The sequence below is a fragment of the Okeania sp. SIO2F5 genome (assembly GCF_010692685.1).
GTDB classification, from domain to species: domain Bacteria; phylum Cyanobacteriota; class Cyanobacteriia; order Cyanobacteriales; family Microcoleaceae; genus Okeania; species Okeania hirsuta.
Genome location: NZ_JAAHGU010000053.1, coordinates 1 through 41,875 on the forward strand (window position 1 = coordinate 1; position 41,875 = coordinate 41,875).

The 41,875-nt window shown below is 38.4% G+C and carries 31 protein-coding genes and 2 pseudogenes; 19 read left to right on the forward strand and 14 right to left on the reverse strand.

Going from position 1 to position 41,875, the window contains the following annotated elements:
* The first annotated feature begins 372 nt into the window (after positions 1-372).
* A complete protein-coding gene (locus F6K27_RS17395; RefSeq protein WP_287275547.1) occupies positions 373-825 on the forward strand; it encodes a nitrate reductase associated protein in 453 nt (150 codons plus the stop codon).
* A gap of 245 nt (positions 826-1,070) precedes the next feature.
* Here the strand turns inward: F6K27_RS17395 and rimM are convergent, their stop codons facing one another.
* Together rimM and F6K27_RS17405 are read right to left on the reverse strand one after the other, a co-directional pair.
* Positions 1,071-1,700 (reverse strand): ribosome maturation factor RimM, encoded by a 630-nt coding sequence (gene rimM / locus F6K27_RS17400; RefSeq protein WP_287275518.1) that lies wholly within the window; start codon positions 1,698-1,700, stop codon positions 1,071-1,073.
* Positions 1,701-2,257: 557 nt separating this feature from the next.
* Entirely contained in the window at positions 2,258-2,419 is a 162-nt protein-coding gene (locus F6K27_RS17405) for a hypothetical protein (RefSeq protein WP_287275517.1), read from the reverse strand.
* A gap of 159 nt (positions 2,420-2,578) precedes the next feature.
* Here F6K27_RS17405 and F6K27_RS17410 point away from each other — a divergent pair, with 159 nt between their 5' ends.
* The 4 genes from F6K27_RS17410 to F6K27_RS17420 all read left to right on the forward strand — a co-directional run bounded on the left by F6K27_RS17410 (position 2,579) and on the right by F6K27_RS17420 (position 5,600).
* Positions 2,579-3,892 (forward strand): tetratricopeptide repeat protein, encoded by a 1,314-nt coding sequence (locus F6K27_RS17410; protein WP_287300900.1) that lies wholly within the window; start codon positions 2,579-2,581, stop codon positions 3,890-3,892.
* A gap of 358 nt (positions 3,893-4,250) precedes the next feature.
* Positions 4,251-4,472 (forward strand): IS200/IS605 family accessory protein TnpB-related protein, encoded by a 222-nt coding sequence (locus F6K27_RS33715; RefSeq protein ID WP_375340854.1) that lies wholly within the window; start codon positions 4,251-4,253, stop codon positions 4,470-4,472.
* 60 nt (positions 4,473-4,532) lie between these two features.
* Complete coding sequence (locus F6K27_RS33720) at positions 4,533-4,652, forward strand: zinc ribbon domain-containing protein (protein ID WP_375339658.1); 120 nt, start codon at positions 4,533-4,535, stop codon at positions 4,650-4,652.
* Positions 4,653-4,925: 273 nt separating this feature from the next.
* Positions 4,926-5,600, forward strand: coding sequence for a HEAT repeat domain-containing protein (locus F6K27_RS17420; RefSeq protein WP_287275511.1), 675 nt, complete (start codon positions 4,926-4,928; stop codon positions 5,598-5,600).
* A gap of 7 nt (positions 5,601-5,607) precedes the next feature.
* On the opposite strand, the gene F6K27_RS17425 is transcribed toward F6K27_RS17420, so the two are convergent.
* Together F6K27_RS17425 and F6K27_RS17430 are read right to left on the reverse strand one after the other, a co-directional pair.
* Positions 5,608-6,630 carry a formylglycine-generating enzyme family protein gene (locus F6K27_RS17425; RefSeq protein WP_287275510.1) on the reverse strand — a complete coding sequence of 341 codons (1,023 nt, stop codon included), beginning with the start codon at positions 6,628-6,630 and terminating at the stop codon, positions 5,608-5,610.
* A 259-nt stretch (positions 6,631-6,889) separates the two neighbouring features.
* On the reverse strand, positions 6,890-9,469 hold the full coding sequence (locus F6K27_RS17430) for an arylsulfatase (protein ID WP_287275508.1): 2,580 nt from the start codon (positions 9,467-9,469) through the stop codon (positions 6,890-6,892).
* On the opposite strand from F6K27_RS17430, the gene F6K27_RS17435 reads away from it, so the two are divergent.
* The gene (locus F6K27_RS17435; RefSeq protein ID WP_287275507.1) at positions 9,459-9,629 is read left to right on the forward strand and encodes a hypothetical protein; all 171 of its coding nucleotides are present in this window, start codon (positions 9,459-9,461) and stop codon (positions 9,627-9,629) included. The genes F6K27_RS17430 and F6K27_RS17435 overlap by 11 nt on opposite strands.
* 240 nt (positions 9,630-9,869) lie before the next feature.
* On the opposite strand, the gene F6K27_RS17440 is transcribed toward F6K27_RS17435, so the two are convergent.
* Positions 9,870-11,564, reverse strand: coding sequence for an arylsulfatase (locus F6K27_RS17440; protein ID WP_287275506.1), 1,695 nt, complete (start codon positions 11,562-11,564; stop codon positions 9,870-9,872).
* 165 nt (positions 11,565-11,729) lie between these two features.
* On the opposite strand from F6K27_RS17440, the gene F6K27_RS17445 reads away from it, so the two are divergent.
* The 4 genes from F6K27_RS17445 (at position 11,730) to larB (ending at position 16,517) form a co-directional block, all read left to right on the forward strand.
* Positions 11,730-11,888 carry a hypothetical protein gene (locus F6K27_RS17445; protein WP_287275504.1) on the forward strand — a complete coding sequence of 53 codons (159 nt, stop codon included), beginning with the start codon at positions 11,730-11,732 and terminating at the stop codon, positions 11,886-11,888.
* Positions 11,889-12,009: 121 nt separating this feature from the next.
* Entirely contained in the window at positions 12,010-13,014 is a 1,005-nt protein-coding gene (locus F6K27_RS17450) for an AraC family transcriptional regulator (protein ID WP_287275502.1), read from the forward strand.
* 261 nt (positions 13,015-13,275) lie between these two features.
* Positions 13,276-15,051 (forward strand): ABC transporter substrate-binding protein, encoded by a 1,776-nt coding sequence (locus tag F6K27_RS17455; RefSeq protein WP_287275500.1) that lies wholly within the window; start codon positions 13,276-13,278, stop codon positions 15,049-15,051.
* A 635-nt stretch (positions 15,052-15,686) separates the two neighbouring features.
* Complete coding sequence (gene larB / locus F6K27_RS17460) at positions 15,687-16,517, forward strand: nickel pincer cofactor biosynthesis protein LarB (RefSeq protein WP_287275498.1); 831 nt, start codon at positions 15,687-15,689, stop codon at positions 16,515-16,517.
* A 316-nt stretch (positions 16,518-16,833) separates the two neighbouring features.
* Here the strand turns inward: larB and F6K27_RS17465 are convergent, their stop codons facing one another.
* The 3 genes and pseudogenes from F6K27_RS17465 to F6K27_RS17470 form a co-directional block, all read right to left on the reverse strand.
* A complete protein-coding gene (locus tag F6K27_RS17465; RefSeq protein WP_287275496.1) occupies positions 16,834-17,532 on the reverse strand; it encodes a pirin family protein in 699 nt (232 codons plus the stop codon).
* Positions 17,533-17,730: 198 nt separating this feature from the next.
* Positions 17,731-17,829 (reverse strand): annotated as a pseudogene (locus tag F6K27_RS33725) (CDGSH iron-sulfur domain-containing protein); the annotation flags it as partial.
* Positions 17,830-17,844: 15 nt separating this feature from the next.
* Positions 17,845-17,997 (reverse strand): CDGSH iron-sulfur domain-containing protein, encoded by a 153-nt coding sequence (locus F6K27_RS17470; protein WP_287275494.1) that lies wholly within the window; start codon positions 17,995-17,997, stop codon positions 17,845-17,847.
* A 366-nt stretch (positions 17,998-18,363) separates the two neighbouring features.
* Between F6K27_RS17470 and F6K27_RS17475 the strand changes: the two genes are divergently transcribed.
* Positions 18,364-18,717 carry a helix-turn-helix domain-containing protein gene (locus F6K27_RS17475; RefSeq protein ID WP_287243946.1) on the forward strand — a complete coding sequence of 118 codons (354 nt, stop codon included), beginning with the start codon at positions 18,364-18,366 and terminating at the stop codon, positions 18,715-18,717.
* Between the two features lie 152 nt (positions 18,718-18,869).
* Here the strand turns inward: F6K27_RS17475 and F6K27_RS17480 are convergent, their stop codons facing one another.
* Positions 18,870-20,819 carry an ATP-binding protein gene (locus tag F6K27_RS17480; protein WP_287275492.1) on the reverse strand — a complete coding sequence of 650 codons (1,950 nt, stop codon included), beginning with the start codon at positions 20,817-20,819 and terminating at the stop codon, positions 18,870-18,872.
* 5 nt (positions 20,820-20,824) lie between these two features.
* Positions 20,825-21,757: a phosphate/phosphite/phosphonate ABC transporter substrate-binding protein gene (locus F6K27_RS17485; RefSeq protein ID WP_287275491.1), complete on the reverse strand. Its 933-nt coding sequence runs from the start codon at positions 21,755-21,757 to the stop codon at positions 20,825-20,827.
* A 1,175-nt stretch (positions 21,758-22,932) separates the two neighbouring features.
* On the opposite strand from F6K27_RS17485, the gene F6K27_RS17490 reads away from it, so the two are divergent.
* Entirely contained in the window at positions 22,933-24,654 is a 1,722-nt protein-coding gene (locus F6K27_RS17490) for a choice-of-anchor I family protein (RefSeq protein ID WP_287275489.1), read from the forward strand.
* Positions 24,655-24,809: 155 nt separating this feature from the next.
* Here F6K27_RS17490 and F6K27_RS17495 read toward each other — a convergent pair whose 3' ends face one another.
* Positions 24,810-25,715 (reverse strand): vitamin K epoxide reductase family protein, encoded by a 906-nt coding sequence (locus F6K27_RS17495; protein ID WP_287275488.1) that lies wholly within the window; start codon positions 25,713-25,715, stop codon positions 24,810-24,812.
* A gap of 1,513 nt (positions 25,716-27,228) precedes the next feature.
* Here F6K27_RS17495 and F6K27_RS17500 point away from each other — a divergent pair.
* Together F6K27_RS17500 and F6K27_RS17505 are read left to right on the forward strand one after the other, a co-directional pair.
* Positions 27,229-27,492, forward strand: coding sequence for a hypothetical protein (locus F6K27_RS17500; protein ID WP_124143397.1), 264 nt, complete (start codon positions 27,229-27,231; stop codon positions 27,490-27,492).
* A gap of 557 nt (positions 27,493-28,049) precedes the next feature.
* Positions 28,050-28,961: a phosphorylase gene (locus tag F6K27_RS17505; protein WP_287275487.1), complete on the forward strand. Its 912-nt coding sequence runs from the start codon at positions 28,050-28,052 to the stop codon at positions 28,959-28,961.
* A 341-nt stretch (positions 28,962-29,302) separates the two neighbouring features.
* On the opposite strand, the pseudogene F6K27_RS17510 reads toward F6K27_RS17505, so the two are convergent.
* Positions 29,303-29,815: pseudogene (locus tag F6K27_RS17510) on the reverse strand (Uma2 family endonuclease); the annotation flags it as partial.
* 30 nt (positions 29,816-29,845) lie between these two features.
* Positions 29,846-30,100 (reverse strand): Uma2 family endonuclease, encoded by a 255-nt coding sequence (locus F6K27_RS17515; protein WP_287275486.1) that lies wholly within the window; start codon positions 30,098-30,100, stop codon positions 29,846-29,848.
* A gap of 669 nt (positions 30,101-30,769) precedes the next feature.
* Between F6K27_RS17515 and F6K27_RS17520 the strand changes: the two genes are divergently transcribed.
* Entirely contained in the window at positions 30,770-33,706 is a 2,937-nt protein-coding gene (locus F6K27_RS17520) for a hypothetical protein (protein ID WP_287275485.1), read from the forward strand.
* Positions 33,707-33,875: 169 nt separating this feature from the next.
* Positions 33,876-34,106, forward strand: a complete 231-nt coding sequence (locus F6K27_RS17525) for a hypothetical protein (RefSeq protein ID WP_287275483.1) — start codon at positions 33,876-33,878, stop codon at positions 34,104-34,106.
* Between the two features lie 576 nt (positions 34,107-34,682).
* Here F6K27_RS17525 and F6K27_RS17530 read toward each other — a convergent pair.
* Entirely contained in the window at positions 34,683-35,441 is a 759-nt protein-coding gene (locus F6K27_RS17530; protein WP_124142956.1) for a DUF561 domain-containing protein, read from the reverse strand.
* 614 nt (positions 35,442-36,055) lie between these two features.
* Here F6K27_RS17530 and F6K27_RS17535 point away from each other — a divergent pair.
* The 3 genes from F6K27_RS17535 to F6K27_RS17545 all read left to right on the forward strand — a co-directional run bounded on the left by F6K27_RS17535 (position 36,056) and on the right by F6K27_RS17545 (position 41,368).
* A complete protein-coding gene (locus F6K27_RS17535; RefSeq protein ID WP_287275481.1) occupies positions 36,056-37,399 on the forward strand; it encodes a cytosine deaminase in 1,344 nt (447 codons plus the stop codon).
* 1,417 nt (positions 37,400-38,816) lie between these two features.
* Positions 38,817-40,013, forward strand: a complete 1,197-nt coding sequence (locus F6K27_RS17540) for a phosphotransferase family protein (protein ID WP_287275479.1) — start codon at positions 38,817-38,819, stop codon at positions 40,011-40,013.
* A 245-nt stretch (positions 40,014-40,258) separates the two neighbouring features.
* The gene (locus F6K27_RS17545) at positions 40,259-41,368 is read left to right on the forward strand and encodes a T3SS effector HopA1 family protein (RefSeq protein ID WP_287275477.1); all 1,110 of its coding nucleotides are present in this window, start codon (positions 40,259-40,261) and stop codon (positions 41,366-41,368) included.
* Positions 41,369-41,875: the final 507 nt, after the last annotated feature.

Consider the following 41,875-nt stretch of genomic DNA (forward strand, 5'->3'; position numbering starts at 1 on the left):
TAATATTAGGGCTAAATAGGGCTTGCTGATTAAATATAAAAGCATTGACATATAAAGACAAGTGCCTTTTTTGGAATGAAAAAAGTGCGCCTGTTTCAGTCTAAAACGCTCAAAAAGTTAGTATTTTAGGCGCATAGTTGGGCAGAAAAATCACTCTTACAATTCTTACTCCTACTTCCTCTAAATTCCCATTTATCCTGTCTCCTGTCTTCCCCTCCTGGGAGGGGTTGGGGGTGGGTTATCTCCTGTCTCCTACCCCTACTAAAATACTTTTTCAGCAAACCCTAAATATTAGGAATAGAGCAAAACTACGAGCCTAATCATAACTGTTTTACCAGACATTATATAAAACTGAAAAATCAAGAAAATATGATGAATAATTATTTTGAATTTGAGCAAGACTTTGTAGAATCTCTACGATGTATTCCCATGATAGTCCGTTATAAATTAGATACCTGCGGAGTTAAATTAAAATTATCTCACTGGCATCAATTTAATCATTTAATTCGTCAAGAGCTAGTAGATAAATCTTGCACTACACCAGAAGAAATTAAAAATTATCGAGAGTGGCTATATGAGTTAGTAATTCAACATACAGATACTCCTGCTAAAGAATTATCTATAGAACTAAATCCAGCTTGGATGGATGACACAAAAATTCCGGATGCTGTTCAAATTAAAGCTCAAGAAACAGGGGTTGAAATTAAATTAGAAAAATGGAAAAATCTAACTCCACTACAAAGATTTGTTCTGATTAAACTTAGTCGCCCAAGCCATGAAAATAAAAACTTTTTACCTGCTATTAAAGAATTTCAGTTGATGTAATTTTTTAGGGAGCATCTCATAGCAAGCAAAAATACTTTTTTTCTATATATTCCCTGTTGCCTGTTGCCTGTTGCCTAAAAGCGATAATTTTTTGGCTTTATCATTTTCTTTGTGGGTTTAATACCCCACCGTCTACAGGGTGTTCAAAACTACTTGGGGTTAGAATCCCCATGTAATTTTCCTCCTGTCTCCTGTCTCCTGTCTCCTGTCTCCTTCTTCAATCAAAATTGAGATGCACCCATTTTTTATAAGTCAATTAAACCTAATGGAGGAGTAATTTCAATAACACCTTTTTCAAAATTAACTACAGGAACAATTTCTTTGACAAAAGGAATTAATAGATTTTGAGGAGGAGAAGACTTCGGTTTTTTCTGATGTTTTTTACGCCTACTTCTCCCACTTTCTTGTGGTGGTTTATCTTGAGTAATAGTTTCAGAAATAATCGGAGTATCTGTAGATATTTTTTCTACCTCTAATAAATCATTTCCTGCTGAAATCATACTCACAACTTTACCAATAATTTCCCCATTTAATTGATTAATAACTGTCAAACCAATTAAGTCTGGTAGATAAAATTCATCCTCTGCTAGTTGGGGGCGATCGCCTCGCTGAATGAACAAATGACTATTGCGTAATGCTTCAGCTTGTTCGCGATTTTCAATCCCTCCCAACTGTATCACATATAAATCTTTACCAGGAAGATAACGACCACCCAGTAACTCAATATCTTGGGGGTCTACCTGACCTGGTTGTAATAACCATCTTTTTCCTGGTTCTAAGAATCTTTCTGGAAAGTCAGAGTTAGGATATACTCGCAACTCTCCTCTCAAACCTTGAGGAGCAACAATTCTACCAATTTCAATCCATTCAGACATTTTTAATTCAAAAATCAAAAATCAAAAATTAAAAGTCAAAAGTCAAAAATTTGCTATTTCTATAATAGACATCTCCAAAAATCAAAAATCAAATCAATTATAGTACAGAAATTATCAATTATTCCCCTCCCAGGAGGGGTTAGGGGTGGGTTCCCTATTCCCTATTCCCTATTCCCTCTTTTGGAGGAGATGTCTAATGCTATAGATAAAAATATTATTAGTTTATCATTTCCCTTATGGGTTTAATACCCCACCGTCTACACGGTGCTCAAAATTGTTTGGGGGAGCGAATTCCCATGCAATTTTCCCTCCTGACTCCTGACTCCTGACTCCTGACTCCTTCTTCAAGGTAGAAGGAAGAAGTAAAAATCTGATAACTAATAACTGATAACTGATCTTTCCCTCTACTCCCTACTCCCTCATTTGGAGGAGATGTCTAATGCTATAGATAGAAATATTATTAGTTTATCATTTCCCTTATGGGTTTAATACCCCACCGTCTACACGGTGCTCAAAATTGTTTGGGGGAGCGTAGACGCGGAGCGGCTTGTCGAAGACTATCCCCATGCAATTTTCCCTCCTGACTCCTGACTCCTGACTCCTGACTCCTTCTTCAAGGTAGAAGGAAGAAGTAAAAATCTTACAACTGAGAACTGATGACTGATAACTGATAACTGAAATAACGTTGTCTGAGTTTTAAGTTGTCGATCTGTCCTCATATCATGTCCGGATAATTAGTGATCAAAAAACTTTCTCCTTCTCTTTCTTCTTCTTTATTTCCTTATGACTCCTGAAGACTGACTCCTTCGTCGTTTATTTATAACTGTTCAACCGGACATGACATAATACCAAATTTCAAAAAGTTTGCTATATATAACATGGTAGAGTTTTGCCACAAGCAGATGTTAAAAAACCTCAATAAAGGCTTACCAAAGTCAATTTATATTTTAATTATAACCCTAATATTTTCTATTAGTGGAAATTCTGCGTATAGTCAAGGTAAAAAGGATAAAATTAACGATAATCACCAACAAAAAAATGATTTAACGTTATTATCTGTATTCCCAGAAAATCAAAATTTTGCAACTCATCAAATTGAGAGTTTACTAGCTCAAAATCAGGAAAAAGTAGAAAATTTTCAACTGAAAGAAGAAATTCGTAGTCGCGTGCGAGAAGAAGTAGATTATACATTTCGTCATGCCACATCATTGCTCAGTATTTTTTTGATTTTGCTGACTTTATTTCCCACTTCTGCTGCCATTTGGATTTGGTTTCTTCAGACAAAATTATCTAACAAAATTTTTATTACAGAGCAAGAAATTGAAAGTTTTAAATATGACACAATATCTCAGTTAAAAGAAATCGTCAATGAAGCTCAAATAATATTAGATGAACTGCAACAACAAAGTCAACAAGCCGACGAAAAAATAGAACAACTGCAAAAGGATACATTGATTCAATATTCTGCTGCTAAAACTGATAATTCTGAACCGTTAATGATGGCAAATGATTATGCTAAACAAGCAGATAAATTTTTCTTTGCAGGTAGACTCAAAGAAGCTATTTATTCTTACAATCAAGCCTTGAAAATTCATCCTGAAATGGCAGATACTTGGAATAATCGAGGGGTGGTATTGACAAGATTAAAAATGTATGATGAGGCGATCGCTTCTTATGATAGAGCTTTACAAATTCGTGCTGATTATGCTGATGCCTGGAATAATCGTGGTGTTTCTTTAATAGAATTGCAGCATTATCAAGAGGCAATTAATTCTTTTGAACAAGCAATTAAAGTTAAAGCTGATTATGCTGATGCCTGGAATAATCGTGGTGTTTGTTTAGCAAAAATTCAAAAATATCAAGAGGCAGTTAAGTCTTATAATCAGGCAATTGCTATTAAAAATAATTATAGCGATGCGTGGAATAATCGAGGAGTTGCTTTGATGAAGTTAGGTATTTATGGAGAGGCGATCGCTTGTTATGATAATGCAGCAAAAATTAAACCTGACTTTTTTAGTGCTTGGTATAATAAGGCTCGTTGTTGTGTGTTGAAAGGTGAAGTTGAAGCAGGCTTAAAAACCTTGAAAAAAGCAATTAGTCTCAATGCTAGTAGATGTCAGGAAATGGCAAAAAATGAACCAGACTTTGACGATATTAGAAATCAAGAAGTATTTAATAAATTGATTGATTAATAAGTAGTAGATTTGCAGTTTACAATAAACCTGTTCCCTCCATACCTATTCTCTCTTTTCTGGATAATAATTATATTTTCCTATGCTTTCTGTCTTTCCTCTGTTATCTTTTACTATTAGACCAAGCGTGAAAAAAGAATGGGTGCATCTCATAGCAAGCAAAAATACTTTTTTTCTATATATTCCCAGAACCCAGATCCCATATCCGGTGTTCCCTAAAAGCGATAAATTTTTGGCTTTATTCAAAATTGAGATGCACCCAAAAGAATATTATGAATAATAAGAGTAATTAAAAGAATCTACTGGGTCAAATGATTATCAAAAAGCCAGGCTTAAAGTAGCTAGGATACACGCAAAAATTAAAGATTCAAGGCTTGACTATACCAATAAACTGACAACCCGACTCATCAAAAGATACCAAACGATAGTAGTTGAAGATTTGGCAGTAAAAAACATGGTTAAAAATCACAACCCACCCCCATCCCTTCCCGGGAGGGGAGCAAGAGGGGTGGGTAATTATGCCAACTGGGGAGAATTAGTTAGGCAATTAGAATACAAAGCAGAATGGTACGGTCGTTAATTAATCAAAGTTGACCGATATTTTCCCAGTTCTAAGCGTTGTTCTAATTGTGGTCATGTAGTGGAAAAACTACCTCTAAGTATTAGAGAGTGGAATTGTCCAGAGTGTGGTAGTCACCATGACAGGGACATAAACGCTTCGATAAATATTTTGCGGATGGGAACCCGCGGGGTACGATAGACCCAAGGGAACGCCCACCAAGAAGGCTGCAGGACTCGCAGTTTCTAGGGGAGCCGTCGGATTGGCGACGTACTGTGGAGCCACTGTAAGACCCGAAGGGAGTAAATCCCGGAAGGCGGGTACTATGTTAACGCAGCTCCTCTGTCAAGAGGCAACAGAAAGCCCCTACCAGCAATGTGAGGGAATGCCGCGCTGTCTCATAGAGCAGCTTCAGGAGGGTGTCAATAACTATAATATAAGATAAATGTAAAGTTTTACAAATAAAGGCCAAATATGCAAAATATGAGTTTAGAGCAAATATCTGTCCAATTAGATAGTGAAAATTCTCGCGATCGCCTCCTTGCCCTGGCCCATCTAAGAGAAGTATCTGCTACTGAGGCAGTACCTTTGATTAAAAAAGTATTGAATGATCCAAATTTACCAGTACGCTCCATGGCAGTATTTGCCCTGGGTATAAAACAGACAGAGGAATGCTACTCAATTTTAGTAGAATTGTTAGAAAAAGATGCAGATTATGGCATTCGCGCTGATGCGGCGGGGGCGTTAGGTTATCTAGAGGATATTAGAGCTTTTGAACCCTTAGCGAGAGCATTTTATGAAGATACCAGTTGGTTAGTACGTTTCAGTGCGGCAGTTTCTCTGGGAAACCTGAAAGATCCACGCGCCCATAATTTATTGATAGAAGCTTTAGATAATCAGGAGATGGTGATACAACAAGCAGCGATCGCGGCTTTAGGAGAAATTGGAGACTTAGAAGCAGTGGAGCATATTCTCAAATTTGCCCTTTCCGAAGATTGGTTAATTCGCCAACGTTTAGCAGAAGCTTTAGGAAATATGCCTACTCCTAAGAGTATATCTGCCTTGAAATATTTAGAAAAAGATAGTCATCCTCAAGTATCTCAAGCAGCAAGCATATCTCTGCAACGTTTATCTGCAGTAGGTTTATAACTATTAGCTATAAGAAAGGTGTAATTAAACGAAAACCAATATGGGTTGTTCCTGTATCAGGCGCTTGAGACTCTCTGGCAGCAGGTCTATAGCGACTACAATAATTTTTAGCACAGAGGTGAGAACCACCTTTAATGACGTGTACCGCACCCTCACCAGGTTTTTGGGGGTCAAAACTTTCCGCTTGTCTAGGACCTTCTGGGTTAACGCTATGAGCCATGTTCTTGCGTTCAACCCGATACCAGTCGGCAGTCCATTCCCAAACGTTACCTGTCATGTCATACAAACCGTAACCATTGGCTGAGAACGAACCAACGGGAGCAGTTCCCAAGTAGCCATCTGCTTTCGTATTGAGAAAGGGAAAAAATCCTTGCCAGGTGTTGGCTTTTTTAGCAGAATATTCTTTACCCCAGGTGTAAGTAGATTCTTTTAAACCACCTCTGGCAGCATATTCCCATTGAGCTTCAGTGGGAAGTTGTTTTCCTGCCCACTTGGCGTAAGCTAAAGCATCTTCGTAGGCAATATGAACAACCGGATGTTTTTCTTTCCCTTTAATATTGCTATCGGGGCCGTAGGGATGTTGCCAGTTTGCCCCCACAACCCAATGCCACCAACTCAGATAAGCGACTTGTTGAATGCCTTCTGCGGGAGGTTCAAAAACAAGAGAACCAGGCGATCGCTGTTCATCGGATAAGTCAGGAAATTGTTCTTTTGATAGGGGACGTTCGGCTACAGTAACGTAACCTGTATCTTCAACAAATTTGGTAAATTCGGCGTTGGTAATTTCGTGGGAGTCAATGCAAAATGAACTGACACTAACATCTTCAACAGGTAATTCTTCGATAAATTCTGGTTGCTCCGATCCCATTTTGAATTCTCCTCCGGGAATGAATTCCATATTTTCGGGACAAGTTGAAGAGGGTGCGGCAAACGCATTCGGACTAAAAATAGTAATGGCAAGAATAAAAACACTGAGAACAATTAGGAGTTTTTGAATATAATTTTGAGAATTATTCATCATTTGAGTCATAGAATTATTATTTATATCATACCGTTTTGTTTGTAGTTGGGCTTTAGCCCGCTAAATATGTATCTGGGCTAAAGCCCAACTACGAGCCTAATTAATTCAAGGGAACATGATCAAGAGGGAAATCTCCGGGCTAACTATAGCCCGGATGTTGAGTTAACACCGTAGATTGGGTTGAGGAACGTTTCGCTACGCGACATGAAAAGCGCAGCTTATCCGCAGGATAAACCCAACCTACACTCTGAATATCGAATAGCGATCGCTATTTGCTTGAATAATGTTTCTCAAGCTGCTGAATGATTATGTCCCAGAAGTCTTCATTACTCATATCTTCCGAAGCTTGGATTGGCTCCTCTTCCGAAGTTGGGAAAATTGGGAGGGGTTCAATTTCCGAGGCCAATTTGACTTCAACCTTGTTGATAGTTCCGTCGAACTCAAAAGGAACTTCATCGGCATAGTCTAGGGAAACCGGAGCCCCCAGATCCCTGCCGACATCGAAGGTTTCACTGGCAGTGAAGGCTGACCCGACGACTTGTTCGATCTTGGTTCGACCGACTTCTGAACCATCCACTTCTATAACCACTTCACCAGGTGAAGTGGGACTCTCGATGTTTGTGTATACTTTAATGGTGTGATGACCAGGATCGATCGGTGCATCTGATGCAGCCTTATAACGTTCTATAAGCAGCATATTGTACTCATACTTGAGAATTCCCTGGTCCATAAACAAGCTCACACCGCCACCGGAACCTCCCAAAGCATAGAGAACGCCGGAAGCATTTTCACCCAGATCGACATCGATCGTAACCACGTTGCTCTCACGACCTAGGCCTGGTGCAGTGAATTCGGGCATACGAGTTGTGTTTTTATCAAAGATCCACTTACTGTAGGGACTCGCGATCCGGTCTTTGGGACTAATGCTAATCCAGAGACCGCCGCCAATGGGAAAGACCTTATTTGCTTCTGCTTCTTGCAAGAATAGTTCCTTCATCATCTCCAGAATATCTGGCTCTTCGGCTGCGAGATCGTTCTCCTGCGTGAAGTCTGTCGTTAAGTCGTATAACTCCCACACATCCTCGCGAGAATCCCAATCTTGTAGATTTACATCGTCAGTACTCCATGGTCTATTAGGGCCTAACGCTCCGGCAAACCAGCCATCGAAATAGATACCACGACTTCCCATATTCTCAAAATACTGAATTTTCTTCTTGTCGGGAGCATCCGGAGCCTCGAAGGTGTATTTCATGCTGACACCATCAATCGGATCTTGGATAAAGCCATAGAACTCTTCCGGTGGAGTAATTTCCAAGATATCGTAAATGGTGGGGGCGATATCGTTGACGTGATGGAACTGGGAACGGACGTTGGAGGTGTACTTCTCGTCGTCAATCCCTTTAGGCCAAGATATCACCAAGGGATTTCGAGTACCGCCGAAGTGAGAGGCAACCAGCTTAGTATAGGGAAACGGTGCATTTCCAGCCCAAGCCCAAGCTGCATTGTACATATTTTCCGTTTCCGCTGTTCCCAAGGCAGCAAGACCATCACAATCTGTGTCAGTTTCAGTGCAAAAATACTTCTCGAGAGCTTGGAGTTGTTCGTCTACGGTCTTGACAATATTGTTCGGGGCGAGCAGTTCGCTGATGCTACCCTTTTGGCCTTCAGCACTGGCACCGTTGTCGCCCCAAATGTAAAAGATTAGGGTGTTGTCTCGAATGCCTTCGGCTTCCAGTTCGTCAACGATCTTGCCGGCTTGGGTATCCACATCTTCTACAAAGGCAGCGTAAAGCTCCATCAAGCGGATTTGGAACTCCTTTTGATCTTCTGGAATTTCAGTCCAAGCCTCCATCTCTTCTGGTCGAGGGGTATCGACGGCATCGTCTGCTATCGGAAGCCACTCGTCCATACCTTTCTGGCGCTCAAATGTGTCCTCACGCAAGGCATCCCAGCCATCGTCAAACTTACCTTTATATTCATCAGCTAAATGGTTGAAGATGTGATGGGGACCGTGGGCGGCACCGGGAGCCCAGTAGAGAAAGAAGGGTTTGTCGGGGGTATAAGCTTGACGCTGGCGCAGCCAAGTAACCGCCTGATTTGCCAAATCTTCACTCAAGTGATAAGGCTGTGTTTCCTCTTCGTCGAAGTAGTGGGGGGGTTCGATAGGGTTTGTATTTTCAAACAGCCGTGGCTCATACTGGGAGGTTTCTCCAGCGAGAAAGCCGTAGAAATAGTCAAAGCCATGTCCGGTTGGCCAGCGATCAAACGGTCCCATTTTGGTGGTTTCATTTGCTGGCGTGTTGTGCCATTTACCAAAGGCTGCCGTATTGTAACCATATTCCCGCAATACTTCCGGCAGTGTTGCCGTAGTTTTGGGAATGACGCCCAAGTAACCATCCCAATCTGTTGATAGTTCTGTAGTAGTGCCGGAGTGGGCTCGGTGGTGATTGCGCCCAGTCAAAAGGGCTGCACGAGTGGGAGAGCAGATGGCAGTGGTATGGAAGGTATTGTAGGCAATTCCTTCATCCCACAGGCGTTTAATGGTGGGAGCATGGATATTACCACCAAATGCTTCAGCCTGCCCAAATCCCACATCATCCAGGAGAATAACCAAGATATTGGGGGCATCATCGGGTAGATAGTTAGGTTCTTCCCGTCGGATCATCTCGGACTCTTCTAGAGTCTCATTGGCGGTACTCGCGGAAGGTACGGGAGGGAAGGGTAGCACCGTACCGTCAGCAGTTTGTGCCAAGACAGGGGGAGCGATAGTCCCCAATAGGAGAGAGGTGGTCATCGCAAACACTACGACACCTCTCAAAATTCGGTTCAAAAAACCGTTGAAAAACATAGATAAAACCTCAGAAAAGGGGTTAACACGCATCTCAGGCCACATCCCAAAACACAATCTGGCCTTGGGATGGGCTGTAGAGTTCCGAGCTAGCGATCGGGACTCTACAGCCTTGGCTGAATTAGAGATGCAAGAGTTTTCCAGGGCAATAATTCTATGAGGGTGGGTAATTTCAGTTATCAGTTATCAGTTATCAGTAGAGAGTGAACCTCCGACTAAACTCGGAGGCTTGAAAGACTGAATTAAAGATTTCTCTTGGTCGATTGGATATGGCGAGGAAACCTCGCCATCCCACCCTTCGGGAAGCTCCGCTAACGACCGCTTTTTCATCCCCTTAAAAGGGGAGGCTTTAGACGTCGTTTTTTGGTAACACCCACCCTACAGATGACCAGGTTCAGAGCTAGTCACCCACGCTCACGCTAATCTCATCAATGATTTCATCAATAATCTTGTCAAGATCGGAGCTAAAGGGAGCCTGACTGGGAGGATATTGTTCAAAAGTACCCAGGTATTTCTGGACAATGCCAAACGCTGGCAGCAACAAATAATTCCGGCGAGTCCACCAATCGTTGTAATTATTGGAATCTGTATCTGCTCGTTCATAAGGATCGCGACGTAAGTTAAATAGCTTAGGTAGACGCAACTTCACAAATGGCTCCCGCCAAACATCGGAATAGTGCGCTCGTTGTTCTAGGAATACTACTTTCCAATCCCCAACGCGAACCCCTGGTAGTTGAGCTTCATCATTGAAGTAGATGAATTCTCGACGTCGCCCATGTTCACTTTCAGGATTTGTCAAGTAAGGAAGTTGATTATACCCATCTAGATAAGTTCCACATAAATTAGTCGATCCATCCTCAGGACAATCCTCTTTCAAGATTTTTTTCAGGTCATCTACACCTGCTGCTGCCATCAGCGTTGGTACCCAGTCCAAGTGAGAGAAAATTTCGTGAGAAACAGTTTCCGCAGGAATATGACCAGGCCAACGTACCAAAGTCGGAACGCGATAACCAGCTTCCCAGTTGGTGTTCTTCTCACCTCGGAAGGGACTCAAACCAGCATCAGGCCACATATTATAATGGGGGCCGTTGTCAGTGGTGTAGATAACAATGGTATTATCTGCAATGTCTAGATTGTCCAGCAGCTCTAGCAACTCTCCCACATGACCATCATGCTCTAACATTCCATCGCCGTAGAAGCCCTGGCCACTAATTCCCTCTACATCATCATCAATATGGGTATATAAGTGCATCCGGCTGGGATTGAACCAAGTGAAGAAGGGTTTATTGTTGGTAGCAGCGGTGGTGATGAACTCCTTGGTACGATTGAGAAATTCACGATCAATCGTCTTCATCCGTTCAATGTTCAGTGGACCAGTATCTTTGCAAGACTGATAGCCCAATTCTTCAAAGCGTCGGCTTTCTAGTTTCTTGAGCGGTCCATTAGGAAGCGGCGCTCCATTCTCATCCAAAATCGGCTCTGTGATATAATCATCTGATGCCTTGCAGTCGAGAACCCCGCGAGGGCCGATGCCCTTGGCAAATAAGCCATCTGGCCCGCCTGGATAGTCTACGTTTTCTGGCTCTTCTTCCGCATTTAGGTGATAGAGGTTGCCAAAAAATTCGTCAAAACCATGGACGGTTGGCAGAAACTTGTTCAAATCTCCAAGGTGGTTTTTACCAAACTGTCCTGATACATAGCCCTGAGACTTCAACATTTCTGCTAAGGTCGGATCTTCGTCCTGAATACCAAAGGGCGCTCCAGGGAAACCGACTTTTAGTAAGCCAGTTCGCAGACCATTTTGTCCGGTGATAAATGCCGCCCTACCTGCAGTACAGCTTTGTTCGGCGTAGTAGTCGGTGAACAGCATACCTTCTTCGGCAATCCTATCAATATTAGGAGTGTCGTAACCCACAATGCCTTTTTCATAGGCACTGATATTAGTCCAGCCAATGTCATCGCCCATGATGACTAAAATGTTGGGTTTTTCTGTAGTGGCCAAAGCCGGGGCTGCCGGGAACCAAGGCAAAATCCCTGACACCACAAGCAATAGGGACATCGCCATAGCGACACCCATTTTCATGGAACGAATCACAAAAATGATCTCCTTAATTAATTATTTATGTAGCTTCAAAAATTTATCTCACACTTAATTTATTAAAAAGCTTTCAGCACTTCAGTAAGCTTTGCTGATAGCTAGTTAAACAGGAACCAAAAGCTGCAATGAAAGAAGTTTAATGGCGATTGGTTATTCCGTGAGATGGACTTTAGAGTTCCAAGCAAGCGATCGGAACTTTATCAGTTGAACACCCTTGAATTGATCTATCGAATTAGGATGGGCTATACCCACTCCGTAGCACAACGGAGTAATCCGAAGATTTCTAAAGTTACTTTAGTGGTAATTTATCTCTGTGGATAATCAAAAATTGAAACTTTCTCAGTTATACAAATTAAATAACTAAGTTGAAGTTGATATTAGTTTTACTTATAGCTAATTTGATTATTTTTTTTGATGGAGTGATGTAAAAGTAAGTTGATTTATGGATACAAACAATAGTAAAATAGCCCAAGCTCAAGATGCTCCTGGGATAACCAATCCGAAGATTATCTCCAAATCATTTACAGATGTGGAGTATTTCAAAGAGTTTTATGGTAAGCATGAAGTAATACAACTTACTCCTGGTTCTCTTCAAGGTAGTTTTTTGTCAATTCAGCTTGGTAACTTATATTTCGTATCTCATCAGGTGAACCAAGGAGTTCAATCTTTTGGTGCTCCTAGAAAGCAACACATATGTATTGCGATAGTTTGGTCTGAGAATGAAAAGGAATGTTACTCCATGCGTTATCCTCTCCAACCTCAAAGGACTCTTTTTGGTTTCGATAATAGGGAAGCAGACCTTATATTTCCTCAAGGTGGAACGATGACAAATATTTTAATCCCTATTAAAACTTTTCATGCTTATGCAAACCAACTACAACGCCACGATCTAGACGATAATTTCCGAAGTAAAAATCATATAAATTTGCTCCCAACAGGGATGAATGAAATTAAAGATTACCTGAAACAACTATTTTGGTTAGCAGTACACAAACCGACTTGGTTTCACAACCCTCACATCGAGAAACTCATTACTGATGATTTCGTTCCTTTGTTAATTAGTCAGATTCCCATCAAGTTAAATTCTAAGTCTTTTCTCAAACCTTCCCGAAGAGAACAGTTGATTGCCCAAGCAGAGCAAAAAATGTTAGCACACTTGGAAACACCTCTGACTTTAAAACAACTAGCTGAAAATTTAGGGTGTAGCAGTCGTGCGTTATCTTTTGGTTTTAAAGACTTATTTGGCGTGAGTCCGATGCGCTATCTCAAGGTGCGACGACTGAATGCAGTGCGACAACACCTGAAAGCAAGCGAACCCGAAAATTGTACTATAAGCATCCTCGCCAGTGAATTTGGGTTTTACAGTCCATGTCATTTTACTCAAGATTACAAAACTATGTTTGGGGAGTTGCCTTCAGAGACATTGCGAAAGACTGCAAAAAGTTAGTTTGGGTGTGGATGGTTAACGAAGTCAGAAGTTAGAAGTCAGAAATAAGAAGTTGTTTTTGTAAAGGGGATTAGAGCAAAATTCCAAAAACGTTTCCCCTTAAAAGGCGGGGTTGAGCGACCCAATTATTTTGATAAAATATCTCTGGAAATTATATCATACCTAGTTAAATACTTATAAATAAATTTATTTGCTCACAACAGAAATATTTTTGTTTAATTTGGTATTATCTAGTTACAGAGATATATAAATTACCTCAAGATGATTAACTTTAATACCCCAAAAAATAACTATCGTAAATTAGCAATTTTATGCACAGTTATTTTAATATTTTTCCTGAGTTCTTGTAGACCAGCACCATCAAATTATCAATCTCGTCTGGTAGTTTCCACACCAAGCGATGCTTCTACTTTTAACTATCCATTAAATCAGTCAGCATATAGTGTTTTTGGTTATATTTATGACGGCTTAATTATTGAAAATGGTGTAACAGGAGAATTAGAACCAGCATTAGCTGAATCTTGGGAAGTTTCCGAAGACGGACAAACAATAGTTATTACTTTACAAGAAAATTTGAAGTGGTCAGATGGAGAACCTTTAACTGTTGATGATGTGGTATTTTCCTATAACGAAATATATCTCAATGATAAAATTCCTAGCAGCTTTAAAGATATTCTCAGAATCGGTCAAAGTGGTGCTTTACCAACAGTAAAAAAAATCGATAATCTCCGTGTAGAATTTTCTACCCCCGAACCTTTTGCTCCTTTTGTCAGATATGCCGGAGGATTACCTATTCTACCTGCTCATGTTTTAAAAGAATCAGTTCGTACTACTAACTCGGAAGGAGAATTAAACTATCTCACAAAATGGGGAACTGATACCCCAGTCACAGAAATTGTTGGTAATGGTATGTATCGCATCAAAAGTTATACTCCAAATCAACGAATTATTTTAGAAAAAAATCCATTTTACTGGCGCAAAGATGATCGGGGAAATAACCTGCCTTATATTGAAAATATTGTCTGGCAAGTCATCGAAAACACAGATAACCAACTATTAAATTTTCGTTCTGGAGAACTAGATACAATTCAAGTAGCAGCAGAAATGTATCCTCTGTTAAAACGAGAAGAAAAACGAGGCAAATATACTATTTATAATGGCGGTCCTACATCTGCTTCTAGCTTTATTTCTTTTAATTTGAATGAGGCAAAGAATGCTCAAGGTCAACCATTTGTCAAACCCTTTAAATCTCGATGGTTTAATAATAAAACTTTTCGTCAAGCGATCGCCTATGGAATTAATAGGGAAGCAATGACCAATAATATATACCGTGGATTAGGTGCGCCCCAATATTCACCAATTCCAGTCACCAGTCCTTTTTATTTCTCTCCTGAAGAAGGCTTAAAAATTTACAACTATAACCCAGAAAAAGCCAAAGAACTTTTACTGAGTGCTGGCTTTAAATATAATCAAAATGGTGAATTATTAGACAGTGAAGATAATAGAGTAGAATTCAATTTATTATCAAGTGCGGGTCGGAAAGTTAGAGAACAAATGGCAACACAAATTAATCAAGATTTAGCCAAAATAGGTATTAAAGTAAATATGCAGTTTCTTAGTTTCAATACTTATGTAGAAAGACTATCTTTATCCAGAGATTGGGAAGCTTATCTAGGAGGTTTTATCGGAGGAAGTATTGAACCTCATGGTGGTTATAATATTTGGTCTGTCAATGGTAGATTACACACTTTTAATCAAGGACCTCAACCTGGAGAAGACAACATAGAAGGTTGGAAAATTAATGATTGGGAACAAGAAATAGACGACCTTTATATTAGAGCGTCTCAAGTGCTAGATGAAGAAAAACGAAAAGAAATTTATGGTCAAGCACAGCAAATTATTGCTGAGGAATTACCTTTTATATATATGGTCAATCCTCTAGAATTTGAAGCTATACGAAATCGGATTAAAGGAATTCAATATACTGAACTTTCCGGAGGTTTTTGGAATTTATATGAACTCCAAATTTCTGAGTAAAGAAGGAAGAAGCAAGAAGGAAAAAGGAAGAAGCAAGAAGGAAGAATCTTATATTTATATTGTTTAAGTTTTAAGCTTTTGATTTGTCTTCACCTTTCCTTCGACTGCTATAACTAAAAATAAAGGTAGTCTTGCATAGTAATGGTATACAAAAACAATGAATACTTGGCACGGGAGCAAGATGTTCCCACTGTCATGCTTTCTAACAAAAATAATGACAATGCACGACCATTACGATGCACAACTACCCAATTCACTTGCAAATAAAAAGTCGCTCTACAAGGGCGAGACTTCAAACCCACTTTTTCGGTGAAATAGAAAGCTAAACAAATTATCTCAAGAAAAGAGGGAACAGGGATAAATAATTGACAATTTATAGATAATAATTGCTTTAATTTTTGATTTTTGGAGATGTCTAATATATCAATTATTAATTGACAGCACTTTGCAGATTATTAGGTACAATGCTCAAAGCAATAAGTCAGTCTAGTAGTAGACTATTTTATCTTAAATGTTGCAATAGATGTAGGTTTGATTGAGGGACGATCTTCGTAGCTTATCCGTAGGATCAACCCAACAACAATCTTTCTCCCCTACTCCCTACTCCCTACTCCCTTATTTATTTATTTATTCTAATGAAATCAGAAGATTTAAAGCAGTTATTAACAGCAATTTCTACAGGAGATGTAACTCCAGAGTCAGCTTTAGAAAAGCTCAAGAATTTTGACTTTGAAAATGTCGAAAATTTTGCCAAAATTGACCACCATAGAAATATCAGAACAGGTTTTCCTGAAGTCATCTGGGGACCAGGAAAAAAACCAGAACAAATTGTGAAAATTATGGAGGTAATGAGGAAAAATAATCCTGTAGTAATGGCAACAAGAATTGAACCAGAAATTTATGAAGAGTTGCAGGACAAAATTGCTGGTCTTTATTATTATCGAGATGCAAAAATATGTGCAATTATTTCTGATTTTCCTACTCCAAAACATCAAGGTATTATTACAATTGTCAGTGCTGGTACTGCTGATTTAAGAGTAGGAGAAGAAGCAGCAGTTACAGCTACTCTTTGTGGTTTTTCTGTAAAGCGACTTTGGGATGTAGGGGTAGCAGGAATACATCGTTTATTAAGCAATAAACATTTAATTGCAGAAGCAGATGTACTAATTGTAGTAGCAGGAATGGAAGGTGCTTTGCCTAGTGTAGTTGCAGGTTTAGCAGATTGTCCTGTTATTGCAGTACCTACAAGTGTAGGTTATGGAGCTAATTTTGATGGTTTAGCTCCACTATTAACAATGTTAAATTCTTGTGCGCCAGGAATAGGTGTTGTGAATATTGATAATGGTTTTGGAGCAGCTATTTTAGCAGGACAAATTATTAGGACAGGAGAGAAATTGGTTAACAGGAGAAGTCAGGAGTCAGGAGTCAGGAGTCAGGAGGGAACAAGAAGAAGTTTTAAGGTATAATATTATATATCTTTGAATATTCACAATAAAAAATTTAGGGAATAAGGAACAGGGAACAAGGAGAAATTTATCAGAGAAAACATTTTTATTATGGTTAATTAATGAGACTTGATATCAGGAGAAAAAAGTTTTTTTGTCGCTAATTATCAGGACATTACATTACACCACTTTAAAAAAAAGAATGTTATGAATAATAAGTGTGATTAAAAAACACGTCCAAGAAATATCTCTTTGACAAAAAAGATAATTTACGACATCAAAAATGGTATTCAACTTATTAATTCTGACTCCTGACTCCTGACTCCTGACTCCTGAGTTATGCTAAATCAAATAAAAGAATTTCTGCATCTGACTTAGCTGTAATATAAACATCATTAATTTCGCTTAAAGCAGCACCATCACCTGCTTTTAAAGATAAATCATTAAGGTCTATTTCCCCACGAGCAACTTGAACCCATCCGTAACGTTCAGCATCAAAAGAATAAGAAAAGCGATCGCCCTGTTTCAAAACACCTGCAAATAAATCCACATCCTGATTAATTTTTAGTGCCCCATTTCTACCATCTTTCGCAACTATTAAATTTAATTTACCAGAGTTTTTTTCTATATCAAAATAACCTTGACTATATGTTGGTTTTAAACCTCTAGAATTTGGTAGTAACCAAATTTGTAAAAAGTGAACCTCCTCAGATTTTGAATGGTTATATTCACTGTGCATAATTCCTGTACCCGTACTCATGTGTTGTACTTCTCCAGGATAAAGTACAGCACCATTTCCTGCACTATCTTGATGCTCTAATGCTCCTTCTAAAACATAAGTAATAATTTCCATATCTCGATGTCCATGAGTTCCGAAACCATTACTAGGAGAAACTCTATCTTCATTAATTACTCTCAGAGAGCGAAACCCCATATATTCGCGGTCAAAATAGTTAGCAAAAGAAAATGTATGATGAGTATCTAGCCAACCATAATTTGCGTGCCCTCTTGCTTCAGCTTTTCGTATAGAAATCATTCTTACTACCTCCGAAAAATTTGATTTTTTTGTGAAAATTAAACTTTAATTACTAATATTAATTTTGACTAATAAAAAAAATTAATAACTAGGTTGAATAACTGAAATTATTTGATAATTTATGTTTGATTACTCCCAACTAATGTTGCATAATTGTGATTTTGCAGAAGTTAATTTTCAGTCAAAATAATTGTTTGATTATGCAACACTAACAAATGAATATTTTATTGATAATTTAGCGTGAGTCCCATCACAATAAGGAGGATTATTAGTATACTTACAATTACACAGTGCTACACTATTTTTCTCTGTTCACTCAAATGCCATAGGAGTAAACTCAGTTTCTGCATTGGAACCATCATAATATGGTTGCTTTTTCGATGCACCACATTTACACCAATAGTAAGTACTTGCTTCAAGTTCTAAAACGACAGGTTTGTTATCTGCAATAATTGGTTCACTCATGGTGTTTTTCTCTATAGAATTAATCTCTGGATACAAAATCTATAGAAGTTAATAACTTAGATTTTGTTTTGACATTTATAATCTAGCTTAAGTCAGGTTAGTATGTATAGTATGCACTTTAAAGTAAGATAGTACCCAAAAAGATACTATGGGTAGAGGTAGTAGACAAATGTGTAGAACTGATCAATATGGTTTTCCTAGAACCAAACCTAAACTTAGACACCAATAATCCTATGGTTTTATGAGTGGGGATATTTTTAAAGTAGTTGTCACCAAAAGCAAAAATATTGGTTTTTATATCGGTCGAGTAGCTGTTATAAAAACTGGTAACTTTAATATAAAAACTGAAGAAAGCAACAATTTGAGATGAAAATTAAAAGTACAAATAAGAAGAAAAATTGCCCAGCAGAGATGGCGATCAAAGTCATTGGTGGACGTTGGAAACTTTTGATTCTCAAAGAATTATTTGATGGGGTCAAACGTTTCAATCAACTTCATCGTTCTTTACAAGGTGTGACTCACAAGATGCTTACCCAACAATTGCGGGAAATGGAGGCAGATGGTATTGTTCATCGGGAAGTTTATTTGCAGGTTCCTCCAAAAGTCGAATATTCTTTAACTCCTCTCGGAAAAAGTCTTAAACCTATGATTGATGAAATGCACGAATGGGGGATTGAACATCAGAATTCTGATCAGGAAAATGAAAAGATAGATGAATAATATCAAATCCATTTAATTCGGTATAAAAAAATGTTCCATCTTCAACCATTACCAAATATTTCCCCCCCATCCCCCCACATTCCCCTCCTGGGAGGGGCGAGGGGTGGGTCCCATCTCCCCATCCAATTACACCGATGCTACCGGACATAATATTACGACCGCTCTGAACTTAAAATATGGTCAGTTTTTAATGTGACAACAGTTGGTAAATTTATACTAAAAGTAGATCCAACACCAACAGAACTTGTTACCGTAATTTTTCCACCCATAATTTCACAAAATTTTTGACAGATAGACAACCCCAAACCAGTTCCACCGTACTTACGAGTCGTAGAGTTATCAGCTTGTACAAAAGGCTGAAAAACTTTTTCAATCTGCCCTGGAGTCATACCTATACCAGTATCAGTTACACTGAAAATTATCTGATTTAATGTCTGATCTATTTCCAATGTGCTACTACCATTTCCATTATGCTCTATATTGTGTTTGCGAACTACTTTTAAAGTGATGATACCTTCGTGAGTAAACTTGCTAGCATTACTCAATAGATTAATCACGATTTGCTTAATTTTTGTTCGGTCAGCAAACATAGTCCCTATTTCGCTACTACAATGCATCTCAAAAGAATTACCATTTTTCTTGATCAGTGGTTGCACAATGGATTGGACTTCTTTTATTAAAGTCAAGATATCAAATTCTTCTTCATATATAGTCATCTCCCCTGATTCTACCTTAGAAATATCTAGGATATCTTGAATAATTGTTAGCAGATGTAAACCAGAGGTTTTAATTTGATCCAGGTCTGGAATAAATTCTTCATGGCCTAAATCTTCAGCTTCTTCCCGCAGCAGATCGCTATACCCAATAATAGCGTTAAGAGGTGTTCTTAACTCATGACTCATACTAGCAAGAAACATACTTTTGGCTTTGTTAGCACCTTCTGCAGCTTCTTTTGCTTGTTGCAACTCTATATTAGCTAACTTACTTTCTGTAATATCTCGAACAATAGCCAAAACTTCATTTTGACCACTTGCCAATATTCTTGCTTCAAAATGATGACGTCGCCCATGGACAAACCACTCATATTCAAATATTTTAATATCTCCTGTTTGAAGCGCTTCCTCAAGATATTGTAAATATTGTTTTGCAGCATTTTCTGGCAAAACTTCAAAAACTTTTTTACCTATTAATTTATCCCTAGACCAAGGTAAATCATTTTTTCTAGAAGGTTTATAGTAGAGAAAAACCCCATTATTGCTGAATCGCAAAATTACATCTGGGATAGCATCAAGCAGTGCTCTATTTTTAGCCTCACTTTGCCGTAAATCTTCTGCTCTTTGTTTTAAATTGCGAATTAGCTCCTCCTTGCTATGAATTAGTTCTCTAAGTTGATAAGTCATGCTATTAAAAGAATTTGCCAATACAGCTAATTCATCTCCAGTACAAATCTCCATCTTCTGAGTTAGGTCTCCAGAAGCGAGACGTTTAGTAACTACAGTCATTTCCTCTAGAGGTTCAGTAATAGAACGACTAATTAACAATGCCAGAAAAGTTCCTGCAGTAGCAGCCATAGCTGCTACTATAAGACCTTGATTACGCACAGCAGCAATTTTTTGATTTAAAGGAGTTATAGACAAACCTACACTCACAGCTCCGAGTCTTTTCCGCCCAACGACTACTGCCTTACCAGCAAGCAATTGAGTAGACTTCCACTCAAAAATTGTTTCATCGCTCTCCAGTAGACGCTGGCCAAATTCATCGGGTTTAATATTGTAAACCAAAACATCTTTACCATAAGCATCAGCAACTATTCTTCCATCTTTCTCATAAATACGGCCAGCCGCCAGCACTTCATCTTCTCCAAGCTGCTCCATGATTTCTTCCATAAAATCAGCATCTAGCTTGTACAGAGAATCTCTAACTGTTATGGATATAGTATTGAGTAAGATTTCCGCCTGTTTTTCTAATTCAGTACGAAAATTTTGTTGCTGACGGTGGACGGATAACCAAGTGACACCGGCCACTACCATGACAACCAAACCTGTCATGGCTAGCGTTAACTTGGTGGCTAGCGACCCTTGTCCAACCCTGAATAAGCCCATCTAATTCACCTGTTTTGAACAAGTTCATACAATTCTCGCATTCTTTCTATACTTGACTCTGGAGGAAAATCATCGAATTTGGCTGTCTTTTCAAATTTCTCTAAGACTTCTCGTCCCTCTGCCGTTTGATCCATTTTAATCAAAATAGCTTTGATGGCCTCAAGCATTTCCGGTTTCATGTTAGGTCTAACTAAAACTACATGGCGAGCTACTTTCTCACTTTTTGCTAAAACTATCATGGCTTGTCGGTTTGCTTCCGGAATTTCCATAAAAGTACCGATGTCAACTGCACCAGCAGCAACTTTTCCACTAATTACCCATTGGATAGTATTTTCATCATCATCAGTAAAAACAAATCCTACTTCATCAGCAGATACTGTCGAACTAGCTGATTTCTTCTGTTGAGGATTTAAACCATTTTCTATCAGCAAGGAAGTAGGTAACATATATCCTGAGGTAGAGCTAACTTCATCAAAACCAACTATCTTACTTTTTAGATCCTCTAAGGATTGAATCCCACTATCCTTCATGGTAAAAATGACAGTATAATAATCTGGTACACCACCTTTCCAACGACGTAGAATTGGTTTAGCATTAGACCGATCGCTCACAATCATTGCTGGGTAGGGACTATCAAAATAAATATCTACTTCTCCTGAGTTGAGATAATTGGCCATTTCTTGTAAATCAGAAGCTATTTCGACATCCCCTACTTTGACTCCAAATTGGCCTAGTCTTTCTGCTAAGTAGTCTGCTAAGGGTTGATAGCGTTTAATCTTTTTTGAAGGATTATTAGAAATATCAGCAATAACTATTGTGCTTGGGTCTGGAGTGCTAGCTAACAGCTTTGGGTTTAATGCTGATGATTTTAAGCTAGAGCCGATCAAGGCCATGACCATGCCAAAAAGTGATAGTTTCACAAAAAGCTTGCGTAACATTTTCTCCACTTCTCCATTGTTGATAGTTGTAACTTTAAGGATATAACTCAAATAAATTCACGAACAAAAGTTTTAATCAGGTAATTTTTCCACAGGTCTATCCCGGTTGGGCCAGTGAGGTCTACATTAGACATGGTATTATTTCTATAAATTGCCAATAATAGTCTAGTTACTAAACTTAGAATACTTGACTGATTTTGTTGACTATTTGGCCATCAATGTTAGGGATTTTTATCATTTTCTTTGTGGGTTTAATACGCCACCGTCAACGGGGGTGTTCACGCATTACTTGGGGGAGCGAATCCCCATGTAATTTTCCTCCTGTCTCCTGTCTCCTGTCTCCTGTCTCCTTCTTCAATCTCCTTCTTCAATCTCCTTCTTCAATCTCACTTTTTTGAAAACACCACAGATATTTATACTATCCTAGCAAGATTTTTGGAGGGCTGTAGGCCAGATATATATAGCCACTCATTATATCGACTTAATACAACCATTGTTTGTAAATAGCCACTCAAGATGGTTACTTTGAATTAATCAACAATATATGAAGATTTGATGAAGTTTGCTCATAACTATTGCATTTTTATAGCTAATAATGCAATTATTTATAAAACATCAATCAGAGTTGTTTTTTGTACTCATACCAAATTCATCAGAGTTGACTTTAGATTAAGATAAACAATTTGGTAAATCTCATAATTATGTGCAATATTACATAAAATTTGCATAAAACCTAATTCTATGTAATTTTACATAAAATTGGTATGAAAACATGGATAACTGAGTGAAAATGTTCATATAAATTATAGAATAATTTATCTTCTATAAGTATAGTTTAAGTGTTTTTATCAGGTAGTAAGCTGATTTAGCACTTAAATTTGAGTATATGAATATTTTCTTACTATTAATAAGTAGAGCTGATAGCTTAAAAGCCTCTCCCTATTAAGTATTGCCTTTAACAGTTTTATTTTGTATTACCAAAATAAATACATCTTAGCTCGTTAAGCTTTACTAATATTGAGAGAACGATCAGTAATAAAATAGGAAAATGGATAAAATTTTTACATATTTTCTTTGCTCTAAAAATACTAGCTGTGAAAGCTATAGCACGATGGAAAAAAAAATTATCTAGAATATAGCGGAATAATTTAGTTTAGTTAGGAGATACATAATCAATGAAAAACTATCAGGATAAAAGTAAATATACTAATACTAATGTATTAGAAAAAATCATTGAAGTAACTGTACAATCAAGTATGGCGCTCGCTATGATGGCAGCACCAAGTAAAGCTATTGGTTTGAGTTTCACACCAGTAGGTACTTATGCTACAGACGTATTTGATGATAGTGCAGCAAGAATAACAGCCTTTGATCCAAATAGTGAAAGACTTTTTGTTGTTAACGATAACATAGTGGGAATAGATGTTTTGAATATCAGTAACCCCAATACTCCAATCCTGGATTTTACTATAAATTTAAGTCTATTTGGCAATTTTGGTGGTGTCAATAGTGTTGCTTATAGTAACAGTATATTTGCGGTTGCTGTTGAGAATGAGACAATCACAAATCCAGGAGAAGTTTTATTCTTTGATAATAAAGGCAATAAATTAAATCAAATAACAGTGGGTGCTTTACCCGATCTGCTGACCTTTACACCAGATGGCACTAAACTACTCGTGGCCAATGAAGCTGAACCAGAAGGTTATGAAGAAGGAGATATAGATCCAGAAGGCTCTGTTAGTATCATCGATCTGTCTCATGGCATAGAAAATCTCACGCATAATGTTGCAGGTTTTCAGGCTTTTAACGATCAAGTAGATGAACTACGAGCAGAAGGTGTGCGAATATTTGGCCCTGGTTCAACAGTAGCTCAAGATTTGGAACCGGAGGCGATCGCTATTTCCGAAGATGGAACAACAGCTTGGGTAACATTACAGGAAAATAATGCTATAGGTATACTTGATATAGAAACAGCTACATTTACAGATATAGTTGCTCTTGGTTTTAAAGATCATAGCCTACCTGGTAATGGAATAGATGGTAGCGATGAAGACGGTGAAATTAATATTGAAAATTATCCTGTATTTGGGATGTACCAACCAGATGAAATTGCTAGCTATACAGTAGGGGGAAAAACTTACTTAGTGACAGCTAATGAGGGTGATAGTCGTGATTATGATGGGTTGAATGAAGAAACAGAAGTAGCAGATGAGGTACTAGACCCAAATGCTTTCCCAGATGCTGACATACTCCAGCAAGATGAAACTATAGGACGTTTAGAAATTACAAATACTCTGGGTAATACAGATGATGATGATGAATTTGAGGAACTATATGCCTTTGGTGCTCGTTCCTTTTCTATTTGGGATGAAGATGGAGCTTTAGTTTTTGACAGTGGGGATGATTTTGAACAAATAACTGCTAAATTATTTCCTGAATTCTTCAACTCCAATAATGATGATAATGACTCCTTTGATAATCGGAGTGATAATAAAGGCCCAGAACCGGAAGGTGTAGCTATTGGTATGGTAGGTAATAGTACTTTAGCCTTTATTGGTTTAGAAAGGATTGGTGGCTTTATGACCTACGATGTTAGTAATCCATTCGAGCCTAAGTTTATTAGCTACACAAATAATCGTAACTTCTCTGGAGATCCTGAAGATGGTACTGCTGGGGATCTAGGACCGGAGGGGTTAACATTTATTAGTGCAGAAGATAGTCCCAATGGTAAAGCTTTGTTAGTATTAGCTAATGAAGTTAGTGGTACAACTACTATTTATGAAATTAATTCTGTACCTGAACCAGGTACAATCTTTGGTTTATTGGTATTCGGAGCAGCAGGAAAGTTATTGTTGAAGCGTCATAACAAAACTACTAAAGAAAATTCTGCCTTCTGATTCTGATGATGATTAATCAAAATCTTCTGTAGGGACGTTCCATGTAGCGTCCCTACGCTTATACAACAGATTCCGTACTAATGAGGTACAACTGACGATCTGGAATATTTGTATATTCCCTGTTCCCTGTTCCCTATTCCCTATTCCCTGCTGTATTAAAGATTGTTAAAATTAGCTAGACCTTTATAACCGGAAAATTTTGCTAAATCCTCTAAAGAAACTGTACCTTCGTAAGATTTACCATTAATTTTCCAAGTCGGATATGCAGTAATATTGGCTGCGATACATGAGCTTTGTTGAGGGTTTTTGCCTTTAGGATCGCACTCAATATAATTAAGTTTACTAACAGCTTCTTGACCAAACAACTTCTTTTGGTCTTGACAGTGACCACACCAATAAGCACCATACATTTTTGCTCCCACTTCTGTCAGATGTTCTGCTAAAGCAATTTTTGCCGGTGTCGAAGTAGTTGTAACTGCATAAATATCTTGTTGATCAGCAATAGGACTATGAATTGGAGCATAAACCGCAAATGTTCCTACCAGAGTAACCATTCCAACAATAATAGCGGTAAAGATTAATTGCCCAATATCTTCCCAGTCACGACCGATTAATGCTAAAACAAATAAAGCTACAGAACAAATAGCTGAACCGATGCAATAAATACACAGAGATTTAATCTCAAATGCCATGATGTACATCAAATAGCTACTGAAGATAGTCATGGATACGCCACCAACAAACATTAATAACCAACTCCAGTGTTCTAGTTTTGAGCGTAACTCCTTCTGAGAATCTGGGTTAATTATCCAAGGACCGATCGCCATTGTTCCCATGCCAGCATAAGCTAGAAAGCCAAATAGAGCCAGAGGTAAGCCAAAAATCATAGCATAAGGACTTTCAAGTACCTGATCGCAACCAGCTACAGGACAAGTCACGACTCCTCCCATGAATTTTTCTATTGCGAGATATGCTGTAATTATTGCTCCTACTGTTGAAATACCAGCAATAATAAAACGTGAATTACGATGAATCCAGGGTTTAGAGCGTTTACTACGCATTTATGCCTCCTTGTTTAGTACAGTTTCTTTTCATATTATCTTTTCTTTTGCGGGTTTAATACTCCACAATCAACGGGGGTGCTTAAAATTGTTTGGGGTTATAAGACACTGAGTGGCGTGTCGAAGACTATCCATAAGCATTTTTCCTTCTTCCTTCTGCCTTCTTCAATGACTTCCCGAACAACTGGACAGTCAAATATACAGTTTCATAGTAAATAATTTTATCTGACTTTTCAACATCTGCTGATGGCCAGAAGAAAGTTCAGACAAACTCTATATAGCTATAAGCATTCAGCTATCAGCTATCAGCTAGAGTCAAAACTTTTAACTATAATATTTTGAAGTTTCTTAGCTGTCCTAATCTTAATGGGTAGTGCTGTAGCAATAGACAGATAGGTTAGGACTTACGCTGATAACGATCTTTAGACAGGAAAATGTTTTTCCTACTGTTCTCTGTTATAGATATTAGAGAAGTGAAATTGATATCAAGTATCTTCAGATTTTACAGTAGATTTGATCAAGGGTGAGGTACACCTCCTTACAGCGCTTTTCGGCTTCTTTTCAAGGAGAGGTAATTGTTACTAGACAGTGCAAAGTTCTGGGAATAACTATTACTAGTCAAGGGTTTCACGGACTCAAGGTTAAAAATTCTCCGTTCACAACAGTAGGTGCTGTAAACCTTTCCCAGTAACACTTTCAATCTTGAGAGCAAACTGTTTTTTAGCAGAACTTTGTACTCTCCAGAATTGTTAATAATTAATAATTAATTGTTGAAAAACAGCTTCTAAGGGAGAGGTCTTAAATGTTTGTACTTCATGTACTTGCAATTTGTTGTAGCTACTCCTCTGGTTATGGCGATCGCATTTGAGACATAACCTTTACCTAAAAAGCTTTTACTGATCGCTTTGAAGGTTCTTGTGTTCGGCAAAGATTGAAAAGCCACATATTTAATTATACCTGATAGACTTAATTTTGCAAATTTTTGCTGGCAACACTTTTAATTTTTGCTTTTCCTAGTTTTTAAAATTACTGAATAAAGCTAATATCAAGTATGATTATAATAGTTTTTATTCATTTATTTCTCCAATCACTCACAATTAATATTTATTTACTTTCGAGAAAAATAGCAACTTAAATGTTCGCTAATTTGGCAGATTTGCAGATATAATTATTTTTGGGAATAATCATATTATCATCTTGACAATTTGAGTAGATAGCTGTAAAATTTTACTTACATAATCCCTCAAATAAACTAAGATTAATTATATCATAAAAAATGATTTTTTTTATTAATTTTTATTAATATTGAGACAGTAAAAACTAATATTAATAATGCCGGTTTCTGGATTGAGAATTTATACTTAAAAAAACAAGCAACCGCTCATAAAATCAGAAAAAAGATAGTAAAAAGTATATTAGTTAACAATAAATGATCTGAATTTAGAGATATAAAAAGAATATAGATAGTAATTCACTATCCATAAAGTAAACCAATTACAGGAGAGTTTTTATAATGAAAAGGTACTTAATCCTATCTGCACTAGCTTCTCTCGGCATTTTCTTACAAGCAGGATCGGCTAACGATCAATATAGATGCAATTTCAGATATAAAGTTGGCGCAAATGATTGGGTTAATGACAGTGCCAGTGCAACAACTCGTTCTCTTGCTAAAGGTTCAGTTGCAAGCGTTCTAGAAAGTAAAGAAGCTAAAGCAAATAGAGAAGGTAAAAGTTTTGATTCAACTAACTTATTTTGTAGAGAAGTACTTGGGGATTAATGTGATAGTCTGTCTGGAAACTAAAATACTCAAAAACTCTATTGCTTTTAAGCATGAAAATTAGGTGAAGTTTAAGCGATCGAGTTAGTGAATTTATCAACAAAAACGAAAGTTTTAGTGTTGTAAATATTGAAATCAAGCTCTAAGAGTAGTTGCTATTTATAGGGGTTCCCTGTTTCCAGAGGGGACTTTTTTTTTGACTTACAGCAGAAGGAAGAAGGAAGAAAGAAGAAGGTTTTATACCAAATCTCAAAAACTTTTCTATGTTTTCTGAAGCGGGGAAGTAGGGGAGGTAGGGGCGAACGGCCGTTGCATGCAATGTCCCTAACCATTCCCCCACTCCCCTACTACCAATTTTTTTGGGTCTCAAATTTTGAAATATTGATCGCCTCTTCATATCAATATCAGTATAGTTGCCACTATAGTTAGGACATGGGGTAATTATGATGATTGATAACGCGAGCAAGATGCTCACACTAATTGTCAAACGCCAACCTCACCCTTCTTGGGAATTGCTATAATCGATGACTACTGACTATCATATCCAAAATTTAACTATGTCCCAAAATCAATTGTTATTTACACCGGGCACTCTCTGGGAAAGACTAAAACAACAAACTGAATATGCTCTAGAATGTGGCGCACTTCAACCTATACCTACTGAATACGAGTTTGTGCAACAGGATAATATTCGCTTCCTAGTACGCATTTTGTCTAATTTATCCCGCAAAGATGAAGCTACAAAACAGCATAAAAAAAAGAAAGCTGAGACTGGCAAAGATTTTAACCCTTTTCTACCTTATGAGCAGGATCTATTTGTTGCTGATATCTCTAAAACTCATCTGTGTTTGTTGAATAAGTATAACGTTGTAGATAATCACCTACTTATTGTGACTAGAGAGTTTGAGGAACAAGAAAATTTGCTGAATTTGCAAGATTTTCAGACTTTGGGTTACTGTATGGGAGAATTTGATGGTTTGGCATTTTATAACGCTGGGAAAGTGGCAGGTGCCAGTCAACGTCATAAACATTTACAAATGATACCCCTGCCAATGGTTTTGGATGGAGAGAGAATACCTATAGAAAGAGCGATCGCTACTGCTACATTTGATAATGGCATAGGTGTTACGTCTGAGTTTCCTTTTCGACACGCTTTGGCTAAATTAGATTCTGGTTGGATAAATTCTCCTGTTGACTCTGCTGGTGATATTTTGGCATCTTATTTTGCTTTACTCAAAGCTGTAGGGATAGAAGATAGTGATGAGATGAGTGGGAAACAGTCTGGTAATTATAATCTTTTGGTGACGCGAGAATGGATGTTAGTTGTGTCGCGATCGCATGAGAATTTTAAGTCTATTTCTGTTAATAGTTTGGGTTTTGCGGGTGCTTTGTTGGTAAAAAATCAGGAACAGATGAAAATTATTAAGGAGCATAAACCTTTAAATATTCTTCGTGATGTGGGTAATTAGAAAAAGGAAGGAAGAGGGAAGAAGGAAGAAGGAAGGAGGCTTTAGTTATCTATTAGTTATCTAGAAAAGAAGGAAGAGGGAAGAAGGAGGAAGAAGGCTTGGTGGTGGTGAATTTTTATTGATCGTGCATTGTCTGGCAATGTTTCTTACGAGAACAGTGGGAGCATCTTGCTCCCGACTTTTTTGTGGTAATTTATAGACTATTATCGTCTCTATTAAATAGAATATGCTGTCTGTTTTTACGTTTGTCTAATTTTTTTAAGTTAACTTAACTACAGATAAAATTGAATTATTTATCAAAAATATTCTCTAGCCAAGTTAGTCTGAGTCTCTCCAATTATCTAATTGTTATTAGCCGAATTAGCTATTTGTTGAACAACCAATAAAGGGAAGTCTAAAGATTCAGCAATTGCCTCTAAACTCAATCCTAATTTAAGCAATCGAGGGACTGCTTCTTGTTTGGCCTTCTGTTGGCCTGTTTGTTCTCCAACTTGTTGACCATCAGCATATGCTTGTAATTGAGCTTCTTGAGCTTGTAATTGAGCTTGTATCGCCGACTCCTGGGGAGTTGGCACTCGTTCACCATTGGCAGTGAAGTAACGCAGTTCACCTCCATCTACTCCTAAATATAATTCTAATTCTTGGCTCCAACGCCAACCTTCCTGGTTCGGTTGAATTTCTTCATAGCGATTTTGTTGTAAGCGAAATCCCATAAATTCCATAGTTTCGGGGTCGAACCAAAAATACTCTGGGGTGCGGAAGTTGTCTTGATATAACTGCTTTTTTAAGTTGCGATCGACTCTAGCGGTAGAGTCTGATAGTAACTCAATAATTAAGTTAGGATATTTACCGTTTTCCTCCCATACTACCCAGGAATTTCGAGGTTATTTCTGGGTTTGCTTGACTAAGAAAAAGTCCGGACCGTGAAAGTCGCGAGCTTTTAGCTGCTGGCGACTGTAATAAATACTCAATCTTGCACCAATAAAGTAATCGTTTCTATTGCGCCACAACCATTCCAGACAAATAACTAGCAACATTAGTTGGGTATAGTGTTGAGAGCTTTCCATTTCGGGTTCGTCGCTTTCTAGTTGAGTAGCATCTGGCATTATTGCCTCTAATTCTTGGGCTGTTAAAACCATTGAGCTTAACCTTACAACTAATAGGTATGATTGGGATTATAGCATGGCAAAATGATATCCTCCCTACTGCCCCAGAAGGGAGGAAATATGTGGGGAAAATTTTAATATTTCACTACATATATAGGACTACCCAAAGTTTATTTATCTAAACATTGACTGCTAAATTTGTTAATAATTGTTAATCCTATAGTTAGAATTGATGTCAGATCATATATATTTATAAGCAGAAATACTTGTATCCAGAGAACAAGTAACTGTAAGGCTCCAATTCACGAATTAGCTTGGGCTAAGAGAAAGGAGCAGGGGTGAGAGTCTTTTTGAAAAAGACAGGAATTTTTAGAAAGATTAATTGAAGTTAAGTTTTATCTAGAACTACTCCTGTAATTGCACTTAAGTAAGAATTTGGCATTCAAGAAATTCCTCAAGACCTGAGATAAATCCAGTGAAACGGAGCAAATTTAATCAAGCTTAAAGGGGTGGAAAGATGACAGGATCTATTGACCCAGATAACCAGGTTGATGCTGGAGGAGGAAACTTCGATCCCTATTTTGCCATTAGGATGAGTTAAATATTTCAAGTCATCTGATCCCCTTTTGATAACTTGATTACAGCATTTTAAAACTCTGTTTTGTAATAGATGTATTTAATGATTTTTTGGAGGAGTCCATCATGGCTACCACTATCATTGATGATCTCAGCACATCAAGAGGGGTTTTCGTTGACGATCAGAATAATATATTTGTTTATGATTTTGATTATCAGCCTTTCAGCGGTTTCGTTAATTCTGTTAAAAAGTTTGATGAAAATGGTTCGCTTCTTGATACGGTCTCGATAGGCGAAGGGGATCCTTTGAGTGCTAAGTTTGCAGAGTTACCTAATTCAGACAGTTTCATTGGCTTGAGGGAAGATGGGATGTTAATGCTCATCGATCCAGATCCTCTGTCTGTAGATTTTTTAGATAATCTGCATCTTCGTTCTTTGGAGGACATAGAAACGAGTCCCTTTTATCACATTACTTTGAATGATGTAATAGATGATGCGAATTTTGACCCAGGGATATGGCTTCCATACTCAAACTACAACGATATAGCAGTTAGACAGAACGGTGATTTCCTTGATTTATTCATTACGGGTGAATATGAATTCGTTGAACAACTTGTATATGGTGATGGTGGGCCTCCGACGAGTTCTCTTATTGGTTTTCGGGGTAATAATTATGATTTTGTGATGAGAGTTGAAGTTAGCTCTGATTTGGCCAATGTAATCGAAGCTCAACTGTTAATGGTTGGTGAGTATGCGATGCCATTTTGCCCTTTCCCTCCATCGGACGAACTGCCTATTCCATTTAATAGAACTGGGCCAGGTATAGCAGTTAACACGGAAGGAACTGTATTGACAGCTTTACCCACTTTTGTAGGCGATTCTGGTTATTTTGCCTACCCAGATTTAGTGGCTTTTCCGGCAGATTTTGAACCAACGGACATTTTAGATGATGACAGTAGTAATAATCCTGGTATCTTACTGGATGGATTAGGTATTGATAGCTTTGGCATGACTGCTGACGATGCAGGTAATTTTTATGTCTTGGACTCCAAGGTCACTCCAAATAGTACATCTGTTATCGTTTTTCCTCCGACATTTGGGCAGCGCTCTTCAGAAGAGGTTCTAGGAATTTCTCCAACTCTCCCGCTAGGGGATATAGCTGTTGATTTCATGAATCAAAAAGCTTATGTCACATTTCAGCAAGAATCCCCAGGCTCTTATTATGTTCCAGAGGTAGTCAGCACAGTGATGACGTTTGATGCTGGACCCGAACCTGAACTAGAGCTACCTCCTGAATTGATCTATGTACTACCTCACATTACTTATGATGTACTGCCTGAATTCATCTCTATAAGTGGTGTACTGGAAGAAGAAGACTCAGTACTCGAAGATAATCGTTTATTTGATCTATTCCCCTTTTATGTTAGTGAAGGTCAGCAGGTCACTTTCAACCTTGATAGCGATGAGTTTGATACCTCTTTGGCGATTCTGACACCTGACAATCAAGTTTTGGAAATAAACGATAATATAAGTTCAGATAACCCTAATTCTGAAATTGTCACTAGCTTACCAACTGGCCCCTATATCGTAATTGCTCATGCCTCCGATGAATCAGGTCAAGGCGCCTACCGCTTGACGATTCAAGAATGCACTTCTGAACCTGTACCAGAGCTATATCCTGAATTCATCTTGTATGTAAACGGTGTACTGGAAGAAGGAGACTTAGTACTCGAAGGTGATAGTGTAGCTGATGTATTAACCTTTGATGGTAGTGAAGGTCAGGAGGTTACTCTCAACCTCGATAGCGATGAGTTTGATACGGTTTTGGCGATTCTGAACGATGAAGACTTTTTGGAAATAAACGATGATGCAAGTTCAGATAACTCTAATTCTGAAATTGTCACGAGCTTACCAACTGATGGCCGCTACGCCGTAATTGCTCATGCCTCCGATGAGTCAGGTCGAGGCTCCTATCGCTTGACGATTCAAGAATCCACTTCTGAACCCGAACCGCAACCGGACGAACCCGAACCTCAACCAGACGAGCCAGAACCAGAACCAGAGCCAGAACCAGAGCCACAGCCACAGCCAGAACCAGAGCCACAGCCACAGCCACAGCCAGAACCAGAGCCACAGCCACAGCCACAGCCAGAACCAGAGCCACAAGAGCCAGAACCAGAGCCGGAACCACAAGAGCCAGAACCAGAGCCACAGCCAGAACCAGAGCCACAGCCAGAACCAGAGCCACAGCCAGAACCAGAGCCACAGCCACAGCCACAGCCACAGCCACAGCCAGAACCAGAGCCACAGCCACAGCCACAGCCGGAACCGGAACCACAGCCGGAACCACAGCCACAGCCACAGCCGGAACCACAGCCGGAACCGGAACCACAGCCACAGCCACAGCCGGAAAACCAGACCATTATTGGAGAAAGTGGTGAAGATATCCTCAATGGTGAAGAGGGTAACGATATATTAATTGGTCGTGGTGGCCAAGATATATTAATTGGTCATGGTGGTGACGATACTCTCAATGGAGGTCGTGGTTACGACAAACTCCTTGGTACATCTGGCGATGACCTATTAATAGGTCGCCCTGGTAACGATATATTGTTAGGAGGAATAGGTGACGATACTTTGTTAGGAGGTATTGGTCGCGATCGCCTCAATGGTGGACCAGGAAACGATGTACTAACAGGGGGAGGTAGTATAGACCGCTTTATCTTTAACACCAATGAACCATTTTACCTAGAGGATGTTGGTATAGACCAAATTACTGACTTTTCCCAAACACCAGGAGATATTATTATTCTAGATATCACAACCTTCACTGCTATCAATAGCGAACCAGGAACAGGGTTCAGCATTACTGATGAATTTGCTGTAGTTAATGATGACGAATTTGCAGAAACTTCTAATGCAGTAATTGTTTATAACAGTGATAATGGTAATTTGTTCTATAACTCCAATGGTAGTGAGACAGGTTTTGGTAGTGGTGCTCAATTTGCCACTTTGCTCAATAGTCCATTATTAGAACTAGAAGATTTTGTTCTCAGAGGTTAAAAGCAAGTAGTCAGGAGGCGAGTTGGTGTGAAACTTTGCCTCCTGAATTCTAAGAACCTATCCCACTAATAAGGATATCCCTATTACCCGTGAGCAAGGAAAAAAAGTTTTAGAGATTTTTGCCGATGCTTGGGAAGCAAGTACAGATCTAGAAGTCGAGGGTATAAAATTGGAAGACTTACGCCCAGAATTAGAAAGACAAATCGCCACCGTAGTCGATCGCTTCAAATGGCAACCCCAAGACATTAACCTCCTCACAACCCACTACGAAAATTTAAAAGATGCCAAATCTACTCATGCTGATTCCATCAAAACAAAAATCCCCATTTCTCAAACAGACCGCAAATTCCTAGAAAATCTCATCTACAATAATGCCCTAGAAAAGCGTCACATAACGTAACAAATTGATGTTTACTTCCTGCTTCTGCTGAGGCCGTCGGCGGTTACTCATCCACAGGCATTAACGGTCAAGCCAACCGCATCTCTACACTCTATACTTACATTTAAGTCTTTGTCAATTAACATAACTAAAAAAGTCCTCAAACCCTTACTACGCCGTTTTAGCGTAGGAAGCGGGATTTCAGGATAGGTCTACGTCTATATAGTATAGACTGCCAGAAATGCTGAAGCAGGGATTAGTGCAGAAGATACAAAGCGTCACCCTCGTTACTACTTGCCTGTGAGAACTATCGTATTATGTCGATAAATTGCGCAAATTGTTAACTAAGTCGAAACTCTACAGACATATAGCGCTTTCATTTGAGTAGGGACGTTGCATGCAACATCCCTACAGGGTTATCATTTTTTAATGTGGTTCATTGACCTGAAAACTCTCTAGTAGCTCGTCTAAACTAAAATTGTGAGTAAAACCCAACGCTACGATCCCCCCCAACCCCCCTTGGAAAGGAGGGAGAGGTCTATATTTTCTAAAATTTACCCACATTTTCAAGCTAGACAAGCTACTAGGTAAAACTAATTAAACAGACATTGCATCTACTTTGACATAACGAACACTTGCCAAAGCTTCCACCAAACTACGAACCGCAGCTATCATCGCCACTTCATCATTGAGGCGGTTAATAGCAGAACCCACACCAACTCCTGCCGCACCTGCAGCAACAGCTAGTGGAGCAGTTACATTAGAAATACCGGAAGCACACAATACAGGTACAGATACAGCACGAGAAATTTCATAAGCTGCTGCTAGAGTAGGAGCCGCTTTTTCAATTAACCCTAATGTTCCAGGATGAACAGGTTTAGCACTGGTACCACCCTCAGTTTGAATAATATCAGCACCAGCTTTTACTAACTCAGTAGCTAGTTGTACTTGTCGGTCTAGTTCTAAAGTATGGGGAACAGTTACAGAAAGAGTAATATTAGGTAACAGGTCGCGAGTTTGTTGAGTTAACTGCAATACTTCCTCCGCTTCAAAGCGTATACCTTTGGCGTAGAAAGGATCGTAGTTACCAATTTCAATCAAATTAGCTCCTGCTTCTACTGCTGGTAAAAATCTAGTGGGTTCGATGGCAGAAACACAGATGGGCAAGTTAGTTAAACTGCGCGCCATTCTCACTAAATTAGGATCGGCAGCAATATCAACGTAGGTTGCACCACCGAGGGTGGCAGCTTTGACAGTTGCTGCTACTCTGTTTGTATCAAAATTAGTCAAACCACTAATAATTTTTAGAGCTTGGCCATTTTCTAATGCAGTTTGTAATCTAGATTCACTCATCATTGTAGATTAATCCTTTTGCTGATCTTGTTCTCAACATTAATTTTGCCATGGAGACAGCAGTTATCGCTCAAGTTAAAAGTCAAAAGTTTTCAAAAGTCAAAAGTCAAAAGTCAAAAGTCAAAAGTTTTAAGTACAGGACTTACGCAAATTGACTTTTAAACCATCATCTGTAGGGGCGAATGGTATTTGCCCTCGCTATATAGCAATGAGTGCTCATATTTACAACTTCCAGCTCAAAGTGCAGTATTAACAGGACTTATATCATGTCCGGTTAAACAGTTATAAATAAATAACTACGGAGGAGTCAGGAGTCAGGAGTCAGGAGTCAGGAGGGAAGAAAGAAGAAAAAGGAAAAAGGAGAAAGTTTTTTTATCACGCTCTTATCCGGACATGATATTACCCATAACCACCTCTCTTGGTAGGGGTTAACGGCTGTTAACCCCTACAAATGGTGTATAATTACCTATTTTGCGTAAGTCCTGATTAAATTAATTTGGCACAAATCAAATATAGCACTACAAGAATTGGGCGCGGACATTTTTCAATCCTAAAACCCTTTTACAGTTTGCTATTCCCTGTTCCCTATATCCCTAGCGCTATATTATTTAGATATTATGAATAATCAACAATTTTCTGTAATTTATGATAGTTCTCACTATTGGCTAAAAAATGCTCACATACCTGTATGTCTTCTAGAAACTGATTTTGACATACCTAGTCAAACTAGGGAGGGTTTATCACTGGTGGATATCGAAATTAATGAAGGACTTATTACACAAGTCGTCTACTCCTTAACACATTTGCCCTCTCCGGAAACTGAGAATATTCCTACTATAGACCTCAAAGGTGGCCAGGTTTGGCCGTGTTTTGTGGATATGCACACCCATCTAGATAAAGGTCATATCTGGATGCGATCGCCTAACTTAGATGGTAGTTTTAATGGTGCTTTGGATGCGGGAGCTAGGGATGCGAAAGAATATTGGAATGCTGAAGATATTTATCGCCGGATGGAATTTGGTCTCAAATGCAGTTATGCTCATGGTACAAAGGCTATTCGGACTCATCTTGCTCATCTTGAATGTTTTGCAGAACAGGCAAATATTAGTTTGGATGTATTTCAAGCGTTACAAAAAGAGTGGGAAGGTAGATTAATATTACAACCTGTTTCTTTGGTTAGTGCGGATTATTATCTTACTGAAGCTGGAGAAAAATTAGCCGATCAAATTACCGATATTGGTGGGATATTAGGAGCATTTCCATTGATGAATTCATACTTGGATAATCAATTGGATAGATTATTTAGTCTGGCGAAAGAACGTGAATTAGATTTAGACTTACATACTGATGAAAATGGAGACCCTAATTCTAGGGTTTTATATCAAGTTGCTGAGAAGGCAATTAGTCATCAATTTACTGGAAGAATTATCTGCGGACATTGTTGTAGTTTTGCGGTACAAACTCCGGAACAAGTAACAGTAACTCTCAAATTAGTTAAGGAAGCTGGTATTAGTATTGTTAGTCTGCCAATGTGTAATCTTTATCTCCAGAATAGGCAAAATAATCATACTCCGAGATGGCGGGGAGTTACTTTATTACATGAGTTGAAAAAACAGGGAATTTCTGTTGCTGTGGCGAGTGATAATTGTCGCGACCCTTTTTTTGGATTTGGCGACCATGATGTTTTGGAAGTGTTTAATATGTCAGTGAGAATTGCTCATTTAGATATGCCTTATGGGGATTGGCCTTGTGCTGTTACTAAGACTCCTGCGGATTTAATTGGTTTACCTAATATTGGCAGAATTGGAATTGGATTACCTGCGGATTTAATTCTGTTTAAAGGTAGGAATTTTAGCGAACTTTTATCACGACCTCAACATGACAGAGTTGTTTTGAGAAATGGTCAAATTATTGATACAACTTTACCCGATTATTGTGAATTAGATAGTTTATTTGAATAGGAGGAAAATTTACGGGAGCAATAGAAGGAAAATTTACGGGAGCAATAGGAGGAAAATTTACGGGAGCAATAGGAGGAAAATTTACGGGAGCAAGATGCTCCCACTGCTAAACAATTGAATTTTGACAGATGTAGGTTGGGTTGACGTAGGAAACCCAACACAAATAGTCCTAGTAGTAGACGCTCCACAGCTAAAACTGTGCATTAGCTTTTAACTTGAAATTCTTACTTTTGAATGCATGACTTTTGACTTTTGAATTGAATCTAATGCACCATTGAATAAGTCTCAGTCTACTACTGGACTGACACAGCTAAAATGGTGCAATAAGTGTAGGTTGGGTTGAGGGACGTTAGCGGAGCTTATCCGTTAGGATAAACCCAACATTAGTAAGGTTTTGTTGGGTTTATCTTTCAGATAAGCTCCGCTAACACTGCCGTTCAACCCAACCTACATTTTTAGGCGTGTCAGTCTACTACAAACTTGAGACAGATACCTATCTTTGTTGGGTTTCCTTTGCTCCGCAACGCTTACGCGAACGTCAACCCAACCTACTGGACTGTTTCATCTTAAATGTTGCAATAGGAAATTTTTAAGAGATAACTTCCTCTATAGGACTTACGCAGATACGCTATATATAGTACTCATAACTATTGTCCAATAGTTACTGGACTCTATACACAGTGTCTTTGCGTAAGTCCTGCTCTAGCTACAATGGCAAATCTAATGCACTATTTTAGGTGAAACAGTCCACTACAGTATTATAATTAGGTAGATATTAGTATTTTAATTCTCTTTAAAGGTAGAAATTTTAGCGAACTTTTATCACGGTCTCAACATGATAGAGTGGTATTAATAAATGGTGGAGTTATTAATACAAATTAACCTGATTATTGTGAATTAGATAGTTTGTTTTCTGGATAGTAACTTGTCAATTATTTTCAACATCAGCAATAGCTAAAAAAAAGACATAATTGTAGAAGTTATGTCAGAATATGGCCGATCGCTCAAAAAGACATAATTTTAGCAGTTATGTCTTTTTTTTATCTCAAAATACTAGCGATTTTATAAAAAATAGGAGGGTGAATCTCATATTTGCAAAAATACTTTTTTTACTATATATATATTCCCTGTTCCCTGTTCCCAGCTCCGGTGTTCCCTAAAAGCGATAATTTTTTGGCTTTATTCACGCATTGAGATGCACCCAAATAGGAATATAGTCAGGACTGACGAAATTAACCTTTAAAACGCCATATTTAGGGGAGAATGCCATTTGCCCTCACTCGAAGTTAAAGACATAATTGTGTTAGTTATATCTGTTTTATTTGAGTAAAATTCTTGTCAGTTTACTCAAATTTTGACAGTATTAAGTAGTTAGATACTGACTGATAATTTATAACTTAATGAGAGGTTAGTTTAAATGAAATTTGTTTTAAACTCTCAAAATGTCTATGACTATTTAGTAGAAAATGGTTTATGCGATTCGCTACAGGAAGCGGAGCAATATCCCTCGCAGACATCTCAGAGTAATATTGAGCGAATTACTGCTAAAAATTTTAATTTATTAGTGACTTTGCCAGATGGTCGAAAACTACTTGTTAAACAAGAACAATATAATTCTCAAGGAGAAACTGCAGGTGAATTGTTTGGGGAATGGCGAATCCAAAAATTTTTACGGACATTTCCCGAACTTGACCATTGGCGTCTCTTTCTACCAGAGTTGTTACATTACGACGCCGAGAAATCTATTATGGTCTCTACTTACCTGGATAGTTATCGGGATTTAAGTGATTTCTATTCCAAGGAAAACAATTTTCCGACAAAAGTTGCTGCTGAAATCGGTAGTTATTTGGCGACCGTTCACCGGGATACTTGGAACAAGGAAAGTTATCGAGAGTTCTTTTCTAGTGAAGTTGTTCGTGCTAAACCTGAAGTATCACCACTTTTAGTGCAGAGTCTCGAAAGGATAGGACCAGAAATTTTTGGTATCGCTCCTGTAGATGGGTTGAAATTCTTTGCTCTTTATCAACGATATGACAGTTTAGGGCAAGCGATCGCTCAACTTCGCGAGACTTTATCTCCCACTTGTCTGACTCACAATGACCTGAAACTAAATAATATTCTCGTTGCTCAAGAGTGGGAAAATTCTAGTGGGAATATTGTGCGGTTGATTGATTGGGAAAGGTCTAGTTGGGGAGACCCTGCTTTTGATTTAGGAACGGCGATCGGCAGCTATCTGCAAATGTGGTTGGGTAGTTTGGTTATTAGTAACTCTCTCACCATTGAAGAATCTCTCAAATTTGCCACCACACCCCTGGAATTCCTTCAACCTTCTATTGCTGCTTTAGCTCTAGCTTATTTTGACACTTTCCCAGAAATTGTGGAATATCGTCCAGATTTTTTGAGGCGAGTAGTACAGTTTGCGGGTTGGGGTTTGATGACAGGAATTTTGTCAATGGTTCAATATCAAAAGACTTTTAATAATACGGGTATTGCCATGCTTCAGGTTGCCAAAGCATTATTATGTCGCCCAGACTCATCAATGTCTACAATTTTTGGTGTTGCTATTGAAGAAGTATTCAGGAGTCAGAATTCCGAATTCAGTACGCTCAGTTAGACTGGTTAAATCTAGACTATAAAAGGAATTCAGCAATCCGTCGTAACGCACCATTGCATAAGTATCAGAGTCAGTAGAGTGTGTGATACAGCTTAAATTTAGAGTATGAAAAGGATTCAGCAATCCGTCGTAACGCACCATTGCATAAGTATCAATCCACTACCAATCATACTTCTTCCTTCCTTCCTTCTTTCCTTCTTTCCTTCTTCCTTCTTCCTTAAAAAATTTTACGAGGTTTAAAAATTATGCAATTACTTGAGTTTCCATCCCATCACTTCCCCACTGAAGTAACTGGACGATTAACAGAAGTTTTATCAGACATTGTTGAGAAAGTAGAAATTTCCTCTGATTTTTGTATTCGTCATCCTGAGTACAAACCTTTAGATTTGCCTGCGGAGGTAGTTGCTCGTTTTCAAGCTTTACCAAAACAAATGCGGGATAAATATCTGAGTCTACAATTGCGTAGTTTTCTCTATGGTATCTATTACAATGGTTCGATGCAAACTTCCTTAGCATTGGATAGTGAGGAAAATAGTCGCCCATTAGATTTGGAGAATAATACTTTTCTTGGGGTAGAGATGGAATTTTATCTTCAGTTAGAAGAAAGTAATAGGGGAGAGGGGTATTTTGATTCTGGTTGGTCGGTTTTGAGAGAGGAAACCGATGGTACTTTAGCTGTTACTAAGAATGGTTTGCGACTGCATATTGAGCGAGAAAAGCATCTTCAAGAATCTCACAAAGCTGCTGTTGTGGGGGATTCGGTAGCGATTCTGATGCCTAAGAATTTGGTGCAAAATGGTTTCTATATGGCGGTTGGCAATTTGGGTACTCAGAGTAAGGTAGAGTCGGAAAGTCAATCTGGAACGGTGCGAGTTTATTTTAATGTTACTCCTGAAGGTGCAGTAGCAGTTATGGGTAGCTTGACAGAGAAATTAAATCAGGTTGCTGTTCCTTTTAGTTTTAAAGTATTGTATAATCCTGCTGATTATGAACGCTACGATTCTGGTGTGCTTTATTTTGAGAAGAGTAATTATGAGTTGGTGAGGCAAGTTTTGTCGGATGTTTATGGGGAGAATAAATCCTATTTTCAATCAGAAATACCTTTATTTACAATGGAGTTGGCACCGGGTTTAGGATTAGCTGAAGAACCAGACAATAAATTTGCTACTCAGGAAAGTTTTGGTATGAATAGGTGTCAGATTATAGCAAATGGATTATTGACAGCTTGGCAACAGGGGGATAATTCCACCGAGGGAAAAATTAAGGCGATTTTGGAGCAATTTTCTTTATTAGGGATTGATTTGCAGCGTCCTTATTTGAATGCTAATTCTGAAGATATTTACAGAAAATTATAGTCTCGTAGTCTCGTAGGTTGGGTTAAGCGACAGCGCAACCCAACATTAACGAAGTCAGAAGTCAGAAGTCAGAAGTTATTTTTGTAACGGGGATTTAAGTAACTCTCCAAAAACATTTCGCCTTTTATTTAAGGCGGGGTTTTAGACCTATATTATTTTGATAACTCGTCAATATTAACCTTGTTGGTATTTGTAGTCGAAGGCGATCGCTCATTTTTAACTGTATTTCCAATAAATCAGGACTTACGCATAACTACCATATCATGTAGGGGCGAATGGCATTCGCCCGCTACAGATAGCGTGTTGCCTAATAATTTGCGTAACTCCTCTCATAAATATTAACCTTTAGACCAGCCTAATTATACCAAATCCGGGTTAGACACACCCGCCCATGAGCAAACCATGAAAAACCTGTAAAGACCTTCCATCGAAGGTCTCTACAGGGTCGGGTATAACGGGTATATCTATACTGGATTTGGTATTACTTGTATGTGTTGGTTTCGTTCA

Excerpts from the sequence above, each read along its gene's own strand:
- F6K27_RS17395 (WP_287275547.1), top strand. The coding sequence starts at position 373 with ATGAATAATTATTTTGAATTTGAGCAAGACTTTGTAGAATCTCTACGA.
- rimM (WP_287275518.1), bottom strand. The coding sequence starts at position 1,700 with ATGTCTGAATGGATTGAAATTGGTAGAATTGTTGCTCCTCAAGGTTTG.
- F6K27_RS17405 (WP_287275517.1), bottom strand. The coding sequence starts at position 2,419 with ATGAGGACAGATCGACAACTTAAAACTCAGACAACGTTATTTCAGTTA.
- F6K27_RS17410 (WP_287300900.1), top strand. The coding sequence starts at position 2,579 with ATGGTAGAGTTTTGCCACAAGCAGATGTTAAAAAACCTCAATAAAGGC.
- F6K27_RS17420 (WP_287275511.1), top strand. The coding sequence starts at position 4,926 with ATGCAAAATATGAGTTTAGAGCAAATATCTGTCCAATTAGATAGTGAA.
- F6K27_RS17425 (WP_287275510.1), bottom strand. The coding sequence starts at position 6,630 with ATGACTCAAATGATGAATAATTCTCAAAATTATATTCAAAAACTCCTA.
- F6K27_RS17430 (WP_287275508.1), bottom strand. The coding sequence starts at position 9,469 with ATGTTTTTCAACGGTTTTTTGAACCGAATTTTGAGAGGTGTCGTAGTG.
- F6K27_RS17445 (WP_287275504.1), top strand. The coding sequence starts at position 11,730 with ATGGACTTTAGAGTTCCAAGCAAGCGATCGGAACTTTATCAGTTGAAC.
- F6K27_RS17450 (WP_287275502.1), top strand. The coding sequence starts at position 12,010 with ATGGATACAAACAATAGTAAAATAGCCCAAGCTCAAGATGCTCCTGGG.
- F6K27_RS17455 (WP_287275500.1), top strand. The coding sequence starts at position 13,276 with ATGATTAACTTTAATACCCCAAAAAATAACTATCGTAAATTAGCAATT.
- larB (WP_287275498.1), top strand. The coding sequence starts at position 15,687 with ATGAAATCAGAAGATTTAAAGCAGTTATTAACAGCAATTTCTACAGGA.
- F6K27_RS17465 (WP_287275496.1), bottom strand. The coding sequence starts at position 17,532 with ATGATTTCTATACGAAAAGCTGAAGCAAGAGGGCACGCAAATTATGGT.
- F6K27_RS17470 (WP_287275494.1), bottom strand. The coding sequence starts at position 17,997 with ATGAGTGAACCAATTATTGCAGATAACAAACCTGTCGTTTTAGAACTT.
- F6K27_RS17475 (WP_287243946.1), top strand. The coding sequence starts at position 18,364 with ATGAAAATTAAAAGTACAAATAAGAAGAAAAATTGCCCAGCAGAGATG.
- F6K27_RS17480 (WP_287275492.1), bottom strand. The coding sequence starts at position 20,819 with ATGGGCTTATTCAGGGTTGGACAAGGGTCGCTAGCCACCAAGTTAACG.
- F6K27_RS17485 (WP_287275491.1), bottom strand. The coding sequence starts at position 21,757 with ATGTTACGCAAGCTTTTTGTGAAACTATCACTTTTTGGCATGGTCATG.
- F6K27_RS17490 (WP_287275489.1), top strand. The coding sequence starts at position 22,933 with ATGAAAAACTATCAGGATAAAAGTAAATATACTAATACTAATGTATTA.
- F6K27_RS17495 (WP_287275488.1), bottom strand. The coding sequence starts at position 25,715 with ATGCGTAGTAAACGCTCTAAACCCTGGATTCATCGTAATTCACGTTTT.
- F6K27_RS17500 (WP_124143397.1), top strand. The coding sequence starts at position 27,229 with ATGAAAAGGTACTTAATCCTATCTGCACTAGCTTCTCTCGGCATTTTC.
- F6K27_RS17505 (WP_287275487.1), top strand. The coding sequence starts at position 28,050 with ATGTCCCAAAATCAATTGTTATTTACACCGGGCACTCTCTGGGAAAGA.
- F6K27_RS17515 (WP_287275486.1), bottom strand. The coding sequence starts at position 30,100 with ATGGTTTTAACAGCCCAAGAATTAGAGGCAATAATGCCAGATGCTACT.
- F6K27_RS17520 (WP_287275485.1), top strand. The coding sequence starts at position 30,770 with ATGGCTACCACTATCATTGATGATCTCAGCACATCAAGAGGGGTTTTC.
- F6K27_RS17530 (WP_124142956.1), bottom strand. The coding sequence starts at position 35,441 with ATGATGAGTGAATCTAGATTACAAACTGCATTAGAAAATGGCCAAGCT.
- F6K27_RS17535 (WP_287275481.1), top strand. The coding sequence starts at position 36,056 with ATGAATAATCAACAATTTTCTGTAATTTATGATAGTTCTCACTATTGG.
- F6K27_RS17540 (WP_287275479.1), top strand. The coding sequence starts at position 38,817 with ATGAAATTTGTTTTAAACTCTCAAAATGTCTATGACTATTTAGTAGAA.
- F6K27_RS17545 (WP_287275477.1), top strand. The coding sequence starts at position 40,259 with ATGCAATTACTTGAGTTTCCATCCCATCACTTCCCCACTGAAGTAACT.